The sequence below is a fragment of the Streptomyces sp. cmx-18-6 genome, from assembly GCF_046548915.1.
Taxonomy (GTDB): Bacteria; Actinomycetota; Actinomycetes; order Streptomycetales; family Streptomycetaceae; genus Streptomyces.
Genome location: NZ_JAEBEP010000017.1, coordinates 1 through 57,671, shown reverse-complemented (window position 1 = coordinate 57,671; position 57,671 = coordinate 1). Strand labels below are relative to the sequence as shown.

Here is a 57,671-nt window from a genome sequence, read left to right as displayed (position 1 = left end):
GCGCCGTCCGGGTGCTCGGTGATGACCAGGGTGCCGCCGGGGAGATCCACCGTGTACGTGGCGGGGAGCCCGGTCACCGCCGGGTCCCGGCCGTCCCTGCGGGCGGTGGCGACGGCCACCGCGCAGGCTCCGGTGCCGCAGGAGCGGGTCTCGCCGGAGCCGCGCTCGTGGACGCGCATGGCGACGTGGCGCGGTCCCCGGTCGACGACGAACTCGACGTTGACCCCTTCGGGGTAGACCGCCTCGGGGCTGACCGGAGGGGCGGAGAGGAGGTCGCCGGCGTGGGCCAGGTCGTCGACGAAGGCGACGGCGTGCGGGTTGCCCATGTTGACGTTGCGGGAGGGCCAGCTGCGGTCGCCGACGCTGACGGTGGCGCTCTCCCCGGGAAGCAGGGCGTGCCCCATGGAGACCGTGATGTCGCCGTCCTTGGCAAGGTGCACCTGCTTGACGCCGCCCCGGGTGGCCACGGCCAGGCCGCCCCGCTCGACGAGGCCCGCGCGCTGGAGGTAGTGGGCGAAGACCCGCACCCCGTTGCCGCACATCTCGGCGATCGAGCCGTCCGCGTTGCGGTAGTCCATGAACCACTCGGCCTCGGACGCCATGTCCCGGGCCTCGGGGTGGGCCGCGGAGCGGACGACGTGCAGCAGGCCGTCCCCGCCGATACCGGCCCGGCGGTCGCAGATCCGGGCGACGACGGGGGCGGGCAGCGCGAGGGCGTTGTCCGGGTCGGGGACGATCACGAAGTCGTTCTCGGTGCCGTGACCCTTGAGGAAGGCGATCTGCGAAGTGCTCACAGGGCAACTGTACGAGCCGCCGCCTACACCGCGCGAAACCGGATCCGGCCCCGGGCCCGGGAGCGCCGTACGGTGCCCGGCGCGGGCGGAGGTGGGGGCAAAGGAGCTGTCAGCGCAGGCGGGCTACGCGCCAGACGGCGAGGGCGACCAGTCCGGCGCCCATGGCGACGTACAGGCCGATCACCCGCCAGTCGGGGCGGTCGCCCGAGCCCCGGGCCGGCAGGCCGGGCCAGGTGTGGCCGACACGGCGCGCGGCCATCATGCCCCAGCCGGCCGCGCAGCAGCTGATCAACAGCCCCAGCATCGCGACGACCGCGCCGCCGTCGCCGAACTCGAAGGCGAGCGGGAAGGCGAACATCAGGGAGCCGACCGCCGCCAGCACGATGATGGGGGCGAGCTGCCAGATCCGCAGCCTGCGGGCGGGGCGGAGCTCGACCTCCACCTCGGGGGCGGCGTCCTGCTCGTCGGGCCCGTCAGGGCTCAGCCGCCCCACGTTCTCGCGCGGTGGCGGTACGTCGTGCTGCTCCGTGTCGCGAGGGCCGGCCTCCATCGCCACGCGCCCTCCCAACTCGGACTGCACTGGTGGATCGATGCTCGATGATGGCACGACCGCGGGCGCCGAATTGACGGCCGGAGCGTCCCGATGCCATCACGTGATCAGGCTGTGACCGCTCGTTCGACCAACGCCAGTGCCTGGTGCGGGAGTTCTGCCCGGTCACGGTGCCCGCCGCCGAGCCACCGGACGCGCGGGTCGCGCCGGAACCAGGAGTCCTGCCGGCGTGCGAAGCGTTTGGTGGCGCGCACCGTCTCGGCCCGCGCCTCCTCCTCGGTGCACTCCCCCGCGAGCGCCGAGAGGATCTGCTGGTAGCCCAGTGCGCGTGAGGCGGTGAGTCCCTCGCGCAGCCCGCGCGCCTCCAGGGTGCGCACCTCCTCGACGAGACCGGCCTCCCACATCCGGTCGACCCGCCGGGCGATGCGTTCGTCCAGCTCGGGGCGGTCCACGTCGACGCCGATCTGCACCGCGTCGTAGACCGGCTCGTCGCCGGGGAGGTTGGCGGTGAAGGGCTTGCCGGTGATCTCGATGACCTCGAGGGCGCGGACGATACGGCGGCCGTTGCTCGCCAGGATGGACCGGGCGGCGTCGGGGTCGGCGGCGGCGAGCCGCTGGTGCAGGAAGCCGGAGCCGCGCTCGGCCAGCTCCGCTTCGAGCAGGGCGCGCACCTCGGGGTCCGTACCCGGGAACTCCAGGGCGTCGACGGCCCCCTTCACGTACAGCCCGGAGCCGCCCACCAGGACGGGTGTACGGCCCTCGGCGAGCAGCCGGTCGATCTCCAGCCGGGCCAGCCGCTGGTACTCGGCGACGCTGGCGGCCTCGGTGACGTCCCAGATGTCCAGCAGGTGGTGCGGCACCCCGGCGCGTTCGGCGGGCGTCATCTTCGCCGTACCGATGTCCATCCCGCGATAGAGCTGCATGGAGTCGGCGTTGACCACCTCGCCGCCGAGTCGCTGGGCGAGGAAGACCCCCAGATCGGATTTTCCGGCCGCGGTGGGGCCGACGACGGTGATGACGCGGGGGGCTGAAGCGGGACGGTTCACCGCCACAGTCTCGCAAATCTCCGGGCCCTTCCCGCACACCTCTTCGGCCAGGAGAGCACTCGGTTCTTCGGCCGGGAGAGCAGTCGGTTGCGCACTCGGGAGCGCACTGAAGAGAACGCCGAAGGGTGAGTAAAGTCGGCAGGAAGGGACAGGTGACGGACAATGGGTGCGGGAGAACGCTCCCGCAGACCGTCCTCACTGCACGGAAGGTGACCCAATGGGGTTCCTGGACAACCTGAAGGCCAAGCTGGGACCGGCCAAGGAAAAGGTCGGCGACCTGGCGCAGCAGCACGGGGGCAAGATCGAGCAGGGCCTCGACAAGGCCGCGCGCACGGTCGACCAGAAGACCAAGGGCAAGTACAGCGACAAGATCGACACGGGTACGCGCAAGGCCAAGGAAGCCGTGGACAAGCTGGGGCAGAAGGACGGCGGCACGCCCGGCGCCCCCGGCACTCCGGGTACGCACGGCACGCCCGGCGCCCCCGGTGCCGATGGCACGCCGGGTACGCCCGGCGCTACTCCGCCCCCGCCGCCGCCCGCTCCCTGACCCCGGCGGCAGGACGACCCTCGGCGGCGGTACCGGAGCCCAGCGCTCCGGTACCGCCGTCCGGCGGTTTCAGGACCAGGCGGCGACCGTGTAGCCCACCCCGTAGGGGGCGTCCTCGTACAGCAGCCGTCCGACGAGACCGGCCCCGTGTGCCGCGCCGCTGAGCAGTTGCCAGGGGGCCCGGCCGGCCGCCTTGAGCTCGTACGCGAGTGTCTCGTCCAGCGCGTCGAGTGCGGCGAGGTCGGCTGAGCCGAGGGCCGCGGTCGCCCGGGCGTCGAAGGGTGCGGCCCGCTCGTCCAGATAGCCGGGCGCCTTGAGCGTGCGGCAGGCGCTGCCGTCGCCCATCACCAGGAGCGCGACGCGGCCGGCGCGGCCGGCGGCCTCCGCTCCCGCCTTCGCGCACTCCCCGGCGCTCCGGCGCTCGTCCACCGCGAGCCCGTCGACCGGGGCGGCGGCCCAGCGTGCCCGGCCCAGCAGCCACGCGCCCACGGCGAGGGAGTCCGGCAGCGGCGGCACCCGTACGGCCGGGTCCGGCTCGCCCAGGGTCACGTCGAGGTCGACGCCGAACCCCCGGAAGGAGCCGCGCCCGCCCCCCGGGTGAACTCTGCCCTCCCCCGGGCCCACGACCACGAGCAGGTCGGGGCGGGAGGCGGCCAGCACCCCCACGGCGTCGAGGCACGCGGCGCGCGCGGTGTCGAGTTCGGGTGCGGCCCCGGCGGCGACCTCGGGCACCAGGAGCGGCGGACAGGGGCACACGGCGGCGGCGACAAGCATGCCGGTCAGCGTACTTGCCGGGCCGTGCGCCGGGGCCTGAAGCCGTCAGCGACGCCGCGGAGCCGCCCGCCGGACCCTGAAGCGGTCAGCCGACGCCACAGAACCGCCCGCCCGGGCCTGAAGCCGTCAGCCGATGCCGCAGGCCGGCGCGGCGGCGACCGGGAGCGGGGCCGGGGCGCCGATGCCGGGAAGGCCCAGCATCACTCCGGCCGGCTTGGCGGCGGCAGCGGTGGTGCGCTTCTCCCAGGCGTCGCCGGCGCGGGTGGCCCGTACGGCGAGCGGAGCGCCCTCGGCGAGCAGGTGGTGCGGGGCCGCGTAGGTGACCTCCACGGTCACCACGTCGCCGGGGCGCACGTCCTGGACGGGTTTGGTGAAGTGGACCAGGCGGTTGTCGGGGGCGCGGCCGGAGAGGCGGTGGGTCGCGCCGTCCTTGCGGCCCTCGCCCTCCGCGACCATGACCTCCAGGGTGCGGCCGACCTGCTTCTTGTTCTCGTCCCAGGAGATCTGCTCCTGGAGGGCGGACAGGCGCATGTAGCGCTCCTGCACGACCTCCTTGGGGATCTGGCCGTCCATGTCGGCGGCCGGGGTCCCGGGGCGCTTGGAGTACTGGAAGGTGAACGCGTTGGCGAACCGGGCCTCGCGCACCGCGTGCATCGTCTGCTCGAAGTCCTCCTCGGTCTCGCCGGGGAAGCCCACGATGATGTCGGTGGAGATGGCGGCGTCCGGCATCGCGGCGCGCACCTTCTCGATGATGCCGAGGAAGCGCTCCTGACGGTAGGAGCGACGCATCGCCTTGAGGATGCTGTCCGAGCCGGACTGCATCGGCATGTGGAGCTGCGGCATCACGATCGGCGTCTCGGCCATGGCGGCGATGACGTCGTCGGTGAAGTCGCGGGGGTGCGGGGAGGTGAAGCGGACGCGCTCCAGGCCCTCGATCGTCCCGCAGGCGCGCAGCAGCTTGGAGAATGCCTCGCGGTCGCCGATGTCGGAGCCGTACGCGTTCACGTTCTGGCCGAGGAGGGTGATCTCGGACACGCCCTCGGCGACCAGGGCCTCGATCTCGGCCAGGATGTCGCCGGTGCGGCGGTCCTTCTCCTTGCCGCGCAGCGCGGGGACGATGCAGAAGGTGCAGGTGTTGTTGCAGCCGACCGAGATGGAGACCCACGCGGCGTACGCGGACTCGCGGCGGGTGGGCAGCGTGGAGGGGAACGCCTCCAGGGATTCGGCGATCTCGATCTGCGCCTCCTCCTGGATGCGGGCGCGCTCCAGCAGCACGGGCAGCTTGCCGATGTTGTGCGTGCCGAAGACGACGTCCACCCAGGGGGCGCGCTTGACGATGGTGTCGCGGTCCTTCTGGGCGAGGCAGCCGCCCACGGCGATCTGCATGCCGGGGCGCTTGGTCTTCATCGGGGCGAGCCGGCCGAGGTTGCCGTAGAGCTTGTTGTCGGCGTTCTCGCGCACCGCGCAGGTGTTGAAGACGACGACGTCGGCGTCGCCGTCCGCTCCTTCAGGGGCCCGTACGTAACCGGCGTCCTCCAGGAGACCCGACAGCCGTTCGGAGTCGTGGACGTTCATCTGGCACCCGTAGGTGCGTACCTCGTAGCTCTTCTGGACGTCCACTGCTTCGCTCCGGTTGCCGCTGCTCATGTGACCAGGGTAGGCGGTTGCCGGGATCGCCCCTCCCCTGCCCGGCCGCGCGGGGAGGGCTCCCGCGCCGCCGTGGGCCCGGCCCCCGCGGGCGGGCCTGGTCAGGGGGGCGGTGAGCTGGCAGGATCGCGCGCATGCTCCCCGTCCCGTCCCGATTCGGCCGTCGCCGCGCCCTACAGGCGGGCGCCGCGCTCGCCGTCGTGCTGGGGCTGCTCGCGTGGTGGCTCCTCCCGCTGGGGGAACGGACCCCGCGCGGGACGCTGACCTTCTCCACGGGGGTGCCGAGCGGCGTCTACCAGCGGTACGGGGAACGGCTGGAAGGCGCCCTTGCCAAGGACATGCCGGAGGTGTCGATAAGGCTCCGCAACAGCGAGGGCTCCCAACAGAACCTCGCGCGGGTGGCGTCGGGGGAGGCGGACTTCACCATCGCCACCGCCGACGCCGTGGCCACGTATCTGCGGGACCGCAAGCCCGGCTCCGGCCGGCTGCGGGGCTGTGTGCGGCTGTACGACGACTACGTGCAGCTGGTCGTCCCCCGCGACTCCGACGTCCGCGGGGTCGCCGACCTGCGGGGCAAGCGGGTCGGCGTCGGGCAGGAGGGCTCCGGGGTCCGGCTGGTCGCGGACCGGCTGCTGAAGGCGGCGGGCGTCGACCCGGCGCGCGGCGTCACCCCGGTGTCGGCGGGCATCAACACCATGCCCGAGTTGCTGGCCTCGGGAGACCTCGACGCCTTCTTCTGGTCCGGCGGGCTGCCGACCGGGGCGGTGCAGGGGCTGTCGGAGCGGTTCGCCATCCGGCTGGTGCCGCTGGAGGAGCCCCTGGTCAAGAAGTTGCAGTCGGCGGGCGGCTCCGCCCGCTACTACCGGTCGACGCTCATCCCCGCCGACGCCTATGACCACGCCCAACAGGGGCAGTCGGTGACCACGGTGGCCGTCGCCAATCTGCTCATCACCACGGACCGTACCGATCCGGCCATGACCGAGGCATTCACCCGGACCGTGATCAACAGCCGTGACCGGATCGGCCGTGAGGTGCACCCCGCGCAGCTGGTGGACCTGCGCACGGCGATCTACACGGACCCGCTGGCCGTCCACGAAGGGGCCAAGCGCTACTACCGCTCGGTCAAGCCCTGAGCGGCTCCCCCAGTTCATCCGGTCGGTCCGGTCCGTTCAGTCCCTCCACCCGCACCGTGCGAATCTGCTCCACCACGGCCTGGATCCGGTTCTCCTGCTTGGACGTCCAGAAGGCCGCCACCCTTTCGGGGGCGGCCTTCGTCGGCGGCCTCGGAACCGGACCGCGGCGGCGACCGCCGGGATGGGTGCTGGCACTCAAGCTCCGATGGTCGCGGCCCGGTGGCCGGCCGGCGTCCTGCCGAACCGTCCTCCGCTCAGGACCGGTCGGTCAGAACGGCGCCTTCTTCGTCACGCGCGCCACGGTCTTGTCGGGCCAGGCGATGTCGCTCTCACCCGGGACGCCGGTGGACGCGGTGCCGGCGTTGGACGCCCGGTAGGTCCACCCCTTCGTCATCTTGAGGGTGACGATTTTGGTCTGGCAGTACTTGGCGGCCTTGCATGCCTTGCCACCGGTGACGAACGTCTTTCCGTTGTTGCCGGAAAGCGCGATGGTGGGCCGGCTGATGGTCGCGGCCCTGTCGCAGTGCTGCAATCCGTAGGCCCTCACCTTTTTGCCGCCCTCAGTCCACATATAGACGTGGTTCTGGCAGCCGGTGGATTTGGCCGTGCGCTTGTACTTGGCGCCCTTGCCGTGGTGAACGGTGCCGGCGTGAGCGGATGTGGCAGTGACGGCGACGCAGGTCAGTGCGACGGTGCCCACTCCGAGAAGTCGTCCGAACCTCTTCATCCTGACATTCCCCCTTCTGCGTGGCGAGCAGCCGAAACCATGTCCGGCTCGGCTTCCCTCGCCGTGGTCACCGAAGAGGCTATCCAAAACGATCACTTCCACAAAGAGAGTTGAGGAAGATATGAGGTCGGGGCAAAAGCCCCAACTCGCCACCCAGAAAATGGCGTTCGCATTCCGAGCCTGAAAAACACCGAAGAGCCATGTCGTACCCGGCTCGGGAACAGGCCCTCAGCTTGAGTTTTGACCTCTGCCTGTTCCTGTGGCGCCGGAGGTGAAGGGATGGGGCACACTCTGTAGGTGTCCTCCACTAGATCACTCGCGGGTGCCGACGAGATACACACCTATCTCGTTGAGCGGTTGAACTCTGCCCTCCGGCGTCCCGGTATGTTCTCGCAGCGTGACGCTGCGCTCCGGATGCTGGTGGATCACCTGCTCTTCGTGGAACGCCAGCCCGAGGTATGGGATGAGGAGCACCGTTCCTGGGCAAGCCGAGGGGCCGGAAGCAGCACCGGTTTGGGCGGCATGTTCGAGAAGTTGATGCCGGGAGGCTACGAACAGAACTGCGTCGCCTCGGTCTACGCCGAGTTCGCGCACCGCCGCGGCTGGCTCCGGCCCGATCGCCTTCTGCCGGCTGACGAGCATCACGCCCTGCGGGCAAGAGTGCGCCCGTGGGCGCAGACAGACCGCTCGTGGGCAGACGTCCTCTCCGAGTTCGGCCCCCCGTCCATCCTGTGCGGAGGGACCAGCCCCCTGTACAGCAAGACGCTGGGCTACCTGGGAGAAGACCCCGAGGAGCCCATGGTCTTCTTCCATCTCTGGAATGGCACAACGGCAGCCAAGTCCACACGGCACGAGCTCGACGAACCGGTTCTGCTTACTGTCCGCTTCGCAGACGCACCCTTTGATGAAGCCTTCACCTTCCACCCCTGAGGGGCAACGACGGCGCCCCGAGCCAGGCTCGCTCTCCGGCTGAGCACCGGAGAGGTTACGCAACACCAGCAGGGCGGGCCTGTGCACTGCCGGTGTTCCTCAACCCGCCTACCGCTCACTGCGCGATCGGCCGCAAGAGGGCCCGACCGGCCAGTATCGCGCATGCCATGTCGAGTAACGCACCCGCAAAGGCTAAAACTCAAGCTCAGGGTGTTCTCCGTACGTCCTCGCGGCTCGGGCAGTTGTGCGGCAGCTCACGCGGCACCGAGACGGTCACCCGCAGGCCGTGCGGCTCATGGTGCGCGTACGCGATCGAGCCGCCGCCCACCGAGAGCAGCACGCGCGAGATGGACAGGCCGAGGCCCGATCCGCTGACGTTCTGGTGGCGGGTGCTGCGCCAGAAGCGGTCCCCGACGCGTTCGAGCTCCTGCTCGGTGAGACCGGGGCCCCGGTCGGCGACCTCGACGCTCGTCGTGGTGGGGCCGGCGCTGACGGTGACGGTGACGTCCTGCCCGGCCGGGGTGAACTTCAGGGCGTTGTCGATGACCGCGTCCAGGGCGCTGGAGAGGGCGATGGGATCAGCCCAGGCGGTGGCCGCCGGGGCCCCGCCCTGGATCAGGGTCACACCCTTCTCGTCCGCCATCGGACGCCAGGAGGCGACGCGCTCGGCGGTGAGCGGGACGATGTCGATCAGCTGGAGGTCCGCCTCGGCGTGCTCGGCCAGCGCCAGGTCCAGGAGGTCGTCGAGGACCCGGGCGAGCCGCTTGCCCTCGGTGCGTACGGCGGCGATCTCCTCGTTGCCCTCGGGCAGTTCCAGGGCGAGGAGCTCGATGCGCAGCAGCAGCGCGGCGAGGGGGTTGCGGAGTTGGTGCGAGGCGTCGGCGACGAAGGCGCGCTGCTGTTCCAGCACGTCCTCCACGTTGTCGGCCATCTCGTTGAAGGACCGGGCCAGCCGCCGCAGCTCCGGTGGCCCGCCGCCGGCCGCGACCCGCGAGCGCATCCGCCCCACGGCGATGTCGTGGGTGGCCGCGTCCAGGACCCGTACGGGCAGCAGCACCCAGCCGGTGAGCCGGACGGCGGCGCCGACCGCGACCAGCATGGCCAGGGCCTCGCCGACCGCGATCAGCAGCCAGGTCCGCAGGATGCGGGAGCGCATCTCGTCGGTGGGCGAGTCGATGACGACCACGGCGACGACGTCGCCGTCGCGCACGACGGGCGAGGCGACGACGACGCGGCCGTCGCGCCAGGGCCACACCTGCGGCGGGTCGTGCGAACGGCGGCCGAGCAGCGCCTCGTTGAAGGCCGTGCGCCCCTCCCCCTCGAGGGGCAGCGTCCAGGACTCCGGAGCCTTCGCAAGGGCCCGGTCGTCCCGGTAGAAGACGCCGGCCCGGATGCCGTACACCGAGGCGTAGAGCTCCAGGTCCGTCGCGAGGGTCAGGCGACGTTCGTCACTGGCCGGAAGGGAGTCGGTGATGGACTGCGCCAGCGCGGCGAAGCGTGCGGTGTCGTCGATCCGGTCGATGACCAGTCGCTGCTGCTCGGCGGCGGCCACGCTCACCGCGAGCGGGAAGCCCAGGGTGAGCAGGACGGCCGCCATCAGGGCGATGAGCAGCGGAAGCAGGCGGGCGCGCACCGGGGTCGTACCCGCCCGTCAGGCGGACGGCGAGACGAGCCGGTAGCCGACGCCCCGCACGGTCTCGATGAGGGCGGGCAGCCGCAGTTTGGAGCGCAGGGAGGCGACGTGGACCTCCAGCGTGCGTCCTGTGCCCTCCCAGCTGGTGCGCCAGACCTCGCTGATGATCTGCTCGCGGCGGAAGACCACACCGGGTCGCTGCGCGAGGAGCGCCAGGAGGTCGAATTCCTTGCGGGTGAGCTGGACTTCGACGCCGTCGACGCTGACGCGCCGGGTGGGCAGTTCGATCTGCACCGGTCCCAGGCGCAGGGCGGCGTCGGGAGCCGGGGCGATGTCCTCGGCGCCGGTGTTGCGCCGGGCGACCGCGTGGATGCGGGCCAGGAGCTCGCCGGTGTCGTAGGGCTTGACCACGTAGTCGTCCGCGCCGAGGTTGAGCCCGTGGATGCGCGAGCGCACGTCGGCGCGGGCGGTCACCATGATCACGGGTGTCGCGGTGCGCTTGCGGATCTTGCCGCACACCTCGTAGCCGTCCTGGTCGGGCAGGCCGAGGTCGAGGAGGATCACCCCGAAGGGCTCCTTCTCGGCGGGCAGCAGGGCGCGCAGGGCCTCCTCGCCGTTGCGCGCGTGCACGACCTTGAACCCGTGCCGGGCGAGCACGGCGGACAGAGCCGCCGCGACGTGGTCGTCGTCCTCGACGAGCAGCAGTCTCATGGCCCTCCTCTCGCTCTCCCCGGGCCGTGAGGCTCCCGGACTCGTTCGCGTAACCGTTGCCGTGCGCGTAACTGTCGCCCTGCGCGCAAACCCGTCCCCTCCGCGGAGCCGACCTTCGGACACATCACCGTTGCACGGCGTAACGGGGCGATATCCGGTGTTTCACCCCGCTTCATCCTGAAGAAACCGGGAAGCACTTCCCGTTCAGCGGCGCTCCACCATCTTTTCCCGCACAGGGCATCCACTCCGATGACCGGTACGTCAGTCAAGTGGCTGCCGGTTACAGCAGGGTTTCCGTTATGCACCCGGTACGCCCCAGCAGCCCGCGTGACGTCCCGTTCACACGGTGTGTCCGGTTGCCGCCGGATCGTTATCCTCAATTTCCGCTCAGATGTAATGACGCTGGTCGCACTGCGTCACTAGTGTCCTTGGCACCCGAGGAGGACGGAGCAAGAAGCCGATGAGCGGAGTTTCAGTGACCAAGGCCGCCGAGGATGCCGCACCCGCGGGAGACGACCTTGTCGTACTGAGCGACGTCAACAAGCACTTCGGCGCGCTGCATGTGCTCCAGGACATCGACCTGACCATCGCCCGTGGCGAGGTCGTGGTCGTCATCGGGCCCTCCGGGTCCGGGAAGTCCACGCTGTGCCGCACGATCAACCGCTTGGAGACGATCGATTCGGGCGCGATCTCGATCGACGGCAAGCCCCTGCCCCAGGAGGGCAAGGAGCTCGCCCGGCTGCGTGCCGACGTGGGCATGGTCTTCCAGTCGTTCAATCTCTTCGCGCACAAGACCGTGCTGGAGAACGTCATGCTGGGCCAGACCAAGGTCCGCAAGACCGACAAGAGCACCGCGGAGAAGAAGGCCCGGACCCTGCTCGACCGGGTGGGCGTCAGCGCGCAGGCGGACAAGTACCCGGCACAGCTCTCCGGCGGCCAGCAGCAACGCGTCGCGATCGCGCGGGCGTTGGCGATGGACCCGAAGGTCATGCTGTTCGACGAGCCCACGTCGGCTCTCGACCCGGAGATGATCAACGAGGTTCTCGAGGTCATGCAGCAGCTGGCCCGGGACGGGATGACGATGATCGTCGTCACCCACGAGATGGGCTTCGCCCGTTCGGCCGCCAACCGCGTGGTGTTCATGGCGGACGGAAAGATCGTCGAAGAGGCCACACCCGAGCAGTTCTTCAGCAACCCGCGCAGCGACCGGGCCAAGGACTTCCTGTCGAAGATCCTTCACCACTGACGACAACGACCTACGGCATAAGGGAAATTTCAGATGAAGCTCCGCAAATCGGCCGCCGTTGCGGCTATCGCTGTGCTCGCCCTGACCGCGACCGCGTGTGGCGGCAAGGAGGGCTCCGCCGGCGACAAGCCCGGTGGCAAGCAGCCCGGTTCCTCCGAGGCTCCCCCGTTGCCCACGTACGAGGTCGCCAAGGACGTCGCCCTGGACTCGCCGGCCTTCAAGAAGGCCAAGAAGCGCGGCAAGCTGATCATCGGCGCCAAGGCCGACCAGCCCTACCTCGGCTTCGAGGACCAGTCGACCAAGGAGCGCTCCGGCTTCGACATCGAGATCGCCAGGATGATCGCGGCGGACCTCGGGTTCTCCAAGGACCAGATCGAGTGGAAGACCGTCGACTCCGGCATCCGTGAGACGGCCATCTCCAAGGGCCAGGTCGACTACTTCGTCGGCACGTACACGATCAACGACGAGCGCAAGAAGCAGGTCGGCTTCGCCGGCCCGTACTACAAGGCGGGCGCCGACCTCCTGGTCCGCAAGGACGAGAAGGACATCAAGGGCAAGGAGACGGTGAAGGGCAAGAAGGTCTGCTCGATCGTCGGTTCCACCCCGCTCCAGGAGATCAAGAAGCCGGAGTACGGTGCGAGCGTCGTCGAGTTCGCCAAGTACTCCGACTGCGTCCAGCAGCTGCTGACCAAGCAGATCGACGCCGTCACCACGGACGACTCGATCCTCAAGGGCTACGCCGCCTCCAACCCCGACAAGCTCAAGGTCGTCGGCCAGCCGTTCACCGACGAGCCCTACGGCGTCGGCCTCAACAAGGACGACAAGGTCCTGCGCGAGGCGATCAACGACTCGCTGGAGAGGCACGTCCTGGACGGCACGTACAAGAAGATCTACGAGGCGACGCTGGGCCTGTCCGGCTCGGAGTTCACCCTGCCGCCGGCGCTCGAGCGCTACTGACGCCGTCCCACGGCTGACGCCCCGTCACCGAACGTGTGACCCAGGCGTCCCGTACGCCGCCGCCGCTCCTGTGGGGCACGGCGGCGTACGGGGCGCCCCTTCCCCTGCCCTGATGCCGCTGACCGCCGACGCGGAGACCTCATGAACGTACTGCTCGACAATTTTCCAGAGTTCCGCGACGGCTTCATAGGAACCGTGTCGATCACCGCCATCAGCTCGGTTATCGCCCTGGTGCTCGGTGTCATCATCGCCGCCTTCCGGGTCTCGCCCGTGCCGCCGCTGCGGTACTTCGGCACAGCCTGGGTGACGCTGATGCGCAACACCCCGCTCACTCTGCTCTTCCTGTTCTTCTTCTTCGTGGTGCCGGAGATCCTCTTCCCGGGTATGAGCCCCTTCCTGCTCGGCTCGCTGGCGCTCGGCTTCTACACGTCGTCGTTCATCTGCGAGGCGGTGCGCTCCGGCATCAACACGGTGCCGCTGGGCCAGGCCGAAGCCGCGCGCTCGATCGGGATGACCTTCGCCCAGACCTTGCGTGAGATCGTGCTCCCCCAGGCCACCCGGACGGTCATCCCTCCGCTGAGCAGCATTTTCATCGCCCTCACGAAGAACTCCGCGATCGCCGGCGCCTTCAGCGTCACCGAACTCTTCGGCTGGCAGAAGCTGATGAGCGACCGGGGCTACGACATCGTCCCGGTCTTCCTGTGGGTGGCGCTCGGCTACCTGGTCGTCACCTTTACCATCAGCGGCCTCTTCCGGCTGCTGGAGCGTCGTATGGAGGTCGCCCGATGAGTGCCAGCGTTCTCTTCGACGCCCCCGGCCCCAAGGCCGTCGTCCGGAACAGGATGTTCACGGTCATCGGCGGTGGCGCCATCGTCGCGCTGATCGCCCTGAGTCTCGTGCGTCTGTCCGACAAGGGGCATCTCGCACCCGAGATGTGGGACATCTTCAATTACACCGGTATCCGGCAGAACATCGCGAATGCTCTGGTGGCGACGCTCAAGGCGTTCGGTCTGGCGGCGGTCGGCTCGCTCGTCCTCGGTGTGGTGCTCGCCGTGGGTCGGCTCTCCGACCACAAACCGATCCGCTGGGTGGCGACCACCTTCGTCGAGCTGTTCCGCTCGATCCCGCTGCTGATCACGATCTACGCCATCTGGGTCGGCTTCCTCACCGACTACTCGATGTGGGCGCTGGCGGTGGGTCTGTCCATCTACAACGGCTGTGTTCAGGCCGAAGTACTGCGCGCGGGTGTCAACGCGGTGCCGAAGGGCCAGAGCGAGGCGGCGTACGCACTCGGCATGAGCAAGACGCAGGTCATGGCCGGCGTGCTGATGCCGCAGGCCGTCCGTTCCATGCTGCCGACGATCATCGGTCAGCTGGTGGTGACGCTCAAGGACACCTCGCTGGGCTTCATCATCCTGTACCCGGAGCTGCTCGCGACCGCGCGGTTGATCTCCAACACCCAGGTCAACGGTCAGTACGCCTACGTTTCGACGATCACTGTCGTCGGCACGATCTACATCGCGCTGTGTCTGCTTCTTTCGTCGCTGGCGACCTGGATCGAGAAGCGCGGCCGCCGCGCCAAGACCGGCATCGCGATGGCGCCGGCCGTCCAGGCCCCCGGAACCATCGACGCGACGGCCGGCACGTTCGGCCAGGCCCCGTCAGGCGCGGAGGGCGCAGGGGGCGCAGGCACCGGGATCGACGGTGCCGGTGGGACCGGAGTGACGAAGGACTGACGCTTCCCCGTTCCGGTCGGCGAAAGCATTCGAGGCAGCGGCGCACGCGTCGCTGCCTCGGTCACTTGACGCAAGCACCCCCAATGGGTTGCATACGTTCTGTGATCACGTACCCGACTTCGACCGCCACGTTCCGCATGCCGGCCTCCCCTGCCACGTTCCGCACGACCGTACGGGCCGGAGGAGACGCGCCGTGGACCCGGTGATCGTCGTCGGCGCCGGACCCGTCGGTCTGACGCTGTCGCTGGCCCTCGCCGCCCAGGGCGTCCCGAGCGTGCTCCTCGACGAGGGGCCCGGGACGGAGGAGGCGCGTCTCGCCCGTACGGTCGTGCTGCGTGAGGACACCGCCGATCTGGTGGAGCGCCTCGGCGCCCCCCTGGACGACGACGGGCTGCGGTGGAGCGGGTGGCGCTCGATGCGGCGGAAGCAGCTGGTCCGCGATGTGCCGCTGGGTGCGGACGCCGAGGATTCCGGTTACGGGGACGCGTCGCCGCTGCCCGCCCCCCTCCACGTTCCGCAGCACGCGCTGGGCGCCGCCCTGCGCGCGGCGGTCGCGGCGGCTCCGCTGGTGGAACTGGTGCCGCTCAGCCGCGTCGACACCCTGGAGCAGGACCGCGACGGCGTCACGGTGCACACCAAGGGGCCCGGTTCGACCTGGTGGCGCGGCAGCTATCTGGTCGGCTGCGACGGTGCCCGGTCGACCGTGCGCAAGCTCCTGGAGATCCGGTTTCCCGGTCGTACGGCGGTGGAGCGGCACGCCGTCGCCGCACTGCGGGCCGAACTGCCCTGGCCGGACGAGGCCGTGCTCCACCGGCAGCCGCCGTGGCGCACCGGGGGCGAGGAGGTCAGCGCGCGGCCGCTGCCGGACGGCGTCTGGCGGCTGGACTGGCTGCTTCCGCCGCGCGGCGAGCTGGTCACCCCGGACGCCCTGATCACGCGCATCCGGGACACCCTCGCCGGCTGGTGCGGCGAGACCCCGCCGTACGAGCTGCTGGACACCGGCGTCCACACGCTGCACCACCGCCTCGCCCGGCGCTGGCGGGTGCGGCGGGCCTTTCTGGCGGGTGACGCGGCGCATCTGCTGGGGGCGCTCGGGACCCAGGGTCTTGACGAGGGGATCCGGGACGCCGAGAACCTGGCGTGGAAGCTCGCCCACGCCTGGCACCACAGCGGCGGCGACCAGCTGCTCGACAGCTACCAGGCCGAACGCCGGGCCGCCGTGGCCGCCCGGCTGCGCGCCGCCGATCAGTCCCTGCCGATACTGCGGGGCGGCGGCGGGCTGCGGACACTGGTACCGGGCGCGGCGCGGGGCCACGACACCCTGCTCGCCGATGGCCACCTGGGGTGTGGCGCTCTCGGCGCGCCCCCTTCGTACGCGTACTCCCCCCTCGCACCACCGCACGCCGAGGCGCACACGACGGTGGGCACGCCCCCCGGTGCGCCGGTCACCGATGTACGGGTGACCGCGCCGGACGGGACGGCGGTACGGCTGCGCGAACGGCTCGGGCGCGGACACCCTCTGGTGATCCTGGTCGCACCCGGCACCGGGGTGTGGGACCGGCGGCACTGGCTGACCGCCGGCATCATGCCGCGCCTCGTGGAAGCCGTGGAGGCGCTGCCGGTCACGGCGGAACTGCTGGTCACGGAGAGCTATCCGGGCGCATCGGCCCATACCGTCCTGCTGGTGCGGCCGGACGGACACCTGGTGGCCGCCTTCGCCGGCGTACGGCCCGCCGAGCTGTTCGCCGCCGCGCGTGCGGCGTTGGGCAGTGCGCCGGGGGCGTCGGCCGACTCCGGCTCCGAGTCGGGGTCCGACTCGGACTCGGACTCGGACTCCGGCGCGACGGAGCGCGAGGACGGGGAGGGCGGCGCGGGCCGGCGGGGGACGGCGCGCGCGCCGGGGCCCCGCGAGCGGGTTCACGCCGACCGGACCGCCAGGATCAATTGACCCTCAAGGGCGCGCATGGTGTACTCCAGATCATGACCGACACCGATGTGCGCCTGTGGCGGAGGGTCCATATGGACCTCCTCCGTTACGCGGGCTGCGTGTGTCGCCCGTCCTGCTGAATCGCCCTCCTCTGCCGGTCCGTGCCGTTTTCCGCACGGCCGGGACTTCGCGCGAACCCTCAGGACGGTCTCCGTGTCTTCCCCCTCTCCCGCCGTACCCACGGCTGGCTCTCCCGCCGTGCTCTCGGCTGCTTCCGTGCCCTCCCCCGCCGCTTCGCCCCCTCCTCCCGCCGCTGCCGGGGCCTCCGCTCCCACTGTCTCCGCGCGGGTCGGGTCGGCCCGTGCCGCCTCCCCCGGCCCCACGGTCGCGGAGCTGCTCGACTTCGTGCGCCGCGCCGCCGAGGACCCGGCCCTCATCGCCTCGCTCCCGCTCGATCCGGAGGGCCGTACCTGGGTCCGGCTCGAGGGGCCCGGTGGCAGCGAAGCCTGGCTGATCGGCTGGCCGCCGGGGACCGGGACGGGCTGGCACGACCACGCCGACTCGGTCGGCGCCTTCACCACCGCGTCCGGCGCCCTCAAGGAGCACTCGCTGGCCGTACGGCTGCCCACCGACGGCTGGAAGACCCTGGAGCTGAACGAAGGGGTGGACCGGTCACGGGTGCTGGCGGCCGGTCAGGGCCGGGCCTTCGGGCAGAACCATGTGCACGAGGTCCTCAACGAGTCCGACAGCGTGCATGCCGTCTCCGTCCACGCGTACTACCCGCCGCTGCCGCGGATCCGCCGGTTCAGCCGCACGGGCGCGGTCCTCCGCCTGGAGCAGACCGAGAGCCCGGAGGACTGGCAGTGAGCGACGACGACCGGGCCGGGGCTGACCGCGTGGGCGCTGCGGAGCGGCTGGTCACCACGGAGCGGGCGGACGCCACAGAACGGTCAGGCGCCTCGGAGCGGGCGGACGCCTCGGAGCGGGTGGGCATCGACGAGCTGCTGGAGCGGGTCCGGGCCGGTTACGACCGGATCGGCCCGCGCGAGGCGGCCGCGGCGGCGACGGGCGGGGCGCTGCTGGTGGACATCCGGTACGCGGCCCTCCGGGAGCGGGACGGGCTCATCCCCGGCGCGCTGGTCGTGGAGCGCAACGAACTGGAGTGGCGGCTCGATCCGCAGGGCAGCCACCGCGCCGCCGAGGCGGTGAGCCACGACCTCCCGGTCGTCGTCATCTGCAACGAGGGGTACGCGTCGAGCCTCGCGGTGGCGTCGCTGCGCCAGCTCGGGCTGCACCGGTCCACCGACCTGATCGGCGGCTTCCAGGCGTGGCGCGCGGCAGGGCTCCCGGTGGTGGCCCCGGCCGAGGCCCCCGGCTCCGATGACGGGGCCGGCACCGACTCCGGCGGCTGACGCCGGGCTTCAGGGGGAGGGGGTGGCCACGGGCGTGACGTGGCCACCCCCTCCCTTGCTTCTGGTTCGCTTCCGACCGGCCGCTGACCCGCTTCTGAGGGGGACGCGCCCGCTCCAGGGTGGCAGGACGCACCCGAACGCCGCATTCCAGTAGAGCCAACGCTGTGCGCGACCGACATTCGCCTCATACAGAGGACCGAAATGTACGGAGATGACGCACCCATGGCGACCCCTGTCCTCACCCCCGACCGGCTCGACGCCCAGGCGTCCCGGCTGCACGACACACAGGCGTGGCAGCAGATCGTCTCGGGGTGGGAGCGCACCGCCCCCGAGCCCGCGCCCTCCCCGGCGGAGCACCCGGAACCGGCCCGCGCGCGGCCCCCGGCTCCGGACCGGCCCGCCGACTGGCGGAGCCTGCTGTCCGTCCCCGTCGACCGGCTCATCGAGGACTCGCTACGGGCGCTGCCGACAGCGCCTCCCCCCGAGCGCCCGCTCCCCGGCCGGCTGGGGGCGGTCCTCCCCGACCGCGTCCACGCCTGGCGGCGGGTCGGGCAGGCCGATGTGAGACCTTCCGTCCACCTCGGCTACGCACGGCAGATCCTGACCGAGTGGGGCTGGCAGAACACCCCGTACCGGCTGCGCAACGCCCGTGGGGCCCGCTGCATCTGCGGTGCGATGATCACCGCGCACCGGCTCGGCTACGGCTCCCCCGCCACCGTGGACCGAGCCGGCGCCTGGCTGATCACCGAGCTTCGCTCCCACGGGTGGCCGGGGCTGATCGGCCCCTGGAACCGCGCCCCCGGTCGCACCGCCGCGGACGCGCTGGCCCTCGTCGACGCCGCCGCCCGCCGCGCGTCCCTGGCCGGACACTGACCGGCGGTCCCGACCGCTTCCCCGGCTCCCCCGCGCCGCCCGCCGCCCCCGCCACTCCTTCGCCGTCCTCGGAGGGGGCTCGCCCCTCCTCCCCGGAAAGGGGCTCGTCCCTCTTCTTCAGAAAGGCTCGTCGAGGCCCTCCGTGTCCTCGCCTTCCTCCTCCAGCGCCTGGCGGACCACGCGCAGGGCCATGCCCTCCCCGTATCCCTTGCGGGCGAGCATTCCCGCCAGGCGGCGCAGTCGCTTGTCGCGGTCCAGGCCCCGGGTGGAGCGGAGCTTGCGGGCCACCAGCTCCCGGGCCGTCTCCTCCTCCCGCTCGGCGTCGAGCTGCCCGACCGCGTCATCGATCACGGACGATTCGACGCCCTTGGTGCGCAGCTCACGGACGAGGGCGCGACGGGCGAGCCCCCGGCCGTGGTGCCGGGACTCCACCCATGCCCCGGCGAACGCCGCGTCGTCGATCAGCCCGACGTCCTCGAAGCGCGCGAGGACTTCCTCGGCGGCCTCGTCCGGGATCTCCCGCTTGCGCAGGGCGTCCGCGAGCTGCTTGCGCGTCCGCGGCGTACCGGTGAGGAGGCGCAGACAGATGTTGCGCGCCTGCTCGACCGGATCGCGCGGCTCCCCCTTGTCCCGCTGGTCAGGCGACTCCCCCTTCTCGGCCCTCGACGAAGAGGGGGAGCCGCTGCTCCTGGTGCCGGAGCGGGCGCGGCGGCCCGCTCCTTCGCCGAACCCGCCGCCCGAGCCCGCTCCCCCGCGTGAGCGGCGCCCGGACCGCCCCGGGCGACCGGTCCCCGGCTCGAAGGCGGACCCGCCATCGGGTCCGTCCACGAATTCGGGGCCGCCGCCGGGCTCCTCGGGGCTTCCCGGCCACTCCGTACGACGTGTCACGGCCTAGCTCTTGGCCGCCGCGGTCTTGGCCGGCTTCGCCTTGGCGGCCGCGGCCGTCACCGGCTTCGCCGCACCGTCCGCCGCCGCGCCCTCGGGCGCCGCCCCGTCCGCGGCCGGCTCGGTGGACGCGGCCTCCGGCCGGACACCGACACCCAGCTTCTCCAGGATCTTCTTCTCGATCTCGTTGGCGAGATCGGGGTTGTCCTTGAGGAAGTTACGGGCGTTCTCCTTGCCCTGGCCGAGCTGGTCGCCCTCGTACGTGTACCAAGCGCCGGCCTTGCGGACGAAGCCGTGCTCCACGCCCATGTCGATCAGGCCGCCCTCACGGCTGATGCCCTGGCCGTAGAGGATGTCGAACTCGGCCTGCTTGAAGGGCGGGGCGACCTTGTTCTTGACGACCTTGACGCGGGTGCGGTTGCCGACCGCGTCGGTCCCGTCCTTCAGCGTCTCGATCCGGCGGATGTCGAGGCGCACCGAGGCGTAGAACTTCAGGGCCCGGCCACCGGTCGTCGTCTCCGGGGAGCCGAACATCACTCCGATCTTCTCGCGGAGCTGGTTGATGAAGATCGCGGTGGTCTTGGACTGGTTCAGCGCGCTGGTGATCTTGCGGAGGGCCTGGCTCATCAGACGGGCCTGGAGACCCACGTGCGAGTCGCCCATCTCGCCCTCGATCTCCGCACGGGGCACCAGGGCCGCGACGGAGTCGATGACGATCAGGTCCAGGGCGCCGGAACGCACCAGCATGTCGACGATCTCGAGGGCCTGCTCACCGTTGTCCGGCTGGGACAGGATGAGGTTGTCGATGTCGACGCCGAGCTTCTTGGCGTACTCGGGGTCGAGGGCGTGCTCGGCGTCGATGAACGCCACCGAACCGCCGAGCTTCTGCGCGTTCGCCACGGCGTGCAGCGTCAGCGTCGTCTTACCGGAGGACTCCGGTCCGTACACCTCCACCACGCGGCCGCGCGGCAGACCGCCGACGCCGAGCGCGACGTCGAGGGCGGTCGACCCCGTGGGGATGACCTCGATGGGCTCGTTCGGCCGCTCGCCGAGGCGCATCACCGCGCCCTTGCCGAACTGTCGTTCAATCTGTGCGAGTGCGGCGTCCAACGCCTTCTCGCGGTCGGTTCCTGCCATGGGTTCCACCCGATTTGCTTGAGTCGATCGCTTCACGTCAATGACGCTAACCCCTGCCACTGACAATGGGCCTCGACGTCCTCCCGGCCTGTGGACAACTCCACGGTCCGGCCCGGAGAAACCCGGCCGGAATCCATGAGAATGGATGTTCGATTTCGGTGTCAAGCGCACCACGCGGGCCGCTCGACCCATTGCCCCGTGTCACCGATCTGTGACCACGTGCCATCGGCCCCCGGGCCACCGGATGCGCTCGGCGATCTCCTGATCGCCGGCGACGTGCGGGGAAGGACTCGCGAGGTGGCTGCTCCGCCGCCGGGTGTTGCGAGCCCGGCGGTCGAGTGCGGCGTCGAGGAGGCGGGAGCCGGGGGGCGTCGAACCCCTGCGCGTCGGCCCCTCCCCCTGGGCGCGGCCACGCGGCCAACTCCCTCGCCGGTCACAGCCCTTGTTCGTTCCGCATCGTGGGCCGGCCCCGGAACGGTTGGGTACTCCTACGCATTGTTCGACCTGCCCCCAGGGCTCGATTCTTCCTGAGGTGGCGGTGGCTCCGCCCCTCGTGCATCCGCCAGGCCCCCCAAGCTCGGCATCCGCCGTACGAGAACGATGTCCCACCGTCAGGAGCCGCCGCCGTGCCCCTTCCTTCGGCCGTGCCCGGTGCTCACCGGGCACGGTCCCTGCCGGACCGCAGCCGGTCCGGCCAACCCCTCAGGAGGAATCGCATGGTGTCTCAAGCTGCGGTGTGGCGTATCGCCACTGCCGCGTGTGCCGTGGGCGCGCTGATCGCCGGCGCGAGTACGGCCGGAGCGGCGCCCACGCCCCCGCCCGGCGAAGGCCGCATCCTGGGCGCCGACCGCGCCGGCGCGGTGCCGGGCGCGTACATCGTCACCCTCAAGGACTCGGTGGCCCGGGGCGATGTCGACAGGACGGCGAGATCCCTCGCCGGGCGGCACGGCGGCAAGGTCGGTCACACCTACACCGCCGCGCTGCGCGGCTTCTCCGTGAAGGCGGACGAGGGGCAGGCCCGGCGTCTGGCCGCCGATCCCTCCGTCGCACGGGTGGAGGCGGACGGCGTCGCGTACGCCCTGGACACCCAGAACGACCCGACCTGGGGCCTGGACCGCATCGACCAGCGTGACCTGCCGGGCGACCGGAAGTTCACGTACCCCAACACGGCCTCCAATGTGACGGCCTATGTGCTCGACACCGGGATACGCACCTCGCACCGGGAGTTCGGCGGCCGGGCGGTCAGCGGCTACGACTTCATAGACAACGACTCCGTCGCCCAGGACTGCAACGGGCACGGCACTCACGTGGCGGGCACGGTCGGCGGCGCGACGTTCGGCGTCGCGAAGGCCGTGAAGCTCGTGGGCGTACGGGTCCTGAACTGCCAGGGCTCCTCGGGCTCCACCTGGGCCCCGGTGCTGGCCGGGATCGACTGGGTGACGAAGAACGCGGTCAAGCCCGCGGTCGCCAACATGAGCATCGGCGGCGGGCGGACGTCCTCGGTGGACGACGCGCTGGCCAAGTCGATCGCCTCCGGCGTCACCTACGTCGTCGCCGCGGGCAACGACGGGGCCAACGCCTGCAACACCTCCCCGGCGGCCGTGCCGAGCGCGGTGACGGTCGGCGCGACCGACAGCCGCGACGCCCGGTCGATCTGGCCGAGCGGCAAGTCGTCCAACCACGGCACCTGCCTGGACCTGTTCGGCCCCGGCTCCGACATCGTCTCCGCCTCCCACCAGAACGACACCGGCTCCCGGTCCGACGGCGGCACCTCCATGGCGTCCCCGCACGTCGCGGGTGCCGCGGCCCTGCTGCTCTCCGCCAACCCGTCCTGGACGCCCAAGCAGGTCCACGACCGGCTGATCGCCGACGCCACCCCGAACAAGGTGACCGACGCCAAGACCGGTTCGCCCAACCGCCTGCTGTACGTCCCGAACGACGGCACCACGCCTCCGCCCACCGGCAAGACCTTCGAGAACACCATCGGCTACCCGATCCGGGACAACGCGACCGTCGAGGCCCCCATCACCGTGAGCGGCGTCACGGGCAACGCCCCCGCGACGCTGTCCGTCACGGTCGACATCCGGCACACCTTCCGCGGCGACCTGCGGGTCGACCTGGTCGCCCCTGACGGCGGCGTCTTCCGGCTCAAGGACTACAACGCCAACGACAGCGCCGACGACGTGCGCGGAACGTACACCGTGAACGCCGCCGCCAAGCCCGCGGACGGGACCTGGAAGCTGCGGGTGAGCGACAACTGGGTCAACGACACCGGCACGCTGAACTCCTGGTCGCTGAAGTTCTGACCGGGCCCGGGAGTGCCGCCGCCTTCCCGCGCACTTCCGGGAGGATTCCTCCGGACCGCCGGTGGTCCATGGTCCCGAACCCTGGTGGACCCCGGTGAATCCGGCCGGTGAGATCTCTCCGCGTACCTCACCGGCCGATGGGGGGGACGTCTGCGGCGCCCGCACATGCGCCGCAGGCGTCACTCCTCATTCCCCACCGTCGCGCCCCTTTCCACCACCGTCGCGAAGAGCCATCATGAGGCCGCCGGGCGGCCCGGCCGAACCGCCCGCCCGTCATGCCCATGCTGCCCACGGGTGCGGAAGGAAGCCGTGAACGCCGACCCGCCCACCCCTGCCTCCGGCGTCCTGATCGGGCGCTCCGCGCTGTTGGACGACCTGTGCCCACAGCTCGACCGCCGGCCCGCCGTCGTGGTGATCACCGGTGAGGCGGGGGTGGGCAAGAGCCGGCTGGTGCGCGAACTCCTCGCACGCACACCGTCGCCGGGCCCTGCCGCTCTTCTCGCACGGACGCCGTCGCCGGGATCCGTCGCTCTCCTCGCCCGCTGCCAGGAGTCGGACGCCCCCTTCCCGTTCGCGCCGCTCATCGAGGCGCTGAGCCGCTGCCAGCCCCTTCCGACGCACCTGACACCGGTGACCGGGGCCCTGCGCGGGCTGCTGCCCGAGCTCGCGGACCGCCTGCCGCCCGCTCCGCCCCCACTGGGCGATCCGCCCGCCGAACGCCACCGCGTGCTGCGGGCCCTGAGCGCGTTGACAGCGTCCCTGGGGAGGGTCGTACTGGCCGTGGAGGACCTCCAGTGGGCTGACGAGGGCACCCGTGACTTCCTCCGTACGATGATCTCCGACCCGCCGCCGCACCTGGGCCTCGTGCTCACCGCGCGCAGCTCCGCCGAGTCCGGCGAGGGAGCCGGCCCGCTTCCCTTCCCGCTGCGACCGCCGGGCCACACCACGGTGGTCGAGCGTCACGTCGCCCCCCTGTCGGCGGCGGAGACCGGTGCGCTGGCCGCCGGCCTGGCCGGTGCGCGGTCGGTCCCGGAGGAGTACGCCGCCCGCCTGCACCGGTGGACGGGGGGCCTGCCCTACGTGATCGAGGAGCTGGTACGCGGGTGGCCCGGCTCCACGGGGTGCCTCGCCGGGACAGCGGGGACGCCCGAACCCCCGTTGCCTCCGTCCGTACGCCGTGGGGTGGCGGGGCGGCTGCGTCACCTTCCTTCGGACGCGCGGCAGGTGGTCGCCGCGGCGGCGGTGCTCGGTGAGCCCGCTCCCGTACATCTGCTGGGGGCCGTCGCGGGGCTGGACGAGCAGGCGACCCGCAGCGCGCTCGCCGCGGCTCTGAAAGAAGGCGTCGTCGGAGCGAACGGCGGCTCGTACGCCTTCCCTTACGACCTGGCGCGCACGGCCGCGTACGAGGCGGTCGCCGAACCCGAACGGCCCGTCCTGCACCTGCGTGCGGCGCGCGCCCTCGCCCGGCAGACCAGTCCGTTCCCGCTGGTGCGGATCGCCGAGCACTACCGCCTGGGCGGCCGCTCTTCGCAGGCGGTGCGCTGTCTGGAGGCGGCGGCGGACCGGGCGGCGAGGGGCGGGGACGCCGGTACCGCCACGGCCCACTACCTCGACGCCCTGCGCGGCGGCCCCTCGGCCGCCGTCCGCGACCGGCTCGCGCTGAAGCTGGCGCGCGTCGCGCTGAACGCCCGGCCCGGCCCGCGCGTGCCCGCCGCCCTGCGACAGGTACTCGACCAGTGCTCCCTGGGCCCCGGACCGAGCGGTGAGATCCGCCTGCTCCTGGGCCTGCTGCTGCGCAACCAGTCGGGCTCCGGTCTTGAGGCGCTGGAGGAGATAGCGCGCGCGGTTCCCGATCTCCTCGCCGTGTCGACGGGGCAGGCCGCACGGGCGCTGGCGATCATCGCCATCCCCTCCCTCAAGGGCTGGCCGGTCGGCGAGCACCGGCGTCTGCTGGCCGAGGCCGAACGGCTGCTGCCACAGATCGACGACGAGGACCTCCGTTCGACCGTGCTGGTCAACCGCGCCACCGCCCTGGCCCTGATGGGCGACCCGTCGGCCCGGGCTGCCGTGGCCGATCTGCCCGCCACCCTCACCGGCGAGGCGGCGGCGAGGGTGCACGCCAATCTGGCGGGGGCCGCCACGGCCCTGGGCCACCCGGAACGGGCCCGGGCCTTCCAGACCCGCGCCCGGCAGGCCCTCCGCACGAACCACGCCCCCTATCTCCAGGCGTTCGTCGAGACCACGGACCTGATCACCGCCTTCACCGGCGGCCGGTGGACAGGGCTGCTGGAGCGGGCCGAACGCGCCGAGGAGCAGTACCGGGACGTCCCCGACTTCCACGCGGAGGCCCTCCTGGTCTGCGGGCTGCTGCGCCTGCACACCAAGGGGCAGACGGATGTGGCGCGTCGCCTCCTGGAGAGGGCCGTCGACACGACCGCCCTGGACACCGGCATCGTGCTGACCTCCGCCGCGGCCGCCGCGGTGCGCGTCCATCTGGCCGCCGACCGCCCCCCGCAGGCCGTCCAGGCGATGGAAGGGGCTCTGCGCCACCTCCGCCGTACGGGGGCCTGGGTCTGGGCGACGCCCCTGGCCCCCCAGGCCGTGGAGGCGCTGATCCGGTACGGCCGGCCCGAGGAGGCCCGCCGCCTCGTCGGGGAGCTGGCCGAGGGGATCACCGACCGGGACGCACCGGCCGCCCATGCCGCCCTGCTGACCTGTCGGGCGCTGCTCACCGCCCCGCCCGCCGCCCCGCAGACCGCGAACGGCGGGGCGGCGGGCGGGGCGAACGGCGGAGCGACGGCGGCCGGGGCCGAGCCGCTGTACGCGGCGGCCGGGGAAGCCTGGGCGGCGTTGGAGCGGCCCTACGAAGCGGCGTACGTCACAGAGGCGTGGGGGCGCACGCTGCTGGCCGCCGGAGCCGCGGACGGGCGCACTGTTCTGCACGAGGCGATCGCGGCCTACCAGGACCTCGACGCCGTATGGGACGTGCTGCGCTGTCAAAGGGGGCTGCGCGACCACGGCCTCGTCACCGTCCGCCGGCCCGGCGCGCTGGGGTACGGCGACCACCTCTCGCCGAGGGAGGCGGCGGTGGCCCGGCTGGCCTCGCTCGGCCTCTCGAACCGCGAGATCGCGCGGGAGCTGGTCCTGTCGCACCGGACGGTCGAGCACCATGTGGCACGCGCCCTGCGGAAGCTGGGGGTGTCGTCCCGTACCGAGATCGGCTCGCAGATCGGACTCTGAGGGGCCGTGGGAAGCCGTGGGAAGCCGTGCGCGCCCGCGCGACGGTGCAGGTCACGGGTCCGTCAGCGACCGGCCCGGGCGATCGGCGCGGAAGTCGTCGCGGTCGCCCCGGTCGGCGCGGAAGTCACCCCCGTCGCCTCGGCGCGGGAGTCAGCCCTCGGTGCGGCTCGGCAGCGTCCCGCCGGGTGCGCCGTCCGCTCCTCCAGCCCCTCGGGGGCCCGCGCCGCGGCCAGGGCCGAGCAGCCCGCGACGTATCCGGGAGAGCAGCGACTCCCCGCGCAGTCGACGGGAGCCGCCGTGCACCCGGGGGTCGTCGGTGACGTCGTACCGCTTCACGTACGCGCCGAGGAACGCCTGGAGCGTGGCGACGGCGGGGATCGCGATCAGCGCGCCGACCGCGCCCAGCAGAGCCGTGCCCGCGACCACGGAGCCGAAGGCGACCGCCGGGTGGATGTCGACGGTCTTGGCGGTCAGCTTGGGCTGGAGGACGTAGTTCTCGAACTGCTGGTAGACCACGACGAATCCGAGCACCCACAGGGCGTACCAGGGGTTGACCGTGAAGGCGATCAGCATGGGCAGGGCGCCCGCGAGATACGTGCCGATGGTGGGGATGAACTGGGAGACCAGTCCCACCCAGACCGCGAGCGCCGGGGCGTAGGGCACGCCGAGGACGACCAGCAGGATGTAGTGCGCGACGCCGGAGATGAGCGCCATCAAGCCGCGCGAGTAGATGTATCCGCCGGTCTTGTCGACCGCGATCTCCCAGGCGCGGAGCACTTCGGTCTGCCGGGACGGCGGCAGTACGGAACACAGCGCGCGCCGCAGCCGGGGCCCGTCCGCCGCGAAGTAGAAGGAGAACAGGAAGATCGTCAGCAGCCGGAACAGCCCGCCGAGGACGGTGGTGGAGATGTCGAGCACCCCGGTCGCGCTGTTCTGGACGTACTTCTGCAGCCAGTCGGAGTGCAGCAGGCTGTCCTGGACCTCGACCCGTGAGAGATCGGTGTGGAAGGTCTGGTTGACCCAATTGATCACCGAGTCGATGTACTTGGGGAAGTCGTCGACCATGGTGACGATCTGGCCCGCGAGCATCGATCCCAGCAGGACGACGAACCCTATGCCGAAGATCAGCAGGCCGATGAAGACCAGGAACGTGGCCAGCCCGCGGCGCATGCCGTGGGCCGACATCCGGCCCACCGCCGGCTCGATGGCGAGCGCGAGGAAGAACGCGATCAGCACGTTGGTCAGCAGCCCGATGAGCTGGTCGAAGGCCCAGCTGCCGATCTGGAAACAGCCGTAGAGAGCCAGGGCCAGCACCAGGGCGCGCGGCAGCCAGGCGGGCATGCGGGCCGCGGGTCCCGTACCGGACGGCGGCGCGGGAGGCGCGGTCGGCGGGACGGGCGGGGTGGTGGAGGCTTGGTCCGGGGCGGTCTCGTCTGTCGATGACACGGGACAAGTCTCGCCTACGCCACTGACAGCCGGTTCCCCGCCCCGGTCGGGCGGTGACCGGGGCGCCGCGCGTCGGCGGGAAGGCTCGTCAACATCAGCGCTCACCGGCGGGGCATCCATGGACGTCAACGCTCGTCGGGAGGGAACCCGTGAACGTCAGCGCTCATCGGCCGAGACATCCGAGGACGTCAGCGCTCGTCGACAAGCAGACCTGTGGCCGTCAGCGCTTGTCGGCGGGGACGTCCATGGAAGCGCAGACCACACGCCAGACGTCCTTGGCGTCCCAGCCGGCGTCCAGCGCCTGGTGCACCGTACGGCCGCCGAGTTCGGCCATCACATGGTCACGGGCGAAGGAGTCCGCGTACACCGCACCGAAGTGGTCCGCCATCCGCTCCCAGAAAATCGTCAACCGCATGCCACCAGTATCGCGCTCCTGAGAGTGCAGCCGGTCCGCCGGGCATGTGCCAGGGCCTCTTTCCCCTCTACGGTCGGTCCATGGCTGGAACCGGAGCACATCCCCTCGCCCGCGCCGAGCACTTCATCTGGCTCACGGCCCGGGTCCTCGAACAGCGGAGGTTCGCCCATCGCTTCCTCGACGGCGATCCGGACCCCGTCGAGACGGCGCTCGCCGCCTACCGGAACGAGGACGGCGGCTACGGCCACGCGCTGGAGCCCGATCTCCGAGGTCCGGTCAGCCAACCGCTGCACACCGCCCACGCGCTCAGCGTTCTCGATGCGATCGGCCGCTGCGACGGACCGCGCGCGGAGCGGATCTGCCGATACCTGAGCGACGTGTCGACAAAAGAAGGCGCGCTGCCCGCACTGCTCCCTTCGCAACGCGGCTATCCCGCCGCACCGTTCATCCCGATCGTCGACGACCCTCCGGCCGAACTGCTGTCCACCGGCCCGATCGTCGGCCTGCTGCACCGCAATCAGGTGTGGCACGCCTGGCTGTTCCGGGCGACGGACTTCTGTTGGAGTGCCGTCGACGTCCTGGCCCGGTCCCACCCGTACGAGATCGAGGCCGCGGTGGCCTTCCTGGACGGGGTGCCGGACCGGCTCCGTGCCGAGCGGGCGGCGGACCGGCTCGGCCGGCTGGTGCGCGAACAGCGGCTCGCGGTGCTGGATCCGTCGCGCCGGGCGGAGTACCCGGTGGCGGCGGGCTACGCGCCGAGCGAGCACCACTTCCCGCACGACTACGCCCGTACGCCGACGTCCCTGGCCCGCCGCTGGTTCACCGACGAGGAGCTGGAGCGCTCGCTCGACCATCTGGCGGCCGAGCAGCAGGAGGACGGCGGGTGGCCGGTGAACTGGCGGCAGTGGGCGCCGGGCACCGCCTTGGAGGGGCGGCCCCTGGTGACGCTCAGGGCCCTGGAGACGTTGCGGTCCTACGGCCGTCCACTGGGCTGACGGGACCGGCCTCCGGTCCTCCGCCGGGCTGACGGGACCGGCCCCTCGGCCCGTCCTCAGCCCAGCGCGCGCACGCCCGCCGTGACGACGACCGCCGCGCCGACGACCACCAGGAAGGGGGCGCGCAGGACCAGCGCGAGCCCCGCGGCGGCGAGCCCTGCGGCCCGTGCGTCGAGGACGATCTGCTGCCCGTCGCCGAAGGTCTGCTGTGCGGTGAGGGCGGCCAGCAGCGCCACTGGCAGCAGGGCGGCCATGCGCTGCACGAGGGGCCGCTCCAGCACCCCCGCGGGCACCAGCAGGCCCAGGAGCTTGGCGAGGTAGCAGCCTGCCACGGTCAGGCCGATGGCTATCCAGACGTTCATGAGTGCCGCTCACCCTTCCCCTTCGGAGTTGCCTTCTCTTGAGCGGTCTTCACCCGAGTTGCCTTCTTCTGGTTCCGCCCCATGAGAAAGAGCACGACGGGCGCCGCGAGCGCGGACAGCAGGACCGGCACGCCGGCCGGCAGGACGGGCAGCAACGTCAGGGCCAGCAGCACGGCGAGCCCTGCCGTGACACGTTCGACGGCACTCTTGAGCATCGGTGCGAGCAGCGCGAGGAAGACGGCGGGGCTGGCCGCGTCGAGGCCCCAGGCGTCGGTGTCGCCCAGCGCCTCGGCCCCCATCGCACCCACCAGGGTGGTGAGGTTCCACAGCACGTACAGGGTGAGCCCGGTAACCGTGAAGCCGATGCGCGCCGCTCGCCGGGTGGGCTGGGCGAGGGTGACGGCGGTGGTCTCGTCGATGACCCAGTGCGCGGCGACCGGGCGCACCGCGCGGGGAAGCGCCAGCAACTGGGAGAGCCGCAGGCCGTAGAAGGCGTTGCGGACGCCGAGGAAGAAGGCTCCGGCCGCCGCCGTGTACGGGTTGCCGCCTGCGGCCAGCGCGCCGACCAGGGCGAACTGCGAGGCGCCGGTGAAGACGAGGAGGCTCAGGGCGCAGATCTGGAGCAGGCTGAGGCCGGAGCCGGCGGCGGTGACCCCGAAAGCGAAACCGGAGAGCCCTACGGCGATGCCGACGCCGAGCGCGTCCCGGACGACGGCGGCGTCCGGCTTGCCCGGCCGTGCGTCGGCCGTCGCCGGGCCGGGCGGCGGAGGCCCGGCGGACGCGGATATGGCACCGGTCGCTCCGGCGCTATCAGGAGGTGCTGTCTGTTCTGCCACACGCCGCACGTTACGGGGACGGTTCGGGCCCGGTCTTGTACGTTCTTGCACGCTCACGTCGTCCGTAGGAGCCGCCCAGAAGCCACTCACGAGCCTTCAGCAGCCGCTTCCGGGACACGTCGTCGACACGTCGTCCCTAGGACACGTCCCGCCCGCGCCGGTAAACACCCCGCTCGCGCTGGTACGCGCCGGGCGGCACCCCCACGATCCGGGTGAAGTGCCGGTTGAGGTGCGGCTGATCCGTGAATCCCACTGCGGCCGCGGCATCCGCGGGAGCGACGCCCGCGTCGAGCAGCCGCCTGGCCCGCCGCACCCGGGCGTCGGTGAGCCAGGTGTGGGGCGGCATGCCGTACTCCTTCTTGAAGGCCCTCAGCAGCGCGAACGGGCTGGTGTCCAGCTCGGCGGCGAGCGCCTCCAGGGTGGGCGGCCCCGCCATCCGCCCCTCCAGCACCGCGCGGGCCCGTTCGGCGTCGCGCGCACTCCCGGTCCGGGGCCGCGCGCTGGGCAGGGGGCTGCCGTGCCGGTCGAGGAGCCGGGCGACCAGGACCCGCAACAGGCTGTCGGCCGACAGCGCGTTGCCCTCCTCGGCGGCCCGGTGCACCTCGGTGATCAGCCGGGCGGCGTACGGGTCGGTCACCCGTGCCTCGGCGAAACCCACCGTGCCGCGCAGGGGCGTCACCTCGGCCGCGATGTCGTTGATCACCTGGGCGGAGGGGTACAGCGTGTCGTACGCCCAGCCCTCCGGCTGCCCGGGGCGGGCGGTGTGCGGCACCTCCGGGTTGATCATCACCACGGTGCCCGGAACCGCGTGCACCGTGCCGCCCGGCAGCCCCACGTCCTCCACCCCGCGCGTGACCGCGCCGAACACGTACCCCTCGTGGCTGTGCCGGGGGAACGTGTGGCGGACGTACCTGGCGCGCAGCAGATCGAGGTCGGGCAGCTCCGCGTACTGCCAGTGCCGCGCCCATTCCTCCGTGCCACCTGCTCCCGCCATGCCGCCATTCTCGCAGGTGAGGGCCGTGTGTCTCGGGGTGAGGGGGCCGGCCGTGCGGTGTCGCGGGCCCGTTGTCAGTGGCGGGGTGCACGATGGGGGGCATGACCGGCTCAGCTCTCGACGCCTTCTCGCCCGCGACCCGCAGCTGGTTCGCCGGAGCCTTCAGCGCGCCCACCGCCGCGCAGGAGGGCGCCTGGCGGGCCATCGGCGAGGGCAGTGACGTGCTGGTGGTCGCGCCGACCGGGTCCGGGAAGACGCTGGCCGCGTTCCTCGCCTCGCTGGACCGGCTGGCCGCCGGTCCGCCGCCCGCCGAGGCGAAGAAGCGCTGCCGTGTGCTGTACGTGTCCCCGCTCAAGGCGCTGGCGGTCGACGTGGAGCGCAATCTGCGCTCCCCGCTGACCGGCATCCGCCAGGAGTCGGTGCGCCTGGGCCTGCCGGAGCCCGAGGTGCGGGTGGGCATCCGGTCCGGTGACACCCCGCCCGCCGAGCGGCGCTCCATGGTGACCAGGCCGCCGGACATCCTGATCACCACGCCCGAGTCGCTGTTCCTGATGCTCACGTCCTCCGCGCGGGACGCGCTCGCGGGCGTCGAGACGGTGATCCTCGACGAGGTGCACGCGGTCGCCGGTACGAAGCGCGGCGCGCATCTCGCCCTGTCCCTGGAGCGCCTGGACGAGCTGCTGTCCCGGCCCGCCCGGCGGATCGGGCTCTCCGCGACGGTCCGGCCGGTCGGGGAGGTGGCGCGCTTCCTGTCGCCCCAGCGCAAGGTGGAGATCGTCCAGCCCCCGTCCACGAAAGAGTTCGACCTCTCGGTGGTCGTCCCGGTCGAGGATCTGGGCGAGCTGGGCGGCTCGCCCGCCACCGACGGGGACGCCGCCCAGGCGGAGAAGCCCTCGATCTGGCCGCATGTGGAGGAGCGCATCGCCGACCTCGTCCAGTCGCACCGCTCCACCATCGTCTTCGCCAACTCCCGGCGGCTGGCGGAGCGGCTGTGCAACCGGCTCAACGAGATCGCGTACGAGCGGGCCACCGGCACCGCCTTCGACCCGGACGACCCCGCCCCGGACCTGCTGGAGGTCCCCGCCCTGCCGGAGGCGCACGCCCCCGCCGAGATCATGGCCCAGTCCGGGGCGGGCCGGGGCGCGCCGCCCCTGCTGGCCCGCGCGCACCACGGTTCGGTCTCCAAGGAGCAGCGGGCGCAGGTCGAGGAGGACCTCAAGGCGGGCCGGCTGCCCGCCGTGGTGGCCACCTCCAGCCTGGAGCTGGGCATCGACATGGGCGCGGTCGACCTGGTGGTCCAGGTCGAGTCCCCGCCCTCCGTCGCCTCCGGTCTCCAGCGGGTGGGCCGGGCCGGGCACCAGGTGGGCGCGGTCTCCACCGGAGTGGTCTTCCCGAAGTACCGCGGCGACCTGGTGCAGGCCGCCGTCGTCACCGAGCGGATGCGCGAAGGGGCCATCGAGGCGCTGCGCATCCCGTCCAACCCGCTGGACGTCCTCGCCCAGCAGCTGGTCGCCATGGTGGCCCTGGACAGCTGGCAGGCGGACGACCTGCTGGCCCTGGTCCGCAGGGCCGCCCCGTTCGCCTCGCTCCCCGAGTCGGCGTTCACGGCCGTGCTCGACATGCTCGCCGGGCGCTACCCCTCCGACGCCTTCGCGGAGCTGCGCCCCCGGGTGGTGTGGGACCGGATCGCCGGTACGGTCACGGGCCGCCCCGGCGCGCAGCGGCTCGCCGTCACCTCGGGCGGCACCATTCCGGACCGCGGCCTCTTCGGCGTCTTCCTGGCCGGGGCGGACCCGAAGAAGGGCGGCGGCCGGGTCGGCGAGCTGGACGAGGAGATGGTCTACGAGTCCCGCGTCGGCGACGTCTTCACCCTGGGCACCACGTCCTGGCGGATCGAGGACATCACCCGCGACCGGGTGCTGGTGTCCCCGGCGCCCGGCGTTCCGGGGCGGCTGCCGTTCTGGAAGGGCGACCAGCTGGGCCGCCCGCTGGAGCTCGGCCGCGCGCTGGGGGCGTTCCTCCGGGAGATCGGCGCGCTCTCCGCGGACGACGCCCGGCTGCGGCTGCTCGCCGCCGGACTCGACGCCTGGGCCGCGGAGAACATCCTGGCCTATCTGGACGAGCAGCGCCGGGCCTGCGGTCATGTCCCGGACGACCGGACGATCCTGGTCGAGCGGTTCCGGGACGAGCTGGGCGACTGGCGCGTCGTCGTGCACTCCCCCTTCGGCGCCCAGGTGCACGCACCCTGGGCGCTCGCCCTCTCCGCCCGCCTCGGTGAGCGGTACGGGATGGACGCCCAGGTCATGCACGCCGACGACGGCATCGTGCTGCGGCTCCCCGACGCCGACATGATGGGCCTGGACCTGTTCGACTTCGACGCCCCCCAGACCCCGGACGCCGGGGACACCGGGGCTTCGGGGGCGGAAGGACCGGCCTTCGGAAGCGTGGGGTACGACAGCGAGCAGCCTCCGGTCGGGGCCGCCGACGTCGTCTTCGACCAGGGCGAGGTGCAGCAGATCGTCACGGACCAGGTCGGCGGCTCGGCGCTGTTCGCCGCCCGGTTCCGCGAGTGCGCGGCGCGCGCCCTGCTGCTGCCCCGGCGCTCCCCCGGCAAGCGCACCCCGCTCTGGCAGCAGCGCCAGCGCGCCTCCCAGCTGCTCCAGGTGGCGTCCGAATTCGGTTCGTTCCCGATCGTCCTGGAAGCCGTCCGCGAATGCCTCCAGGACGTCTTCGACGTCCCCGGGCTCACCGAACTGATGGGTGACCTGGAGGCGCGCCGGGTCCGGCTGGTCGAGGTCACCACCCAGGAGCCCTCGCCGTTCGCCCGCTCCCTCCTGTTCGGTTACGTCGCCCAGTTCCTGTACGAGGGCGACTCGCCGCTCGCCGAGCGGCGGGCGGCCGCGCTCTCCCTCGACTCCCACCTCCTCGCGGAGCTGCTGGGCCAGGCGGAGCTGCGCGAGCTCCTCGACCCCGAGGTCCTCACCGAGCTGGAGCGCGAGCTCCAGTGGCTCACCGAGGACCGCAGGATCAAGGACGTCGAAGGGGTCGCGGACCTCCTGCGCGTCCTGGGGCCCCTCACCGACGCCGAGCTGGCCGAGCGGGGGGCCGAGCCGTCCTGGGCGCAGGAGCTGGCGACGACCCGCCGGGCGATCCAGGTCCGGATCGCCGGGGCCGACCACTGGGCGGCCGTCGAGGACGCGGGGAGGCTGCGCGACGCCCTGGGGACCGCGCTGCCGGTCGGCGTGCCCGAGGCGTTCACCGAGCCGGTGAAAGACCCCCTCGGCGACCTCCTCGCCCGCTTCGCGCGGACGCACGGCCCGTTCACCGCCACCCGGGCCGCCGAGCGGTTCGGGCTGGGCACCGCCGTCACGGACGGCGCTCTGCAACGGCTCGCCGCCTCCGGCAGGACCGTGCAGGGCGAGTTCCACCCGGCGGGCATCGGCCAGGAGTGGTGCGACGCCACGGTGCTGCGCCGGCTGCGCCGCCGTTCGCTGGCCGCGCTCCGCCAGGAGCTGGAGCCGGTGGAGCCCGCGGCGCTGGCGTCCTTCCTCCCGCAGTGGCAGCACTTCGGCTCCCACAGTCTGCGGGGCATCGACGGACTGGTCCGCGCCGTCGAACAGCTCCAGGGAGCGCCCGTTCCCGCCTCGGCCCTGGAGAAGCTGGTCCTGCCGAGCCGGGTCCTGGGCTACACCCCGGCGATGCTCGACGAGCTGACGACCACGGGCGAGGTCGTCTGGGCCGGGGCGGGGGCGCTGCCGGGCAAGGACGGCTGGATCTCCCTCTATCTCGCCGACAGCGCACCCCTGCTCCTGCCCGCCCCGCACCCACTGGAGCTGTCAGCGCTCCACGAGTCCCTGCTCACCGCCCTCTCCGGCGGCTACGGCCTCTTCTTCCGGCAGATCGCCGACCAGGTCCGGGCCACCACCCACCCGGACTGCACCAGCCAGCAGCTCGCCGACGCCCTCTGGGACCTGACCTGGTCCGGACGGCTCACCAACGACACCCTCGCCCCGCTCCGCTCGCTCCTGGGGTCCGGGCGGACGGCCGGCTCCACCGCCCACCGTGCCCGGCGCAGCGTGCCGCGCGGGCGGTACGGCTCCCTCACCGCGGCCGCCCGGCCCGCGTCCCGCACGGGCCCTCCCACGGTCTCGGGCCGCTGGTCCCTGCTGCCCCCACGCGAAGCGGAACCGACCCACCGCGCCCACGCCCTGGCCCGCACCCTCCTCGACCGGCACGGGGTGGTGACCCGCGGCGCGGTGCAGGCCGAAGGGGTGGAGGGCGGCTTCTCCGCGACGTACCGCATCCTGGCCGCCTTCGAGGACAGCGGCCAGGCACGGCGGGGTTATGTGGTCGAGGGCCTGGGGGCCGCCCAGTTCGCGATGGACGGGGCGGTGGACCGGCTGCGGGCGGCCTCCACGACCCGCGACCGCCGGGATCCCGGCACCGCGCCCCAGGCCCTGGTGCTCGCCGCGGCCGACCCCGCCAACGCGTACGGCGCAGCCCTGCCCTGGCCGGAGGCCCCGGACGGCGCCGGGCACAAACCGGGCCGCAAGGCGGGGGCGCTGGTGGTCCTCGTCGACGGCGAGCTCACCCTCTACATGGAGCGCGGCGGCAAGACCCTGCTCGCCTGGCCGCCGGACCCCGAAGCCCCGGCGCTCCGAGCGGCGGCGGAGGCGCTGGCCGCGGCGGCGCGCGGGGGTGTGCTCGGCACCGTGACGGTGGAGCGGACGAACGGCGTCTCGTCCCTCACCTCCCCGCTGGGCCGAACCCTGGAGTCGGCCGGCTTCCTCGCCACCCCGAGGGGCCTGCGCCTGCGGGCCTGAGCCCACCGAACCCCACCAGGCCGGACCGCACCCCACCTCCCCGTCCCCGGTCGGGCCCAGCACGCGCCCGACCGCATCCCACCGCCCCTAGTCCCGCCCGCACCAACCACAGCCACCGCACCCGATCCACCGCGCCCCACCGGCCCGACCGCACCCGCCCGAGCGCCGCCGCACCCATCATGGAGGCATGCCCGAAGGAGACACCGTCCTCCAGACCGCCGCCCGGCTGCACACAGCGCTGGCAGGGCGTGTCCTGACCCACGCCGACCTGCGCGTCCCCCGGTTCGCCACAGCCGACCTGACCGGCCGTACGGTCCTCGACGTCACCGCACGCGGCAAGCACCTGCTGACCCGCATCGAGGGCGGCCTCACCCTGCACAGCCACCTCCGGATGGACGGAGCCTGGCGGGTGTACGCACCGGGCGAGCGCTGGCGCGGCGGCCCGGGGCACCAGATCCGCGCCGTCCTCGCCAACAGCGACCACACCGCGGTCGGCTACCGGCTCCCCGTGCTCGAACTGCTGCGCACCAGCGACGAGAGCAAGGCCGTGGGCCATCTCGGGCCGGACCTGCTGGGCCCCGACTGGGACCCCGCCCTCGCCGTGGAGCGACTGCTCGCCGCCCCGGAACGCGCCCTCGGCGAAGCCCTCCTGGATCAGCGCAATCTCGCCGGCATCGGCAACGTATACAAGTGCGAGCTGTGCTTCCTGGCCCGCGTCACCCCCTGGCTCCCCGTGGGCGCGCTTCCCGAGGGCGCCCTCCCCCGGCTGGTCGCCCTGGCCCACACGCTCCTCGAAGCCAACCGGACCCGCCCCACCCGCACCACGACCATCCGCGCCGAACGCCGCCCCCGCCCGGCCGCTCCGGACCCCACGCCCCGGGGAAGGCCCCTCCCGGCCCTCCGGGTGCGGGAGCCGCTGTACGTCTACGGGCGAGTCCGCCGCCCCTGTCTGCGCTGCGGCACCCCGATCCGCAAAGTCGACGAGGAGGACCGGCCCACGTACTGGTGTCCGTCCTGCCAGTCGGGCCCGACCCCCTAGACACCCGGGCCCGACACCGTAGACGTCGAAGGGTCCGCCTACTGGTTGACGACCCGTCAGATACCGCCGTACGGTCCCGTCATGCCCCTCTCCGCGTACGACCTCACGGGCCGCTCCGCGTTCGTCACCGGCGCGGCGAGCGGTATCGGCCGGGCGAGCGCCGTACTGCTCGCCGAGGCCGGAGCCACGGTGCACTGCGCGGACCGCGACGAGACGGGCCTGCGCCGGACGTACGAGGTGATCACCAGCGCGGGCGGCACGGCCCGTACCCACCCGCTCGACGTCACCGACCGCGAGCGCGTCCGTGCGGCCGTCCGGGCGGCGGGAGAGCTCGACATCCTGGTCGCCGCGGCCGGGATCATGCACACCAGCGGCGTCCTGGAGACGCGGGACGAGGACCTGGACCGGGTGCTGGCGGTCAATTTCTCAGGGGTGCTGTACGCCTGCCAGGAGGTGGCACGCTCCATGATCGCCCGCTCCGCACCGGGTTCGCTGGTCACGATGGCGTCCGGCGCCGTGGACTCCGCGAGCGCGGGTCTGCTCTGCTACAGCGCGGCCAAGGCGGCCGTGGTCCAGCTCACGAAGACCCTCGCCACCGAACTGGGCCCTCACGCCATACGGGTGAACGCCGTCGCGCCGGGCTGGATCCGTACACCGATGACCACCCGGCACGGAGCGGACGGACACGAAGCGGACCGGCGGCAGCGAACGGAGGCGACGATGGCGAGGATCTCTCCCCTGGGCCGGGTCGGCGAACCCGAGGACGTCGCCCACACCGTGCTGCATCTGGCGTCCGACGCGTCGGCCTTCACCACCGGCCAGATCCTGCGTCCGAACGGCGGCGTCGCCATGCCCTGGTGATCCCCGCCGCAAGCCGCCCCCGCCCCACCGCCCCCGGCGCGGCAACCACCGACGCCACATGGACCGGCAGCAGGCTCAGCCCCCAGCCGCCCGCCGCCACCGCGCCCTCCACCACACCGGCCTGCTCCGGTTGCAGCACCAGCCGCAGCACCGCCCACCACCACAGCCCGCCGAGGGTCAGCGCCGGCACCCATCGCCGTCCCATGGCTGCCCTCCTGCGGCCGACGTCCTTTCGGGCAGTTTCCCCTGGCAGCGATCCCGCTGCATCCAGAGCCCGCGCCGGAAGCACCGCCCAAGCACCCTGCCGACGACGCACACGGGCCCGAGCGTGCCGAGTGCCCCCGCCGGAAGTCGGCGGGGGCACTCGGCATTGCTCAGGCAGCCGGGGGAACCGGGTGCTCAGGGCGGGCGGCAGGGCGCGCAGGCGCTGCCTGCCGGCGGCGGCTGCTACTTGTCGCTGTCGTTGCGCAGCGAGTCCGTGACGCCCTTCGCGCGGTCGCCGGCCTCGTCGACCTTGTCCTTGGCCGCGGCCTTGGTCTGGTCGGCCTTGCCCTCGGACTCCTTGCGGCGGTCGCCGGTCAGCTTGCCGACGGCCTCCTTGCCCTTGCCCTTGAGCTTGTCCATGGCGTTGTCACCAGTCACGATGTCGGTTCCTTCCGCTCAGGCACTTTCGGCCTGGAACATCCAGGCGTGCTTTTCGAGGTCTGCCGTCAGTGAGATCAGGATGTCCTGGGTGACGGGATCCGGCGCGTCGGTCACCTCGATGCGCTCACGCATCCGGTTGATGACCACGCCCAGCGCGTCCACCAGCGCCTTCACGGCGTCGGTGTCCTTGATCCAGCCCTCGGGGACGGATCCGATCGCGGTCTCCTTGGCCACGGTCGCGGAGCGGCCGTCCGGGTTGACCCCGATCGCGGAGGCGCGCTCGGCGACCGTGTCGGAGTGCTGCCGGGCCGTGGCGACCACATCGTCGAGCTGAAGGTGCACGGACCGGAAGCGCGGGCCGACCACGTTCCAGTGGATCTGCTTGGCCACGAGGGAGAGGTCGACCAGATCGACCAAGGCGCCTTGCAGCGCTCCTCCGACGAGCTTGAGATCGCTCTCGGACAGTGGACTCTTCACCACAGACATGCACATCTCCCATCCGTCAGGCGTACCGCCGACCGTCGTCAGGCGCTTCACCGACCGTTTCGGCGCACCATCCACGATGGCACATATGAAACAAAACAGTCATGTTGGCCTCATCCTCCGTCTGCCCGTTCCCTGGTGGCTCACACACGACAAGGCCAAGCTCTCGTCACCGTCGCGGCGTCCTCCTCACGGTCGCGGCCGGCTTCCCGCCGCAGCCGCCGGGACGGGCGCGGCAGCCCCGTCCGCCGAGCCCCGGCCGGAGCAGCAGACGCCACCGTCCGAGGCGACGCCCTCGCCCGGACGACTGGTGCCGCCGTCCGGGGCGACGCTCTTGCTCAACTGACCGGCGTCGGCCTTGACGACGTAGACCTCCCACGGCTCCTTGCCCGGGCCATGGACCCACACCTTGTCCTGGAGTGCGTAGCAGCAGGACGTGTCGTTCTCCTCGAACGTGGCCAGCCCGGCGTCCTTGAGCCGGATGGTGGCGGCTGCGACTTCTTCGGCGGTCTCGACCTCGACACCGAGGTGGTCCAGGCAGGTGCCCTCACCCGGCTCCCCCTCGATGAGGACGAGCTTGAGCGGCGGGGCGGCGATCGCGAAGTTCGCGTAACCGGGGCGGCGCTTGGCGGGCTCGACGCCGAACAGCTTGGAGTAGAAGGCGACCGACGCTTCGAGGTCGGCGACGTTGAGCGCGAGCTGGACACGGGACATGACGGTTCTCCCCGATCAGTTGCATTGACATCTATCAATGCAACCCTGCACTCTGAATCGAAAGACGTCAACATAGAAGAGTCTCGAAACAAGAACCGGCACCGCCCGGCCGGGACGGCGTCGGCAGCGACCCGGCGGCAACTGGCCGACCCGGTGGCGGAGCGGTCAGGCGCGACCATGGGCGAGATGGGCGGTGGGCCATGGGCTGCGCGAGGAGACGCAGGCCATGGCGGGCCCGCTGGTCGGCATGATGCGAGCCGTCTCACGCGGGGAGAGGTCCGCAACGCAGAAGTCCCGGCCGGCCCCCGAGGGGCCGACCGGGACTCCGGTCGAGCACAGTGCCGCGCGCCGGTCAGGCGGCGACGACGTCCACCGCTTCCGCGGGCGCCTTGATGGTCACCCGTCCTGACGGCACACCTGCGACCGACGAGACGGAGACGGAGTTGAGCATGGGACGAACCGGTACTGGGACCGGATCACTGGCAGCTGCCGACTCGGCCAGCTCAGCGAGCGAGAGCTCGTCGCTCACTTCACGCATGAGCTCGGACATCCGTACGTCAAGCGCGTCGCAAATCGCGGAGAGCAGCTCGGAGGATGCCTCCTTCTGCCCCCGCTCCACCTCGGACAGATAACCGAGCGAGACCCGGGCGGACGAGGAGACTTCGCGCAGAGTACGGCCTTGGCGCTGGCGCTGCCGACGCAGCACGTCACCCAGCAGGCGACGGAGCAGAATCATCGGTGGCTCCCTCCTCGGACCGCGTAGCCGCATCCTTCACGCCCTACCGTACCGCCTTGTGCTGCGGCCGTGCGGGGAGCGATGTCGTGTTCACTCAGGGCTGCAAACATCAATTCCCCCCGATCTGTTCCGTATCCTGTGCCCGCGCATTTTCGCGGTGTTCGCCCAGGAGCAGATCCGCGAGCAGACCGAGAGCGCTCCGCACACTCTCTTCACGGATTTCCGTCCTCGAACCATTCAATCGCAGAGCGGAGACTTTCTCGACGCCGAGGGGCCCAGCGACGGCGATGTGGACCGTGCCCACCGGCTGTCCGTCCTGCGGCTCGGGACCGGCGACGCCCGTCGTGGAGATCCCCCAGTCCGCGTCGAGAGCTCGCCGCACCCCGGCCGCCATCTGCCGCGCGACCTCCGGATCGACCGCCCCGCGCTCCGCCAGCAGGTCCCCGTCCACGTCCAGGATCTTCGCCTTGAGGGCCGTGGCGTACGCCGTCACCGAGCCCCGGAAGGCTTGCGAGGCTCCGGGTACGGAGGTGAGTTCGGCCGCCACCAGGCCGCCCGTCAGCGATTCGGCGACGGCGAGTGTCTCCCCGCGCTCCACGAGCAGCCGCAGCACCCGGGCGGCGGCTGTCACCGCTCGGCCTCCGCGCCGTCGCGGGCCTCGGCGGCTCCCCGTACCTCCGTGAGGCCCGGTGCGGCGGCCGTACCGGCCACTTTGACCGCATCGCCCGCACCACGGGCGTTCACGGCGGGCGCGACCGCGGTCGAGCCGCCGGACTCCCCGCCGCTCACCGCCACGCCGACACCGGCACCACCGGAGCCGGCACCCGCCCCCGGAGACCCTGCGGCCTCGTTGAGCGCCTCCGCGGTCCGTCCGATCGCGGCACGCTCGGCGGCCAGGCTCCGGCGGCGCAGGACGACGGCCTGGCGTACGTAATCGAGTCCGGTGACGACCGTCAGCACGACGGCCACCATCATCATCCAGAAGCGCAGGGTCGCCAGGGGGCCGGTGAGCGCCAGGACGTACATCCCGGCCGCCGTGCCCTGGGCCAGGGTCTTCAGCTTGCCGCCTCTGCTGGCCGGGATCACCGCGTGCCGGATCACCCAGAACCGCATCAGCGTGATGCCCAGCTCACGGGCGAGGATCACCCCGGTGATCCACCACGGCAGATCGCCCAGGATCGACAGGGAGACCAGCGCCGCGCCCATGATCGCCTTGTCCGCGATCGGGTCGGCGATCTTCCCGAAGTCCGTGACCAGGTTGTACGTCCGGGCCAGATGACCGTCGAAGAGATCGGTGATCATGGCGATGGCGAAGGCCGCCCAGGCGAAGGAGCGCCAGGCCGGGTCGTATCCGCCGTCGTGGAACAGCAGCAGGACGAAACCGGGCACGAGCAGCAGCCGCAGCATGGTCAGGATGTTGGCGATGTTCCACAGGCTGGCCTGGTTGACGGCCGCAGTGCCCAGCTTGCCGCCGCGGACCGGCCTCGCGCCGGAGCCGCCTGCCGCGGATGCCGGGACTCCCGTCATCTGGCTGCCTCCGCAAGCTCGTGGTGTTCGGCCACCAGGTCGACGCCCTCGGTGCCCACTGCCTTCGCCTCGACCATAAGGCCCGGCACGAGTCCCTCGCGTGTGGTGAAGACCACCTGGCCGTCCGTTTCCGGGGCCTGGTGCGCGGCGCGGCCGATCGCCACCTCGCCGTCCTCGTCCGACTCGACGGACTCCACCAGCACCTGGAGGGTCTCCCCGACGCGCTCCTCGGCCCGCTGCGAGGTCAGCTCCTCGGCCAGCTGCGAGATGTGGGCGAGCCGCTCGGCGATGGTGTCGGCGTCGAGCTTGTTCTCGTAGCCGACCGCCTCGGTGCCCTCCTCGTCGGAGTAGCCGAACACGCCGATCGCGTCGAGCCGGGCGCCGGTGAGGAAGCGTTCCAGCTCCGCGAGGTCGGCCTCGCTCTCGCCGGGGAAGCCGACGATGAAGTTGGAGCGGGCGCCGGCCTCGGGGGCCTTGCTCCGGATGGTGTCCAGCAGCTCCAGGAAGCGGTCGGTGTCCCCGAAGCGGCGCATCGCGCGCAGCACGCCGGGGGCGGAGTGCTGGAAGGAGAGGTCGAAGTACGGGGCGACCTTCGGCGTCGAGGTGAGGACGTCGATGAGCCCGGGGCGCATCTCGGCGGGCTGGAGGTAGCTGACCCGGATCCGCTCGATGCCGTCCACGTCGGCGAGCTCGGGCAGCAGGGTCTCCAGGAGGCGGATGTCGCCGAGGTCCTTGCCGTACGACGTGTTGTTCTCGGAGACGAGCATGACCTCCTTGACGCCCTGCTCGGCCAGCCAGCGGGTCTCCTGGAGCACGTCCGAGGGACGGCGCGAGATGAACGAGCCGCGGAAGGAGGGGATGGCGCAGAAGGAGCAGCGGCGGTCGCAGCCGGAGGCGAGCTTCACGGACGCGACGGGGCTGGTGCCGAGCCGGCGGCGCAGCGGCGCGCGCGGTCCGGAGACCGGTGCGACGCCTTCGGGCAGGTCCGCGGGGGCGGGGGCGGGCGTCTCCTGGGCGTGGCCGGGCAGCGCGACGGCGGCGTCCTGCCGCTCGGCGGGGCTGATCGGCAGCAGCTTGCGGCGGTCGCGCGGGGTGTGCGAGGCGTGGATGCCGCCGTTGAGGATGGTCTGGAGCCGGTCGGAGATGTCGGCGTAGTCGTCGAAGCCGAGGACGCCGTCCGCCTCCGGCAGGGCCTCGGCGAGGTCCTTGCCGTAGCGCTCGGCCATGCAGCCGACGGCGACGACGGCCTGGGTGCGGCCGTGGTCCTTGAGATCGTTGGCTTCGAGCAGGGCGTCGACGGAGTCCTTCTTGGCGGCTTCGACGAACCCACAGGTGTTGACGACTGCGACATCCGCGTCGGAGGCATCCTCGACGAGGTCCCAGCCGTCCGCTGCCAAGCGGCCTGCCAGCTCCTCCGAGTCCACCTCGTTACGGGCGCAGCCAAGAGTGACAAGGGCGACGGTACGGCGTTCGGGCATGGACTCAAGACTACTTCGTCCCGGCGACCCTCCCGCCGAGCAGGGTTGCCTGCCCTCCCGCTGCTACGGGGAGTGACAGGCGGCAGGCCCGCCGGGAGACACGGACGGGCGCCCGGCACGAAGCCGGACGCCCGTCGAGGCGGTGACGAGGCGCGGTATCAGCCGGCCTCGGGGTCGCCCTTGGTGTAGGAGAGCCGCTCGACCTGACCCGGCTCGAAGCGGTCCTGGAGCTTCTTGCCGTTGACGAAGAGCTCGATCGCCCCGGCGTTGCCGAGGACGAGGTCGATGCGCTCCTTGTCCTGGAAGGTCTTGGACTCGCCCTGGAGCAGCAGCCCGTCGAAGAGCAGCCGTCCGCTGTGGTCCTTGACGGAGATCCAGCTCTTGCCCTGGCCCGCGCTGAGCTTGACCGTCACCTTGTCCCGGGGGGCGGCGGCGATGGCACTCTCGGAGGGCACGGGCTTGGGGTCGGCGGGCTTGGTCGCGGTGGGTTTGGCCGCGTTCTTGTCGGGCTTGGAGCCCTCCGCCACCTGGGCGGTGTTCGAGGGCTTCTCGTCTCCACCGTTGAACAGGGTGAAGCCGACGAAACCGATCACGGCGACGATGGCCGCGACCATGGCGGCGGTCCAGTTGGGCCGCCGGGGTTCGGAACGGATGCGCTCCGCTTCGAACAGGGGTGCCGCGGGGGTCGGTGCGGGACGGCCGCCGTGGCCGTCGTCGTAACGCTCGACCAGAGGTTCCGGGTCGATGCCCACGGCACGGGCGATGTTGCGGATGTGGCCGCGTGCGTAGACGTCGCCGCCGCAGCGTGAGAAGTCGTCCTCCTCGATCGCGTGCACGATGGGGATGCGCACCCGGGTGGAGCTGCTGACTTCCTCGACCGTCAGACCTGCGGCGATACGAGCCTGCTGAAGGGCACGACCGATCGAAGGCCGGTCGTCTTCGGGGGAGTTGCCGATGGACACGGGGGCGCCTTTCGAGCGTGAGCCACCTGCTGGATGTTCAGTCTAGGGGGGGTACGAAAGGGAGGGGCAACCGGGAGGGACGACTTTGTACGCCATCGGGTCTCGCCGGACGACCCCGCGGGCCTCTCCGGGAGCGGAGCGGATGCGGAGGCGTGCCCCGATCGAGGACTGGGCAACCTGGAGTGGGCCGAACGGGGTGTGGGGGACGACGGGCTGGGCCGGAGGGAGGAGCATCGTTTCCTCCTCCCTCCAACTTGACGTACGACCGCACGAAACGGTTGCCCACAAAACCTTTACGGGCTTCACCTGTACGGACCCGATGGCGCCGCTACGGAGCGGATTCCCCGCGGATGACCGCCAACACCCCGTCGAGCTCGTCCGGTTTCACCATGACGTCGCGCGCCTTGGACCCTTCGCTGGGTCCGACGATGTTGCGCGACTCCATCAGGTCCATCAGCCGGCCCGCCTTCGCGAAGCCGACCCGCAGCTTGCGCTGGAGCATCGAGGTCGACCCGAACTGGGTGGAGACGACCAGCTCGGCGGCCTGGCAGAGCAGGTCCAGGTCGTCGCCGATGTCCTCGTCGATCTCCTTCTTCTGCTTCGTGCCCACCACGACGTCGTCGCGGAAGACCGGGGCCATCTGGTCCTTGCAGTGCTGGACGACGGCGGCCACCTCGTCCTCGGTGACGAACGCGCCCTGCATACGCGTGGGTTTGTTGGCCCCCATCGGGAGGAAGAGGCCGTCGCCCTTGCCGATGAGCTTCTCCGCGCCGGGCTGGTCGAGGATGACCCGGCTGTCGGCGAGGGAGGAGGTGGCGAAGGCGAGCCGGGAGGGCACGTTCGCCTTGATCAGACCGGTCACCACGTCGACCGAGGGCCGCTGGGTGGCGAGCACCAGGTGGATTCCGGCGGCGCGGGCCAACTGGGTGATGCGGACGATCGAGTCCTCGACGTCGCGCGGGGCGACCATCATCAGGTCGGCCAGCTCGTCGACGATCACCAGCAGATACGGGTACGGCGAGAGCTCCCGCTCACTGCCCTCGGGCGCCTTGGCCTTGCCGCTGCGCACGGCGTGGTTGAAGTCGTCGATGTGCCGGTAGCCGTAGGCGGCGAGGTCGTCGTACCGCAGGTCCATCTCCCGCACGACCCACTGGAGCGCCTCGGCGGCCTTCTTGGGGTTGGTGATGATCGGGGTGATCAGGTGCGGGATGCCCTCGTAGGCGGTGAGCTCGACGCGCTTGGGGTCGACCAGGACCATCCGGACGTCCTCCGGGGTGGCCCGGACCATGATCGAGGTGATCAGGCAGTTGATGCAGGAGGACTTGCCGGAGCCGGTCGCGCCGGCGACCAGGACGTGCGGCATCTTCGCCAGGTTGGCCATCTCGTAGCCGCCCTCGACGTTCTTGCCGAGCGCCACGAGCATCGGGTGATCGTCCTCGGCCGCGTCCGCGAGGCGCAGGACGTCGCCGAGGTTGACCATCTCCCGGTCGGAGTTGGGGATCTCGATGCCCACGGCGGACTTCCCCGGGATCGGGGAGATGATCCGCACGTCCGGGCTGGCCACGGCGTACGCGATGTTCTTGGCGAGCGCCGTGATCTTCTCGACCTTCACGGCCGGCCCGAGCTCGATCTCGTAACGGGTCACGGTCGGGCCCCGCGTGAAGCCGGTGACGACGGCGTCGACCTTGAACTCGGTGAACACGTTGGTCAGCGAGGCGACCACGGCGTCGTTGGCGGCGCTGCGCGTCTTGCCGGGACCGCCGCGCTCCAGCAGGTCCAGGGAGGGCAGCGAGTACGTGATGTCGCCGGACAGCTGGAGCTGTTCGGCCCGGGCGGGAAGGGCACCGGTCCGCTCGGGAACGGGCTTGGTGAGATCAGGTACAGACCCGGAACGATCGGGATCAGCCCCAGGGCGATCGGATACGGCTCCGGAGTGATCGGACACGCCTGCGGAGGCGGACCCCGCCGTGCCGGCGCCCCGGTCCTTCCGCCCGCCCCGGCCGCTCGCCGCACGGCCGTCCCGCTCGGCCTCCCGGGCCCCGGGGACGGGCGTCCCGGTGTGCTCGCGGTCCCGGTCCACCGAGACGCCCTGGGTCAGGTCGGCGACGACGGGCGAGGGCGGCATGCCGTTCAGTACGGCCCCGTCGAGCGCGGCGGCGGCCGCGGCGGCGACGTCCACCGCGTCCAGGGGCCGGTTCATCGCGGGCTGCGCGGCCGGCCTGCGGGGCCTGCGGCGCTTGGTGAGCGCTTCCGCCTCGGCGTGGTCGTGGTCGTACACGGCGTCCGGGTCCGCGCGGCGCGCGCCGCGCCGCCCGGTCCGCTCCGGCAGCGCCTCGCGCCACTGCTCGTCGTACCGCTCGTCGTCGTCCTCGTACGCCTCACCGGGCTCGTGCGCCGGTTCCACGATGCCGAGGCGGACGCCGAGCTGCCGCAGCCGGCGCGGGATGGCGTTGACCGGGGTGGCGGTGACGACGAGCAGGCCGAAGACGGTGAGCAGCACCAGCAGCGGTACGGCGAGCACTTCGCCCATCATGAAGATCAGCGGCTTGGACGCGGCCCAGCCCACGAGCCCTCCCGCGTCCTGCATCGCTTCGGTGCCGTCCGCGCGGCCCGGCGACCCGCAGGCGATGTGGACCTGGCCGAGGATGCCGATCACCAGGGCGGAGAGCCCGATGACGATACGGCCGTTCGCCTCCGGCCGCTCCGGATACAGGATCAGCCGTACGGCCATGGCGCCGAGCAGTATCGGCGCGAGCAGGTCGAGCCGGCCGAACGCCCCGGTCACCAGCATCTCCACCAGGTCGCCGACCGGCCCCTGGAGGTTGGACCAGGTGCCCGCGGCCACGATCAGCGCGAGGCCGAGCAGCAGGAGCGCGAGGCCGTCCTTGCGGTGGGCGGGGTCGAGTCCCTTCGCGCCGCGCCCTATGGAGCGGAACACCGCGCCGACGCCGTGCGCCGTGCCCAGCCAGAGCGCGCGCACCAGCCGGTAGACCCCGTTGGTGGGGGACGGCGCGGGTTTGGGTGCGGGCCTCTTGGCCGCCGCCTTCTTCGCGGGCGCCGTCGACTTCTTGGGGGCGGTCTTCCTGGGGGGCGCGGCTTTCTTCGCCGGCCCCGGGGTACGGCCGACGCGCTTCGCGGTGCCCGCCGTGCCCTGGGAACCCTTGCCGGACGTACGTGAGGCCATGGTGCCGAGGTTACCGCTGTCCACGCCCGTGAACACGTTCGCCTACTGGTTCACCCGACCGTGTCGCCGCACGGGAACCGGGAACTGACGCGCACTCACGGCAGGGGCGATCCGGGCACCGCCCGAAGTCCCCCTGATCCGGCCGGAAGGCGCGGCTAGTTCGGAGCGGGCAGCACGCCGGTGCCGCCGCCCGTGCCCGGCTCCAGTGCGTCGAGCGCGCGCCGCAGACCGGTGAGCTTGCGTTCGAGATGGGCCGCCGTGGCGACAGCCGCGGCGTCGGCGGACTCGTCGTCGAGCTGCTTGGAGAGGGCTTCCGCCTGCTCCTCGACCGCCGCGAGCCGCGCGGAGAGTTCGGCCAGCAGACCGGCCGGCTCCTTCTCGTGTCCGCCGCCCGCCTGGCCGTCGCCCTCCAGCTGGAGCCGCAGGAGCGCGGCCTGCTCGCGGAGCTTGCAGTTCTTCATGTACAGCTCGACGAAGACCGAGACCTTGGCGCGCAGCACCCACGGGTCGAACGGCTTGGAGATGTAGTCCACCGCGCCGGCCGCGTATCCCCGGAAGGTGTGGTGCGGGCCGTGGTTGATCGCGGTGAGGAAGATGATCGGGATGTCCCGGGTCCGCTCACGCCGCTTGATGTGGGCGGCGGTCTCGAAACCGTCCATGCCCGGCATCTGGACGTCCAGCAGGATGACCGCGAAGTCGTCCGTGAGCAGCGCTTTGAGCGCCTCCTCCCCTGACGATGCCCGGACCAGTGTCTGATCGAGCGCAGAGAGGATGGCCTCCAGCGCCAGCAGATTCTCCGGCCGGTCATCGACCAGGAGGATCTTGGCCTTCTGCACCATGGCCCGTCCTCCTCGCCCCGGAAATGCACCGGGTGCCGCCCCAGGGGACGACTCCCTTACGCCGTCCGTCCTTGTGCCGGTCATGGTAGCCGCACCCCGCCCGTCACCACACCCTGTCACCGCGATGTCACTGTGCACGTACCGCAAACGCGGTGAGAGACCAGAAGGTTCCCCGGATACCGCGCGTTCACACCCGTTCAGGCACAGCCGGTCAGCAACTCGCCGCTATTCGTTCAGCATCCGATCACTCTCCGTGCATCCACTGCTCCATAACGCCGAGCAGGTGATCAGGATCGACCGGCTTCGTCACATAGTCGGAAGCACCGCAGTCGATCGCCTTCTCCCGGTCGCCCTTCATCGCCTTCGCGGTGAGCGCGATGATCGGCAGCCCGGCGAACTGCGGCATCCGCCGGATCGCGGTCGTGGTCGCGTAACCATCCATCTCGGGCATCATGATGTCCATCAGCACGACCGTCACATCGTCGTGCTGCTCCAGGACTTCGATCCCCTCGCGGCCGTTCTCCGCGTACAGCACGGCTAGTCCGTGCTGCTCCAGCACGCTGGTGAGCGCGAAGACGTTACGGATGTCGTCGTCGACGATGAGCACCTTCTCACCGCGGAAGCGGAACGTCCGCCGAGGCTCCGGAGCCTCCTCCGTCCCGGCCGGGCTCCCCTGCACCCACTCCTCCTGCGGGACGCTCTCGGTCGCGGGCCGTCCGGCCGGCAGCGCGGGCCGCCGGGCCGCGTCCCCGAGGGCCTTGCGCCGCCGCCGGAACACCCCGGCGGAGTTGGCCGGGTCCCCCAGCGGCGCGGAATCGCCGCCCGGCTGCGCCTGTCCGTTCTCGGACCCGCCGCCCAGCCCCTCGGTGGAACCGGAACCCACCTGCGGGTATCCCTGCGGAGGCAGTTCGGCGCGGTGCAGCGGCAGGTACAGCGTGAAGGTCGAGCCCCGGCCCGGCTCGCTCGCCGCGTGGATCTCGCCGCCGAGCAGCCGCGCGATCTCCCGGCTGATGGAGAGGCCGAGGCCCGTGCCGCCGTACTTGCGGCTCGTCGTGCCGTCCGCCTGCTTGAACGCCTCGAAGATCACCAGCATCTTGCTGGAGGCGATCCCGATCCCGGTGTCGGTGACGGAGAACGCGATCAGATCGGCGTCCGCGTCCCGCAGCGAACCCGCCTCCAGCAGGTGCTCCCGGATCGCGTTCGGCACATCGGCTCCGGCCGGCCGGATCACCAGCTCCACCGCCCCGCCGTCGGTGAACTTCACCGCGTTGGACAGCAGGTTGCGCAGCACCTGGAGGAGGCGCTGCTCGTCGGTGTGCAGCGTCGCGGGAAGCTCCGGCGAGACCCGTACGGAGAAGTCGAGGCCCTTCTCCGCGGTGAGCGGGCGGAACGTCGCCTCCACGTAGTCGACCAGCTGGACCAGCGCGATCCTGGTCGGGCTGACGTCCATCTTGCCCGCCTCGACCTTCGACAGGTCGAGGATGTCGTTGATCAGCTGGAGCAGGTCGGAACCGGCCCCGTGGATCGTCTCGGCGAACTCGACCTGCTTCGGCGACAGATTGCCCTCGGCGTTGTCCGCCAGCAACTTGGCCAGGATCAGCAGCGAGTTGAGCGGCGTGCGCAACTCGTGCGACATGTTCGCCAGGAACTCGGACTTGTAGCGCATCGAGACCGCGAGCTGTTCGGCGCGCTCCTCCAGGACCTGCCGCGCCTCCTCGATCTCGGTGTTCTTCACCTCGATGTCGCGGTTCTGCTGGGCCAGCAGCTCGGCCTTCTCCTCCAGTTCGGCGTTGGACGCCTGGAGGGCCTTCTGCCGGTTCTCCAACTCCTGCGACCGGTCGCGCAGTTGCTCGGTCAGCTCCTGGGACTGCTCAAGGAGCTTCTCGGTCTTGGTGTTGACACTGATCGTGTTGACGCTCGTCGCGATCATCTCGGCGAGCTGGTTGAGGAAGTCCCGCTGGATGTGCGTGAACGGCTGGAAGGAGGCCAGCTCGATCACGCCGAGGACCTTGCCCTCGAAGAGCACCGGCAGCACGATCACATGCGCGGGCGGCGCCTCCCCGAGACCGGAGGAGATCTTCAGATACCCCGGCGGCACGTTGTCGACCTGGATGGTCCGCTTCTCCTCGGCCGCCGTCCCGATGAGCGTCTCGCCGGGCCGGAACGAGGTCGGCATCGATCCCGCGGAGTAGCCGTAACTCCCCCGCATCCGCAGCTCGTACGAGCTGTCGGCGCCGTTGTCCGGGCCGACCTCGTCGGAGTCGCCCGGAGACATGGCCAGGAAGAACGCGCCGTGCTGCGCCGACACCACCGGCGTCAGCTCGCTCATGATCAGCGAGGCCACGTCGTCCAGGTCGCGGCGGCCCTGCATCAGACCGGAGATCCGGGCGAGGTTGCCCTTGAGCCAGTCCTGCTCCTTGTTGGCGAGGGTGGTGTCGCGCAGGTTGGCGATCATCGTGTTGATGTTGTCCTGGAGGACCTGAATCTCGCCGGCCGCGTCCACGTCGATCTTCAGGTTCAGATCGCCGCGGGTCACCGCCGTGGCGACGGCCGCGATGGCGCGCACCTGCCGGGTCAGGTTCCCGGCCATCTCGTTCACCGACTCGGTGAGGTCGCGCCAGGTGCCGTCCACGTCCCGCACCCGCGCCTGACCGCCCAACTGCCCCTCGGTGCCCACCTCGCGGGCGACCCGGGTCACCTGCTCGGCGAACGAGGAGAGCTGGTCGACCATCGTGTTGATGGTGTTCTTCAGCTCCTGGATCTCACCGCGCGCGTCGATGTCGATTTTCTTGGTCAGGTCGCCCTTGGCGATGGCCGTGGTGACCGTGGCGATCTGCCGCACCTGGCCGGTCAGGTTGGAGGCCATCGAGTTCACGGACTCCGTGAGGTCCTTCCACGTACCGGAGACTCCCGGCACGCGGGCCTGGCCGCCCAGCTCGCCTTCTGTGCCCACCTCGCGGGCCACCCGGGTGACCTCGTCCGCGAAGGAAGACAGCGTCGTCACCATCGTGTTGACGGTGTCGGCCAGCTCCGCGACCTCGCCGCGCGCCTCCACGGTGACCTTCTTCGTCAGATCGCCGTTGGCGACCGCGGAGGAGACCCGGGAGATGTTACGCACCTGGCTGGTCAGGTTGTTGGCCATCAGGTTGACGTTGTCGCTGAGGTCCTTCCAGATGCCGGTCGCCCCGCGCACCCGCGCCTGACCGCCGAGGATGCCCTCGGTGCCCACCTCGCGCGCCACTCGCGTGACCTCGTCCGCGAAGTTCAGCAGCTGGTCGACCATCGTGTTGACGGTCGTGACCAGTTCGAGAATCTCGCCCTTGGCGTCGACGGTGATCTTCTTGGAGAGATCACCCTTGGCGACCGCGGTGGTGACCTCGGCGATGTTACGGACCTGAAGGGTCAGGTTGTTCGCCATGCCGTTGACGGACTGGGTGAGGTCCTTCCACGTACCGGACACGCCCTGCACCTCGGCCTGACCGCCGAGGATGCCTTCCGTACCCACCTCGCGGGCGACCCGCGTCACCTGCTCCGCGAAGTTGGAGAGCTGGTCGACCATCGTGTTGAGGGTGTTCTTGAGCTCCAGGATCTCGCCCCGGGCGTCCACGTCGATCTTCTGCGACAGGTCACCGCGCGCGACCGCCGTGGCGACCTGCGCGATGTTACGGACCTGAGCCGTCAGGTTCCCCGCCATGCCGTTCACCGAGTCGGTGAGATCGCGCCATACTCCGGCCACGCCGGGCACCTGCGCCTGACCGCCGAGCCGACCGTCCGTGCCCACCTCGCGGGCCACCCGGGTCACCTGGTCGGCGAAGGCGGAGAGCTGGTCGACCATCGTGTTGATGGTGTTCTTCAGTTCCAGGATCTCGCCCCGGGCGTCCACATCGATCTTCTGCGACAGGTCGCCCCGCGCCACCGCCGTCGTCACCTGGGCGATCTGCCGCACCTGGGAGGTGAGGTTTCCGGCCATGAAGTTGACGGAGTCCGTGAGCTCCTTCCACGTACCCGAGACGCCGTCCACGCGCGCCTGGCCGCCGAGGCGTCCCTCGGTGCCCACGTCCCGGGCCATCCGCGTCACCTGGTCCGCGAAGCTGGACAGCTGCGCCACCATCGTGTTGACGGTGTTCTTCAGCTCCAGCATCTCCCCGGCCACGTCCACGGTGACCTTCTGCGACAGGTCGCCGTTGGCCACGGCCGTGGTGACCTGCGCGATGTCCCGGACCTGACCGGTCAGGTTGCGGAACGCGGTGTTCACCGAGTCGGTGAGGTCCTTCCAGGTCCCCGCCGCCCCCGGCACCTCGGCCTGGCCGCCGAGCCGGCCCTCGACGCCGACCTCCCGGGCGACCCGGGTCACCTCGGAACCGAACGACTGAAGCTGGTCCACCATCGTGTTGACGGTGTTCTTGAGCTCCAGCATCTCCCCGGCCACGTCGACCGTGACCTTCTGCGACATGTCTCCGCTGGCCACCGCCGTCGTCACCTGGGCGATGTCGCGCACCTGGGTCGTCAGGTTCCGGAAGACCGTGTTCACCGAATCGGTGAGGTCCTTCCACGTCCCCGCCGCACCCGGCACCTGCGCCTGGCCCCCGAGGAGCCCCTCGCCGCCGACCTCGCTCGCCACGCGCGTCACTTCGTCCGCGAAGGTGCGCAGCGTCTCGGTCATCTGGTTGATCGTCTCGGCGAGCTGGGCGACCTCGCCGCGTGCGCTCACCGTGACCTTCTGCGTCAGGTCACCGCTGGCGACCGCCGTCGTCACCTCCGCGATGCCGCGCACCTGGGAGGTGAGGTTGCCTGCCATCGTGTTGACGGAGTCGGTGAGGTCCTTCCACACCCCGGCCACACCCGGCACCGTGGCCTGACCGCCGAGTTCGCCCTCCGTGCCCACCTCGCGGGCGACGCGCGTCACCTCGGAGGAGAACGAGGACAGCTGGTCGACCATCGTGTTGACGGTGTTCTTCAGTTGAAGCATCTCGCCGGCCACATGGACGGTGACCTTCCGCGACAGATCGCCCTTGGCGACCGCCGTCGTCACCAGCGCGATGTCGCGGACCTGGGCGGTGAGCCGGTACGCCATGGTGTTGACGGAGTCCGTGAGGTCCTTCCAGGACCCGGACATCCCCCGCACCTGGGCCTGCCCGCCGAGCTTGCCCTCGGTGCCCACCTCGACGGCGACGCGGGTCACCTGTTCGGTGAACACCGACAGCTGGTCGACGAGGTTGTTGACCGTACGGGCGACCTTCAGGAACTCGCCGCGCAGCGGGCGCACCGTCTCGTCCGTCGTGTGCGACCGCAGCTCCATCCGCTGCTCCAGGTCACCGTCGGCGACCGCCGACAGCACCCGGCCCACCTCGGAGACCGGTCGGGCGAGGTCGTCGACCAGCTCGTTGGAGGCGTCGATCGCGGCGGCCCAGGAGCCCTCGCACGCCCCCGTCTCCAGCCGCTCGGTGAGCTTGCCCTCACGCCCGACCACACGCCGTACCCGCGCCAGCTCGCCGGTCAGATGGAGATTGCGGTCGGCGACCTCGTTGAAGACCGCCGCGATCTCCGTCATCACGCCGTCGCCGGAGACGGTCAGCCGCCTGCGGAAATTGCCGTCGCGCATCGCCACGAGGCCCGCGAGCAGCCTGTTCAGAGCTGCCGCGTCCACTTCGACGGTGCCATTGCGCTGCTTTTTCACGGACTGTCCGCCTTTTGTACGCGTATCTGAACCCCGCGCCGCCACGCCAGACTCCACCGTGTCCCTCCCGCAGGGGTTGACCGTTTCGCTCGGGCCTATCCGGAAGCTTGCCCAGTTCCACTTTGGCTCACCGCCTCAGCACACCGTCAACGGGCGGCCGGGCGGACGTCAAATCATTGCAACGTACCAGGCCGGAACAGGTCGGCGGGCAACCTCCCCGGCTTGACCCCCTCCCTGCCACCGGGAGTCCATACTCGTGCGCCCGCGCACCACTCCTGGGGCGTCCTGTCCCGATCTCGGCCCTCGTGTACCCGGCACCCTCGACGAACGTCTAGCCTGGCAAGCGAATCGAAGCGGCGAGAAACGGGCACAGGACTCGGGGAAGCGACGAGACACCATATGGGGAGTGCTGTGATCACCGCGCGCGCGGCCGCCACCTTCGAACCGGTCGGGCGCTCGGTCGCGACCGCCCGCGCCTTCGTCCGGGACACTCTTCAGGGGTGGGGGTACAACGATGTCGTCGACGACGCCGTCGTCCTCACCAGTGAGCTCGTCACCAACGCCGTGATCCACGCGGGCACGGCGGCCGACGTGCTCTGCCTGCGCACCGAGGACGGCGTCCGCATCGAGGTCGCCGACCACTACCCGGAGCGTGAGGTCCCGCTCCAGAGCAGCGGGCTCGACTTCGGCAGCCCGGACCGCGAGAACGGCCGGGGCCTGCTGCTCTGCGCCGCGCTCGCCGCCCGCTGGGGCGTCGAGTACAGCCCCACCCGTAAACACGTCTGGTTCCAGCTCGACCTGCCCGAGCGCCCGGTCGGCATCCGCTCCGCCGGGCCGCTCCTGCCCACCGCGCTGCTGCCCGTGACGGACCAGCGCGTACGGGTCGCCGTCGTCCAGATCGACCACTCCGGCTCGATCGCCGCGTGGAACGACGACGCCGCCTTCCTCTTCGGGCACGGGGCGGACCAGGTCGCGGGCAAGCAGCTCACCGACTTCGTGGCCTGGCCGCACACCCCCGGCACCAACACCGGCATCGCGGACGCGCTCCGGCTCTCCCGCTGGGAGGGCAGCTACGGAATCCGCTGCGCGGACGGCCGGACCATCCCCGTCTACGCATCGCATCTGCGGGTCCGCGACACCGAGGGCGAACCGTCCACGGTCTGCCTCCTGGTCCGCGACTACGAACGCGCCGTCCTTCAGTCCCCGGTCCGCGCCCCGGTCTCCGACCCCTCCTCCGAGCACCGCTCCACCGACCCGTTCGAGGTCTTCATCGGCTCCCCCGCCCCCGACGACCTGGACGGGCTGCTCCAGCGGACGGTAGAGCGGGCCCGCGACATGCTCGACGCGGACGCCGCGTTCCTCCTTCTCGCCACCGACGACGAGACGGAGCTCGAGGTCCGCGCCACGACGGGCCTCCCCTCGGCCCGCCAGCGCTTCGCCCGGGTCCCCGTGGAGGCCGGAACGGGCCGCTACGGCTCCGCCCGCATGCCCGCCGTCCACGAGGACCTGACCGCCGTCCCCGGCGCCGTCCCCCTCCTCACCGACACCGGGATGCGCTCGGTGGTCACGGTCCCGCTGAAGGTCGAGGGCCGGCTCACCGGCTCCCTGGGCGTCGCCGCGGAAGCACCCGGCCGCTACTCGAACGAGGAGGCCCTACGCCTCCAGTTCGCCGCCGACCGCATCGCCCTGGCCGTGGAGTCCGCGCGCCTCGGCGAGCTGGAACGGCTGCGCCGCGGCTCCCTGTCCTTCCTCGTCGAGGCTTCCGACCTGCTGGCCGGCACGCTCGACCGCGACCAGACCCTGGCGCTGATGGCCCAGATGACGGTCCCGACCCTGGCCACCTGGTGCGCCGTCTACACGATCGCGGACCAGTCCTCGGACCCGTACCTCTCGTACGTGCTCCACGAGGACGAGGACCTCATCGACGGCCTCAAGGCCCTCCTCTCCAAAATCTCCCCGCCGGACCCGGTCCCGACGCCGGGGGCCCGCATCTGGGCCGCCCCTTCGGAGGCCGGCCACCGCGCGGCGCTGAGCACGTCCACCCGCAGCCTCGACCACGATGCGCCGCTGAGCATGAGCACGGCCACCCGCACCATCCTCGCCACGGCCCAGGCGGTCGGCGGCGAGACGGTGGTCCTGCCGCTGGTCGCCCGCAACCGCGTGATCGGCATGCTGACGCTCGGGAAGCCCTCCGACGACCACTTCCGCCAGGAGATCCTGGAACTGGCCGAGGACCTGTCCCGCAGGGCCGCCCTGGCCCTGGACAACGCCCGCCTGTACTCGGAGCGCATGGCGATCAGCCAGTCCCTCCAGCGCAGCCTGCTGCCCCCGGGCCTCCCCGACGTGCCGAACGTCGACCTCGACGTCATCTACCGGGCCGCCGGCGAGGGCAACGAGGTCGGCGGCGACTTCTACGACGTCTTCCCGATCCGCGACGGTGCGTACGGCTTCGCCATCGGCGACGTCTGCGGTACGGGCCCCGAGGCCGCCGCCGTCACGGGTCTGGCCCGCCACGCCCTGCGCCTGCTGGCCCGCGAGGGCTTCACCGGCCCGGCGGTCCTGGAGCGCCTCAACGCGGCCATCCTCGACGAAGGGGCCCGCAGCCGCTTCCTGACCCTCCTGTACGGCGAGCTGTGGCCCCAGGAGGACGGCAGCGCCCTCCTGAAGGTCGTCTGCGCCGGTCACCCCCTGCCGCTGCGCCTGCGCCAGGACGGCTCGGTGGAGGCCGCCGCTGAGCCGCAGCCGCTGCTGGGCGTCATCGACGACCTCGACCTGTACGAGCAGGAGGTCACCCTCAACCCGGGCGACGTCCTCCTCTGCGTCACGGACGGCGTCACCGAACGCCGCGAGGGCACCCGCATGCTCGGCGACGACGGCCTCGCGGACGTCCTGTCGACCTGTACGGGCCTGACGGCCGGAGCAGTCGCGGCACGCATCCTGCGGGCCGTGGAACGCTTCGCGGCGGAGCCCGCGTCGGACGACATGGCCATCCTGGTCATGCGCGTCCCGGAGCCTCCCAGCGTCTGAGTCCCACGAAGCAGGAACACCGACAACGCGAAAGGCCCCCGCCATATGACGGGGGCCTTTCCTTTTCTCTCTGAGCCCCAATGCGGAATCGAACCGCAGACCTTCTCCTTACCATGGAGACGCTCTACCGACTGAGCTATTGGGGCCTCGCTGCGCTGTGGCAACGAGGTAAACCATACACCGGATCCACGGATGCTCATAACCAGTGCCGGACCAGAGCCGGCAGCAGTCTCCCGCTCCGGGCCCGGCCTCCGGCCCTGCCGGGGGAGGGCCAGCCGACGCGTTCCGTAAACGCAGGAAAGCCCCGCACCATACGGTGCGGGGCTTTCCCGGAAAAATTGTTCGGCGGCGTCCTACTCTCCCACAGGGTCCCCCCTGCAGTACCATCGGCGCTGAAAGGCTTAGCTTCCGGGTTCG

At 71.5% G+C, this 57,671-nt stretch carries 46 protein-coding genes, 1 tRNA gene and 1 rRNA gene (1 of these 48 running past the window's edge); 19 read left to right on the top strand and 29 right to left on the bottom strand.

Annotated elements, in window-relative coordinates; genetic code table 11:
* From dapF to miaA, 3 genes are all read right to left on the bottom strand, one after another.
* Positions 1-794: the 5' portion of a diaminopimelate epimerase gene (gene dapF, locus ACLJPL_RS30210; RefSeq protein WP_411084128.1), read on the bottom strand. 79 nt of this gene lie to the left of the window's left edge; the window shows 794 of its 873 coding nt (coding positions 1-794); it begins with the start codon at positions 792-794; its stop codon lies off the left edge, out of view.
* Between the two features lie 109 nt (positions 795-903).
* On the bottom strand, positions 904-1,344 hold the full coding sequence (locus tag ACLJPL_RS30205; protein WP_411084127.1) for a hypothetical protein: 441 nt from the start codon (positions 1,342-1,344) through the stop codon (positions 904-906).
* A 107-nt stretch (positions 1,345-1,451) separates the two neighbouring features.
* Positions 1,452-2,390, bottom strand: coding sequence for a tRNA (adenosine(37)-N6)-dimethylallyltransferase MiaA (miaA, locus tag ACLJPL_RS30200; protein WP_411084126.1), 939 nt, complete (start codon positions 2,388-2,390; stop codon positions 1,452-1,454).
* A gap of 217 nt (positions 2,391-2,607) precedes the next feature.
* Here miaA and ACLJPL_RS30195 point away from each other — a divergent pair, with 217 nt between their 5' ends.
* Positions 2,608-2,937, top strand: a complete 330-nt coding sequence (locus ACLJPL_RS30195; RefSeq protein ID WP_411084125.1) for an antitoxin — start codon at positions 2,608-2,610, stop codon at positions 2,935-2,937.
* Between the two features lie 69 nt (positions 2,938-3,006).
* On the opposite strand, the gene ACLJPL_RS30190 is transcribed toward ACLJPL_RS30195, so the two are convergent.
* Entirely contained in the window at positions 3,007-3,711 is a 705-nt protein-coding gene (locus ACLJPL_RS30190) for a class III extradiol dioxygenase subunit B-like domain-containing protein (protein ID WP_411084124.1), read from the bottom strand.
* Between the two features lie 126 nt (positions 3,712-3,837).
* Entirely contained in the window at positions 3,838-5,358 is a 1,521-nt protein-coding gene (gene miaB, locus ACLJPL_RS30185) for a tRNA (N6-isopentenyl adenosine(37)-C2)-methylthiotransferase MiaB (RefSeq protein ID WP_411084123.1), read from the bottom strand.
* Between the two features lie 134 nt (positions 5,359-5,492).
* On the opposite strand from miaB, the gene ACLJPL_RS30180 reads away from it, so the two are divergent.
* Positions 5,493-6,491 (top strand): TAXI family TRAP transporter solute-binding subunit, encoded by a 999-nt coding sequence (locus ACLJPL_RS30180; RefSeq protein WP_411084122.1) that lies wholly within the window; start codon positions 5,493-5,495, stop codon positions 6,489-6,491.
* Positions 6,492-6,759: 268 nt separating this feature from the next.
* Here ACLJPL_RS30180 and ACLJPL_RS30175 read toward each other — a convergent pair whose 3' ends face one another.
* A complete protein-coding gene (locus tag ACLJPL_RS30175) occupies positions 6,760-7,191 on the bottom strand; it encodes a hypothetical protein (RefSeq protein WP_411084121.1) in 432 nt (143 codons plus the stop codon).
* Between the two features lie 324 nt (positions 7,192-7,515).
* On the opposite strand from ACLJPL_RS30175, the gene ACLJPL_RS30170 reads away from it, so the two are divergent.
* Positions 7,516-8,148: a hypothetical protein gene (locus ACLJPL_RS30170; RefSeq protein ID WP_411084120.1), complete on the top strand. Its 633-nt coding sequence runs from the start codon at positions 7,516-7,518 to the stop codon at positions 8,146-8,148.
* A gap of 205 nt (positions 8,149-8,353) precedes the next feature.
* Here the strand turns inward: ACLJPL_RS30170 and ACLJPL_RS30165 are convergent, their stop codons facing one another.
* Together ACLJPL_RS30165 and ACLJPL_RS30160 are read right to left on the bottom strand one after the other, a co-directional pair.
* Positions 8,354-9,781, bottom strand: a complete 1,428-nt coding sequence (locus ACLJPL_RS30165) for an ATP-binding protein (protein WP_411084119.1) — start codon at positions 9,779-9,781, stop codon at positions 8,354-8,356.
* A gap of 18 nt (positions 9,782-9,799) precedes the next feature.
* On the bottom strand, positions 9,800-10,492 hold the full coding sequence (locus ACLJPL_RS30160) for a response regulator transcription factor (protein ID WP_411084118.1): 693 nt from the start codon (positions 10,490-10,492) through the stop codon (positions 9,800-9,802).
* 460 nt (positions 10,493-10,952) lie between these two features.
* On the opposite strand from ACLJPL_RS30160, the gene ACLJPL_RS30155 reads away from it, so the two are divergent.
* The 9 genes from ACLJPL_RS30155 (at position 10,953) to ACLJPL_RS30115 (ending at position 18,643) form a co-directional block, all read left to right on the top strand.
* On the top strand, positions 10,953-11,738 hold the full coding sequence (locus ACLJPL_RS30155; RefSeq protein ID WP_411084117.1) for an amino acid ABC transporter ATP-binding protein: 786 nt from the start codon (positions 10,953-10,955) through the stop codon (positions 11,736-11,738).
* A gap of 33 nt (positions 11,739-11,771) precedes the next feature.
* Positions 11,772-12,695, top strand: a complete 924-nt coding sequence (locus ACLJPL_RS30150; protein ID WP_411084116.1) for a glutamate ABC transporter substrate-binding protein — start codon at positions 11,772-11,774, stop codon at positions 12,693-12,695.
* Between the two features lie 141 nt (positions 12,696-12,836).
* On the top strand, positions 12,837-13,484 hold the full coding sequence (locus ACLJPL_RS30145) for an amino acid ABC transporter permease (RefSeq protein WP_411084115.1): 648 nt from the start codon (positions 12,837-12,839) through the stop codon (positions 13,482-13,484).
* A complete protein-coding gene (locus ACLJPL_RS30140) occupies positions 13,481-14,431 on the top strand; it encodes an amino acid ABC transporter permease (protein WP_411084114.1) in 951 nt (316 codons plus the stop codon). Before ACLJPL_RS30145 ends, ACLJPL_RS30140 begins: the two co-directional genes overlap by 4 nt.
* Before the next feature lie 193 nt (positions 14,432-14,624).
* Positions 14,625-16,379 (top strand): FAD-dependent monooxygenase, encoded by a 1,755-nt coding sequence (locus ACLJPL_RS30135; RefSeq protein ID WP_411084113.1) that lies wholly within the window; start codon positions 14,625-14,627, stop codon positions 16,377-16,379.
* A gap of 32 nt (positions 16,380-16,411) precedes the next feature.
* The gene (locus ACLJPL_RS30130; protein ID WP_311307652.1) at positions 16,412-16,498 is read left to right on the top strand and encodes a putative leader peptide; all 87 of its coding nucleotides are present in this window, start codon (positions 16,412-16,414) and stop codon (positions 16,496-16,498) included.
* Positions 16,499-16,571: 73 nt separating this feature from the next.
* Positions 16,572-17,225, top strand: a complete 654-nt coding sequence (locus ACLJPL_RS30125; protein WP_411084112.1) for a cysteine dioxygenase — start codon at positions 16,572-16,574, stop codon at positions 17,223-17,225.
* Between the two features lie 119 nt (positions 17,226-17,344).
* Entirely contained in the window at positions 17,345-17,770 is a 426-nt protein-coding gene (locus ACLJPL_RS30120) for a rhodanese-like domain-containing protein (protein ID WP_411084192.1), read from the top strand.
* A 222-nt stretch (positions 17,771-17,992) separates the two neighbouring features.
* Positions 17,993-18,643 (top strand): hypothetical protein, encoded by a 651-nt coding sequence (locus ACLJPL_RS30115; RefSeq protein ID WP_411084111.1) that lies wholly within the window; start codon positions 17,993-17,995, stop codon positions 18,641-18,643.
* A gap of 117 nt (positions 18,644-18,760) precedes the next feature.
* Here the strand turns inward: ACLJPL_RS30115 and recX are convergent, their stop codons facing one another.
* On the bottom strand, positions 18,761-19,531 hold the full coding sequence (gene recX / locus ACLJPL_RS30110; protein WP_411084110.1) for a recombination regulator RecX: 771 nt from the start codon (positions 19,529-19,531) through the stop codon (positions 18,761-18,763).
* 3 nt (positions 19,532-19,534) lie between these two features.
* Positions 19,535-20,665 (bottom strand): recombinase RecA, encoded by a 1,131-nt coding sequence (gene recA, locus ACLJPL_RS30105; protein ID WP_411084109.1) that lies wholly within the window; start codon positions 20,663-20,665, stop codon positions 19,535-19,537.
* A gap of 716 nt (positions 20,666-21,381) precedes the next feature.
* On the opposite strand from recA, the gene ACLJPL_RS30100 reads away from it, so the two are divergent.
* Together ACLJPL_RS30100 and ACLJPL_RS30095 are read left to right on the top strand one after the other, a co-directional pair.
* Positions 21,382-22,971, top strand: coding sequence for a S8 family peptidase (locus tag ACLJPL_RS30100; protein WP_411084108.1), 1,590 nt, complete (start codon positions 21,382-21,384; stop codon positions 22,969-22,971).
* A gap of 309 nt (positions 22,972-23,280) precedes the next feature.
* Positions 23,281-26,211: an AAA family ATPase gene (locus tag ACLJPL_RS30095; RefSeq protein WP_411084107.1), complete on the top strand. Its 2,931-nt coding sequence runs from the start codon at positions 23,281-23,283 to the stop codon at positions 26,209-26,211.
* Positions 26,212-26,361: 150 nt separating this feature from the next.
* On the opposite strand, the gene ACLJPL_RS30090 is transcribed toward ACLJPL_RS30095, so the two are convergent.
* Complete coding sequence (locus ACLJPL_RS30090) at positions 26,362-27,552, bottom strand: AI-2E family transporter (protein ID WP_411084191.1); 1,191 nt, start codon at positions 27,550-27,552, stop codon at positions 26,362-26,364.
* A 325-nt stretch (positions 27,553-27,877) separates the two neighbouring features.
* Complete coding sequence (locus tag ACLJPL_RS30085) at positions 27,878-28,072, bottom strand: DUF3046 domain-containing protein (RefSeq protein ID WP_411084106.1); 195 nt, start codon at positions 28,070-28,072, stop codon at positions 27,878-27,880.
* Positions 28,073-28,152: 80 nt separating this feature from the next.
* Between ACLJPL_RS30085 and ACLJPL_RS30080 the strand changes: the two genes are divergently transcribed.
* Complete coding sequence (locus ACLJPL_RS30080) at positions 28,153-29,067, top strand: hypothetical protein (protein ID WP_411084105.1); 915 nt, start codon at positions 28,153-28,155, stop codon at positions 29,065-29,067.
* 56 nt (positions 29,068-29,123) lie between these two features.
* On the opposite strand, the gene ACLJPL_RS30075 is transcribed toward ACLJPL_RS30080, so the two are convergent.
* The 3 genes from ACLJPL_RS30075 to ACLJPL_RS30065 form a co-directional block, all read right to left on the bottom strand.
* Complete coding sequence (locus ACLJPL_RS30075; RefSeq protein ID WP_411084104.1) at positions 29,124-29,429, bottom strand: AzlD domain-containing protein; 306 nt, start codon at positions 29,427-29,429, stop codon at positions 29,124-29,126.
* Positions 29,426-30,265 (bottom strand): AzlC family ABC transporter permease, encoded by an 840-nt coding sequence (locus ACLJPL_RS30070; protein ID WP_411084103.1) that lies wholly within the window; start codon positions 30,263-30,265, stop codon positions 29,426-29,428. The genes ACLJPL_RS30075 and ACLJPL_RS30070 overlap by 4 nt, the downstream gene beginning before the upstream one ends.
* A 136-nt stretch (positions 30,266-30,401) precedes the next feature.
* A complete protein-coding gene (locus tag ACLJPL_RS30065) occupies positions 30,402-31,259 on the bottom strand; it encodes an AraC family ligand binding domain-containing protein (protein WP_411084102.1) in 858 nt (285 codons plus the stop codon).
* A 101-nt stretch (positions 31,260-31,360) separates the two neighbouring features.
* Here ACLJPL_RS30065 and ACLJPL_RS30060 point away from each other — a divergent pair, with 101 nt between their 5' ends.
* The 3 genes from ACLJPL_RS30060 (at position 31,361) to ACLJPL_RS30050 (ending at position 37,982) form a co-directional block, all read left to right on the top strand.
* Entirely contained in the window at positions 31,361-36,082 is a 4,722-nt protein-coding gene (locus ACLJPL_RS30060; RefSeq protein ID WP_411084101.1) for a DEAD/DEAH box helicase, read from the top strand.
* Between the two features lie 187 nt (positions 36,083-36,269).
* Entirely contained in the window at positions 36,270-37,121 is an 852-nt protein-coding gene (locus tag ACLJPL_RS30055; protein ID WP_411084100.1) for an Fpg/Nei family DNA glycosylase, read from the top strand.
* 81 nt (positions 37,122-37,202) lie between these two features.
* Complete coding sequence (locus ACLJPL_RS30050) at positions 37,203-37,982, top strand: SDR family NAD(P)-dependent oxidoreductase (RefSeq protein WP_411084099.1); 780 nt, start codon at positions 37,203-37,205, stop codon at positions 37,980-37,982.
* Here the strand turns inward: ACLJPL_RS30050 and ACLJPL_RS30045 are convergent.
* The 12 genes from ACLJPL_RS30045 to ACLJPL_RS29990 form a co-directional block, all read right to left on the bottom strand.
* Positions 37,930-38,187, bottom strand: a complete 258-nt coding sequence (locus ACLJPL_RS30045; protein WP_411084098.1) for a hypothetical protein — start codon at positions 38,185-38,187, stop codon at positions 37,930-37,932. The two genes, ACLJPL_RS30050 and ACLJPL_RS30045, sit on opposite strands and share 53 nt — an antisense overlap.
* Before the next feature lie 242 nt (positions 38,188-38,429).
* Positions 38,430-38,606 (bottom strand): CsbD family protein, encoded by a 177-nt coding sequence (locus ACLJPL_RS30040; protein WP_411084190.1) that lies wholly within the window; start codon positions 38,604-38,606, stop codon positions 38,430-38,432.
* A gap of 36 nt (positions 38,607-38,642) precedes the next feature.
* A complete protein-coding gene (locus ACLJPL_RS30035) occupies positions 38,643-39,113 on the bottom strand; it encodes a Dps family protein (RefSeq protein ID WP_411084097.1) in 471 nt (156 codons plus the stop codon).
* Between the two features lie 186 nt (positions 39,114-39,299).
* Complete coding sequence (locus ACLJPL_RS30030; protein ID WP_411084096.1) at positions 39,300-39,824, bottom strand: ArsI/CadI family heavy metal resistance metalloenzyme; 525 nt, start codon at positions 39,822-39,824, stop codon at positions 39,300-39,302.
* A gap of 352 nt (positions 39,825-40,176) precedes the next feature.
* Positions 40,177-40,560: a helix-turn-helix domain-containing protein gene (locus ACLJPL_RS30025; protein ID WP_003965837.1), complete on the bottom strand. Its 384-nt coding sequence runs from the start codon at positions 40,558-40,560 to the stop codon at positions 40,177-40,179.
* Positions 40,561-40,669: 109 nt separating this feature from the next.
* Complete coding sequence (locus tag ACLJPL_RS30020) at positions 40,670-41,191, bottom strand: CinA family protein (RefSeq protein WP_411084095.1); 522 nt, start codon at positions 41,189-41,191, stop codon at positions 40,670-40,672.
* Positions 41,188-42,087 carry a CDP-diacylglycerol--glycerol-3-phosphate 3-phosphatidyltransferase gene (gene pgsA, locus ACLJPL_RS30015; protein WP_411084094.1) on the bottom strand — a complete coding sequence of 300 codons (900 nt, stop codon included), beginning with the start codon at positions 42,085-42,087 and terminating at the stop codon, positions 41,188-41,190. The genes ACLJPL_RS30020 and pgsA overlap by 4 nt, the downstream gene beginning before the upstream one ends.
* On the bottom strand, positions 42,084-43,565 hold the full coding sequence (gene rimO, locus ACLJPL_RS30010; RefSeq protein WP_411084093.1) for a 30S ribosomal protein S12 methylthiotransferase RimO: 1,482 nt from the start codon (positions 43,563-43,565) through the stop codon (positions 42,084-42,086). Before rimO ends, pgsA begins: the two co-directional genes overlap by 4 nt.
* A 158-nt stretch (positions 43,566-43,723) precedes the next feature.
* Positions 43,724-44,527, bottom strand: coding sequence for a helix-turn-helix domain-containing protein (locus tag ACLJPL_RS30005; RefSeq protein WP_411084092.1), 804 nt, complete (start codon positions 44,525-44,527; stop codon positions 43,724-43,726).
* A gap of 328 nt (positions 44,528-44,855) precedes the next feature.
* Positions 44,856-47,711, bottom strand: coding sequence for a DNA translocase FtsK (locus tag ACLJPL_RS30000; protein ID WP_411084091.1), 2,856 nt, complete (start codon positions 47,709-47,711; stop codon positions 44,856-44,858).
* A gap of 155 nt (positions 47,712-47,866) precedes the next feature.
* A complete protein-coding gene (locus ACLJPL_RS29995; RefSeq protein WP_411084090.1) occupies positions 47,867-48,550 on the bottom strand; it encodes a two-component system response regulator in 684 nt (227 codons plus the stop codon).
* Between the two features lie 244 nt (positions 48,551-48,794).
* On the bottom strand, positions 48,795-54,227 hold the full coding sequence (locus ACLJPL_RS29990; RefSeq protein ID WP_411084089.1) for a HAMP domain-containing protein: 5,433 nt from the start codon (positions 54,225-54,227) through the stop codon (positions 48,795-48,797).
* A 399-nt stretch (positions 54,228-54,626) separates the two neighbouring features.
* Between ACLJPL_RS29990 and ACLJPL_RS29985 the strand changes: the two genes are divergently transcribed.
* Entirely contained in the window at positions 54,627-57,254 is a 2,628-nt protein-coding gene (locus tag ACLJPL_RS29985) for a SpoIIE family protein phosphatase (RefSeq protein WP_411084088.1), read from the top strand.
* Positions 57,255-57,327: 73 nt separating this feature from the next.
* Here the strand turns inward: ACLJPL_RS29985 and ACLJPL_RS29980 are convergent.
* Positions 57,328-57,400: transfer RNA gene (locus ACLJPL_RS29980), tRNA-Thr, on the bottom strand.
* A 194-nt stretch (positions 57,401-57,594) separates the two neighbouring features.
* Positions 57,595-57,671: ribosomal RNA gene (rrf, locus tag ACLJPL_RS29975) — 5S ribosomal RNA — on the bottom strand; the annotation flags it as partial.

What these genes read in the sequence shown, in the direction of transcription:
- ACLJPL_RS30045 (WP_411084098.1), bottom strand. Translation starts at nt 38,187, where the DNA reads ATGGGACGGCGATGGGTGCCGGCGCTGACCCTCGGCGGGCTGTGGTGG.
- ACLJPL_RS30090 (WP_411084191.1), bottom strand. Translation starts at nt 27,552, where the DNA reads ATGCCCGCCTGGCTGCCGCGCGCCCTGGTGCTGGCCCTGGCTCTCTAC.
- ACLJPL_RS30025 (WP_003965837.1), bottom strand. Translation starts at nt 40,560, where the DNA reads ATGATTCTGCTCCGTCGCCTGCTGGGTGACGTGCTGCGTCGGCAGCGC.
- ACLJPL_RS30150 (WP_411084116.1), top strand. Translation starts at nt 11,772, where the DNA reads ATGAAGCTCCGCAAATCGGCCGCCGTTGCGGCTATCGCTGTGCTCGCC.
- ACLJPL_RS30035 (WP_411084097.1), bottom strand. Translation starts at nt 39,113, where the DNA reads ATGTCTGTGGTGAAGAGTCCACTGTCCGAGAGCGATCTCAAGCTCGTC.
- ACLJPL_RS29985 (WP_411084088.1), top strand. Translation starts at nt 54,627, where the DNA reads ATGGGGAGTGCTGTGATCACCGCGCGCGCGGCCGCCACCTTCGAACCG.
- ACLJPL_RS30205 (WP_411084127.1), bottom strand. Translation starts at nt 1,344, where the DNA reads ATGGAGGCCGGCCCTCGCGACACGGAGCAGCACGACGTACCGCCACCG.
- ACLJPL_RS30030 (WP_411084096.1), bottom strand. Translation starts at nt 39,824, where the DNA reads ATGTCCCGTGTCCAGCTCGCGCTCAACGTCGCCGACCTCGAAGCGTCG.
- ACLJPL_RS30040 (WP_411084190.1), bottom strand. Translation starts at nt 38,606, where the DNA reads ATGGACAAGCTCAAGGGCAAGGGCAAGGAGGCCGTCGGCAAGCTGACC.
- ACLJPL_RS30145 (WP_411084115.1), top strand. Translation starts at nt 12,837, where the DNA reads ATGAACGTACTGCTCGACAATTTTCCAGAGTTCCGCGACGGCTTCATA.
- ACLJPL_RS30080 (WP_411084105.1), top strand. Translation starts at nt 28,153, where the DNA reads ATGGCTGGAACCGGAGCACATCCCCTCGCCCGCGCCGAGCACTTCATC.
- pgsA (WP_411084094.1), bottom strand. Translation starts at nt 42,087, where the DNA reads ATGACGGGAGTCCCGGCATCCGCGGCAGGCGGCTCCGGCGCGAGGCCG.
- ACLJPL_RS30085 (WP_411084106.1), bottom strand. Translation starts at nt 28,072, where the DNA reads ATGCGGTTGACGATTTTCTGGGAGCGGATGGCGGACCACTTCGGTGCG.
- ACLJPL_RS30115 (WP_411084111.1), top strand. Translation starts at nt 17,993, where the DNA reads ATGGCGACCCCTGTCCTCACCCCCGACCGGCTCGACGCCCAGGCGTCC.
- ACLJPL_RS30075 (WP_411084104.1), bottom strand. Translation starts at nt 29,429, where the DNA reads ATGAACGTCTGGATAGCCATCGGCCTGACCGTGGCAGGCTGCTACCTC.
- ACLJPL_RS30050 (WP_411084099.1), top strand. Translation starts at nt 37,203, where the DNA reads ATGCCCCTCTCCGCGTACGACCTCACGGGCCGCTCCGCGTTCGTCACC.
- ACLJPL_RS30190 (WP_411084124.1), bottom strand. Translation starts at nt 3,711, where the DNA reads ATGCTTGTCGCCGCCGCCGTGTGCCCCTGTCCGCCGCTCCTGGTGCCC.
- recA (WP_411084109.1), bottom strand. Translation starts at nt 20,665, where the DNA reads ATGGCAGGAACCGACCGCGAGAAGGCGTTGGACGCCGCACTCGCACAG.
- ACLJPL_RS30140 (WP_411084114.1), top strand. Translation starts at nt 13,481, where the DNA reads ATGAGTGCCAGCGTTCTCTTCGACGCCCCCGGCCCCAAGGCCGTCGTC.
- ACLJPL_RS30155 (WP_411084117.1), top strand. Translation starts at nt 10,953, where the DNA reads ATGAGCGGAGTTTCAGTGACCAAGGCCGCCGAGGATGCCGCACCCGCG.
- ACLJPL_RS30180 (WP_411084122.1), top strand. Translation starts at nt 5,493, where the DNA reads ATGCTCCCCGTCCCGTCCCGATTCGGCCGTCGCCGCGCCCTACAGGCG.
- ACLJPL_RS30065 (WP_411084102.1), bottom strand. Translation starts at nt 31,259, where the DNA reads ATGGCGGGAGCAGGTGGCACGGAGGAATGGGCGCGGCACTGGCAGTAC.
- miaB (WP_411084123.1), bottom strand. Translation starts at nt 5,358, where the DNA reads ATGAGCAGCGGCAACCGGAGCGAAGCAGTGGACGTCCAGAAGAGCTAC.
- rimO (WP_411084093.1), bottom strand. Translation starts at nt 43,565, where the DNA reads ATGCCCGAACGCCGTACCGTCGCCCTTGTCACTCTTGGCTGCGCCCGT.
- ACLJPL_RS30060 (WP_411084101.1), top strand. Translation starts at nt 31,361, where the DNA reads ATGACCGGCTCAGCTCTCGACGCCTTCTCGCCCGCGACCCGCAGCTGG.
- ACLJPL_RS30160 (WP_411084118.1), bottom strand. Translation starts at nt 10,492, where the DNA reads ATGAGACTGCTGCTCGTCGAGGACGACGACCACGTCGCGGCGGCTCTG.
- ACLJPL_RS30195 (WP_411084125.1), top strand. Translation starts at nt 2,608, where the DNA reads ATGGGGTTCCTGGACAACCTGAAGGCCAAGCTGGGACCGGCCAAGGAA.
- ACLJPL_RS30130 (WP_311307652.1), top strand. Translation starts at nt 16,412, where the DNA reads ATGACCGACACCGATGTGCGCCTGTGGCGGAGGGTCCATATGGACCTC.
- ACLJPL_RS30000 (WP_411084091.1), bottom strand. Translation starts at nt 47,711, where the DNA reads ATGGCCTCACGTACGTCCGGCAAGGGTTCCCAGGGCACGGCGGGCACC.
- ACLJPL_RS30100 (WP_411084108.1), top strand. Translation starts at nt 21,382, where the DNA reads ATGGTGTCTCAAGCTGCGGTGTGGCGTATCGCCACTGCCGCGTGTGCC.
- ACLJPL_RS30055 (WP_411084100.1), top strand. Translation starts at nt 36,270, where the DNA reads ATGCCCGAAGGAGACACCGTCCTCCAGACCGCCGCCCGGCTGCACACA.
- ACLJPL_RS29995 (WP_411084090.1), bottom strand. Translation starts at nt 48,550, where the DNA reads ATGGTGCAGAAGGCCAAGATCCTCCTGGTCGATGACCGGCCGGAGAAT.